Raw genomic sequence first — 47,842 nt, 5'->3', positions numbered from 1 at the left:
GATGTACAGCATCACTGCAAGGCGGATGATCTCGGGACTGGTTTTGAAGTACTTGAAAGAGGCAGGTTTGGTCATGGGCAAAAGCTACGCACTCGCCCTGCCCCGCTCAAGCAAAGTTCTTCTGACAAGACCATGTCAAAAACGCCGATGCCATTTCATTCGGACTTTCCTTGGCTTATTTCACAATTTGATACGAGTTCGGAGATTGTTATGATTGGACCAGTGCATTGAGAAGAAATAGATGGCCTCCCAGCGACGTCACTCACTTACATCACCGGGAGGCGACCAGACACGTCTGGTGGATGCGGCAGCAACAGAGGTAATTAAGATTTGCTACGCACCCCAATACTTGAATCCAAAATGCACCAAATCAAGTATTTTTGCGCGCGCTAAATTTGTTTCTCACTCTCTTGGTGCTTGCTTCCATACTCTACCCTACTGGCCCGCGTTAGAAAACGTGGCCGTGCCGTGCGATTGGTTGGTCACGAGGTTAGTCAGCAGAGTCTAAAATTAGTAGGCAAGGCACCTTTTTTGCTACCTGCGGCTCGACGCACATACGAGATAGTTTGGCAAGGCACATGGGCAGACTAAATCCCCGCGTTGCCTATCATCTCAGGTTAGGGTGGCGCGGGGAACTTTGATCCAACCCGCGATCCGCACCGTAAAATGGATACCCCAAACTGCTTCCCGCGTTGTTCAATTGGTTTCCCTCCGAACAATGCGGGTTTTTTGGGGATTGAGGGGGTAACGAGTTTTCCGTCGCTAGTGGCCGATCGGGTCGGTGAATTCCGGTCCGGTCGGCGTTAGATGATCAAACGCTTGGCTACCGAAATCGTTCCGCAATTCAGGAAAAAACGAAGCCCTTTCCCTTCGGTTTTGAGGCTTGTTTGCAAGAACGGCGTTTACCGCCTATCTTCGCATCCTCATTTTGCGATATTTTTTTTGGGAGCGTATCTATGAAAACTACAACTAAGATTGTTTTTGTTTCGGCTGTTCTCGCATTCGGGGCAACGTTAGGGCACGCCAAGGACAAGAACATTCTGCCGAAAGACAATGCAGAGTTTGTAAACTACGGCGAAGAATCCGGCTGGAACATCTTTGTAGACAAGAGCCGGAATACCTGCCTGATTGAACGGGTCGATGAGAATACAAACGTTGTGCAAATGGGTCTGACCCCAGACAAGGAGTTCGGCTACATAGGGGTCTTCACCAAGGCGGACATTGAGTTCGAAGATGACAAGGTTGAACTGCTCATGGACAACAAGTTGTACTACGGCGATACAACAGCTGCGCCACCCAATCTGGCAGATGGGTATAAGGGTGGCTATTTGTTGGCCAACAACCCCGACTTCGCGGCAGATGTGATGGAGCGCGAAGCCATGATCGTAATGCCGGAGAGCAATTTTGCCTTCGAAGTGAGCCTTGCCGGTACGAAGAAAGCGATTGAAGCGGCGCGTGAATGCAATGCTTCTCTCACCAACTGATTTGTCTCAATTTCTCAAGGCCGCTCACGTTGTGGGCGGCTTTGTTTTGGCAAAGCGGTCTCAAAGACTGAGGAAAGCCGACGTTCAATGCTGTCAAACGCATCGAAACCCGGCTCGCGGCCGGATAATTTATCTGCCCCTGCGCCTGAACACGAAACGGCAAAGATAGAAACGTCTGCGTCGATATAGCAGGGACCCACCCTTGCAACTGTTCAGATAAAACTTGAACCGCTCTTCACCAACGATCCTGATCGCAGCGTCACTGTTGGCTATCAGCCCCTTTGCCCATTCGGCCAGAGTGTATTGGTAGTCTTCCGGGCGGTTTTCCATTGAAACCAGTTCCAGATGCGGATGGGACGCTTCGATCACGTCCGCGATTTCTGGCAGGTCACTTTCGGGGAAAATCTCATGTATCCTATTCATATCACGCTCTGCCGGACCAGCGTCACCCCACGTCATGGTCTGTAGGGAAAACCGGCCATCTCGCGTCATCCACTCGGCACAACGCCGGAACAGTTCCGAGTAAATTCGCAGCCTTTCTTCCCGTGACATACTGGGTTTCACGAAGTGCTCAAAAGCGCCGACGCTGACAATGGACTCGTAGGGCTCTTCAGGTTCATGATGTTCGTAGCTTTGCAGAGCCGCGGTTACGTTGGGCAGGCCTAAAGACCCGATGTAACGATGCTGAAGGGGGCTCAGTGTAAGGCCGTGTGCCGAGGCGGCTCCCAGTCGTTTGACCCCAGCGCTCAGCAGAGTGCCCCAGCCACAACCGATGTCCAGCATGCGGTGCCCCGACGCAACATTCGCGGCACTGAGGTGATAGTTGATTTTTTCGTCCTGCGCTTCGTCCAGTGTCATGCCCGGTCGCGTGAAGCGCGCTGCCGTGTAAGTCATAGATCTGCCGAGCCAAAGCGAAAAAAAATCGGCGGGCATATCGTAGTGAAACTCAATAGCTTCCTGCGACGCCCCGGAGTTTGATTCAGTCATTGGCTGCCCCCGGCTTCAGCGAGTTCAGGCGATCAGCAATGTCTTCGATTCTGTCTTCAAAGTCGAGGAAATCATCAGGTAACAGGACCTGAGATTCGGCCTCAAGATGGTCGATGAGTTCGACGGCGCCAATGGAATCAATCCCCAGAGTAGATACGGTATCCGAACCCGAAATGTGGCCGTTTACAAGATGGTTCGGCAGGACCTTCTCGCTGGCGAGATCGCGCAGAATTGATATCAGCCGATCAACTGTCCAGTCATTCCGGTTTTTCTGGTCCATCAAACCCGTCCTTCCCTAAATAGTTGCGCCGCCTTCTGGCGCATGAGTTTTCCACTGGAGGTGCGCGGTAAACGCCCTCCTATCGCATTTCTGATTACATCGACCTGTAAACCCAGTTCGCCAGCCACTGCAGCGCCCACCCTACGGGCTTGATCATCATCCCAGTTGCGACACTCTACTAGGAGAACAATCTCTTCCCGGTCTGCGCCGGAACGTATGCACGCAAAGGCCACTGCGCGTCCGACGCCGAGGTTCAGCGCATTTTCCGCGACCGCTTCAACCACAGTTGCAGGGAATGCTTCCGCGCCCCGCTTCAACACGTCCTTCGTTCGACCGGTAACATACAATCGACCGCCATCCATGAAACCCAAGTCGCCCGTATCAAACCACGCGTCCGATGCGAATGCTTCAAGCCCGAGGTAGCCTTTCAAAACTGATGGTCCACGGACCTGGATATGCCCCTCATCACCGGCGCCAATCTTGGTTCCGTCTTCGGTTACGATCCGGCACTCCATGTCCGGCAGCACTGGCCCGCAGGAGATGTACCCGTTACTGACAGACCACGTTTCACCAGAAGCACCACAGGAAATGCCTACGACAGTTTCCGCCATCCCATAGGTCGGCTGCACCACCCCTTTGCTTAATCCTGCAGCGGAGTATGCCTCCTCGAAAGCGTCAACCACTGCCGGAAACACCATCTCGCCGCCGATCCATGCATATCGAAGAGCAGTCAGGTCCACATTTTTGACTGTCCGGCGCGTCAATAGTTTCAGCGCTGTGGGCGGAGCCGTTGTAATAGTACCACCATAGTTTGAAATCGTTTCCAGCCACGCGGCCGGGCGACGTACAAAATGTTCAGTTTCCATGAGTACTAGGTTCGCTTTGCGGCTCAATGGAAGCAGAACTGCCATGAGGCCCATATCGTGATAAAGAGGTGCCCAGGACACCATCCGATCTGTCTCTGACAGCTTTGATCTCTGCGCTATTGCGTCCAGGTTGGCCTTAAGTTGCCCAAAGCGAACTACGGCCCCCTTGGCCCCGCCTGTGCTGCCCGAGGTGAATTGGACGAAAGCAATGTCGTCCGGGCTTCGATTTGCCAGAAAACTATTTGGATCTAAGGATAAATCCGATTGGGCGTCGTCTTGCGGCAACTCCAGCGTGTCAACTGTAGCATCCAAGGCCTCGGGCAAGCCTGTGCCCGCCTCCTTGAGCAACAGTCTTGGCTGCAGAACGGACCAGACATCATCCACACGGTGCCGCGACCGTTCAGTCGCAGTCCGACCCGCAAAGGAAGGCAGCACACAAAAAGCCGCGCCGGCGGACCAGCATCCGAACATTGCCGCGATCTGGTCTTCGCCTCGGTGCAACCACATGGCGACGCGATCACCCGGCGATACACCGTTCGACTTCAAAAGCTCCGCGATTAGCGCGGCGCGACGGGCGATGCGTGCCCTCGGAACCGCCACACCATCTGGAGACGATTTTCCAACAAATACAAAATATTCGGGCCAATATATTTTCATATGGAAAATCTCTTTATGCCATTTTCTAAAAGATGATCGAGTCGGAGTCAGCTATCAACTGAAAATGGTGAATCCTGCCGGACTGCTTCTATCGCCCTTCGGGCACACGACCTACAGCGCGGTCGGACTCATCTGTCACCGCATTCAGTGCTTTTTGCAAACTAAGTCGAAGCCTCTCGGTTTCGATGTCGTCTGGAACGCTCGAAACAGCTTCATGCCATTCCTGGCAAAACAAGACGCCGCGAGTCCACAACGCGGGAAACCACATCTTGTCCCAAGTCGGCAGGACGTGGACCCGCCGCGCCGAGTAACTAACCAAAAAAACGCGTTTCGTAGAAGCGCGTGCCCAGGTTACTGGGGCAAGCGAGGCAATCCGGGCTGGGCCTCTAGGGCCATCTGCTGCCACTCCAAGAGATACGCCCTCGCGAATGCCTCGCAAAACCGCCCGCGTCAGCGCGACATGGCGTTGGTGCGAAGACATGCTAATCGTACCCAACCCAAATCGTTTGACGACATTTCCAGCAAGCTGACCAGCTCTTGAAGAGGATGTAAGCGAACAAATTGGTCCAAGCGAAGGGTCAAACAAGTACGGCGACATCATCAGTCGTTGGTGCCAAAGCACGATGATTGCTGGCTCGCCGCTCCGCAATGAGTCTTCGAGGTCTTCAAATCCGATCCTCTCCCACCTTGATGTCGAAAATGCCAGCCAAATCCATGCCGCTACCATTGCTTCGACGCTGCGGTTGAGCCACGGGATGTCTGCAATTTTTCTTTTTTTTCCCATCACTTTTCACCGGCAACCGTTGTGGCTATCTTCGGCAACCGGGTTAATGAAAGCAATAATGAGCTGGAAGATTCTTGTGCTGCGATGAACAAGTCTCTTCAGCAGGCAGGGCCAGCGCGTCGATACTCAGCACAAGGAAGGTTTTTTGGCCATTTGGCAATTTATCTCTCTGCGTCTGATCTGAATACTTCGGTCATTCATGTTATTGCACGTGCTGTTGCCAGAGCAGAGGCGCTTCCGGTTTGGGCTCGATTTAGTAATTCGCGGCTTTCGGTGTAAGCGACTGCTTCGTGAACGGAGTGGCCGTCGGCTCCGTATCGTCCACTGCGCTAGACCTTCGGTATCTGCTGAATATTGATGCAATTCAGTTTAGGAGCAGTCGGTCAGCCCGAAATTTGCGAACGACAGCTGCCTCAAGCCGATTGTCAGAGCAATCGGCAAAGCCTTTGAAAACACCAGATCAGCGCAATTAGTGTAATGCCTGCTTTCGGGACTAGGTTGCAAGTCGAGCTTCTGACTCGTCGAAAGACCGCTTCTAGCCCAAAGCGGAAGTGTCTAGCGATCGTACAAGAAAGCCTGTTCGCACCAAAATAACAGTCGTCAGCAATCCTACGCAGTTTCCGAGGATAGCGCCCATAAATTAATGTCCTCTTCCGCACTGACCTCATCAATCCTGAAGAGTTCCGCGTCGGTAAATTCCATATTTTCGACCGCACCGGCGCAATCCACGATCTGCTCGGGTCGAGAAGCGCCAATAAGTGCAGTCGTTACCCGATCACCCCTCAAGACCCAAGCGAGCGCCATCTGCGCCAATGATTGACCGCGCGATGCCGCTATCTCGTTTAGAGCCCGGACACTCGCCAGTGAACGTTCGTTGATCATACCGTCCAAGAGCGACTTGCCTTGGGTCGCCCGACTGTTCGCAGGAATTTCGTTCAAATACTTCGATGTCAAAATACCCTGTGCAAGAGGCGTGAACGCAATCGATCCGACGCCCATTTCGTCAAGCGTGTCCAATAGCCCGTCGTGTTCAACCCATCGGTTAAGCAGGTTGTAGGAAGGCTGATGGATCAGGCACGGTGTTCCAAGGTCTTTCAAGATGGCAAGCGCTTCGCGCGTTCTTTGCGAGTTGTAGCTTGAAATCCCGACATAGAGTGCGCGCCCGGAGCGCACGATATAGTCCAGAGCGCCCATAGTCTCTTCCAGTGGGGTATCCGGATCAAACCGGTGGGAATAAAAAATATCTGCGTAGTCGAGCCCCATCCGCTTGAGCGACTGGTCACATGAGGCCACAAGATATTTCCGTGATCCCCACTCCCCATAAGGACCTGGCCACATGTCATAGCCAGCCTTGGTTGATATGATGAGTTCGTCCCGATAGCCTGCGAAATCAGTTTTTAAAATTGCGCCGAATGCTTCTTCCGCCGATCCCGGCGGCGGGCCATAATTATTTGCCAAATCAAAGTGTGTAATACCCAAATCAAAGGCAGTCCGGCAAAGCTCGCGCTTTGTCAGTTGCGGCGTATCCCCACCGAAATTGTGCCACAGCCCAAGGCTTATCGCGGGTAGCTTTATGCCAGACTGACCGCAACGGCGATAGACCATTTGCTCATAGCGATCGGGATCAGGAAGATAAGGGTGCGGTCGGGGTTTCGGAGGGCGTTGCACTTTGCTCATCTTTCCATAATCCTAGATCATCACACCTTGTCAATTCAACGAGATCGCAATCAGGCATCAGCAAAGCCTGCTGCAATCACTTCCAACGAACAGAAGTTGCGGCCGAAACTCGGCCGTAGGCCATTTTGACTTCGCTGCGCTCGGCGTGAACGACAGCTGCGCAGACTTTCCTGCCCTTCGTGATGGCCGATTAAACGCCTGCTTTGTAGTGCTTTAGAAACATCGCGACACAATCGTCCAATACGTCTTTCGGCGTGGGGTTCTCACCAAGGAAGAACTCCGGCCAGAAGAAGAAGTTTTTCACCAGAGCCAGAAGCTGGTTCGTCGCCAAGACTGGGTCGGCTTTGCGGAGCACACCCGCATCCATGGCTTCGCTGATCAGCCTCGTTATCGGGTAGTCATGTGTCGCGGTTTCACTGAAGAATTGCCGGGACCGGTCAAGGTCACGGATCAATTCTGAGATAACCATCCGGTTTAATCCGATGCCGGTCTCATCTGTGATCACCCCAATGTAGCGCCACAAGGCTTCGTTCAATTGCTCGACGAAGTCGCGATCCGGATCATAGGGCACTGGCTCCATGCTCCGGTTCTGCTCCAGCATGATCTGTGAGATCGCCTCGAAAAGGGCCTCCTTGCTCTCGAAATGATTGTAGAGCGTGCGACTCGATACGTTCGCTTTTTTGGCGATTGAAGTGGTCTTTGCCCCCAGAAACCCCTGCTCTTTGAACTCATCGATGGCCGCGTCAATGATATCTTTTCTTTTCTTTTCAGTGCGTTTCACGGTTTCTACCTCAAAAAGTAAAAAGATGTGTTTATAAACACCATCTCCCCACCATAAGTAAACACAACAATTTACTTTAGCAAGGCGCAAAGCTGCCTGACCCCGAAAGGACCAAGACCATGACGACCCAACATCTGACCGCAGGCAAAAACGAAGTCACCTTCAAATCCTTTGGCGTGGATTTGGCAGGCGATCTCTACCTGCCCCAAGGCTTTGATGAGACCAAGACCTACAAGGCCATCGTGGGCGCCAGCCCGTTCCCTCAGGTCAAAGATCAGATCCCGGCCACCTACGGGCCGGAAATGGCCGCGCGGGGTTTCATATACCTCGGTTTCGACTACCTCGGCATGGGCTCATCCCCTGCGCTGCCCGGGGAGCACAAGCAATCCCGCTACATGTTTCGCTTAATCGAAAACACCTGGGACGCCGTGTCCTACCTCGGCACACTCCCGTTCGTTGACGAGATTTACGGTCTGGGCGTATGCCAGGGCGGCTCAATCATCGCGTCAGCAGCTGTGACCGACCATCGGATCAAGAAAATTGCTATGGTGTCGGGCATGATGGCGGCTGACGGTTTCCAATGGACCGACCGCGATATGGTCAACCAGCAGATCGCAGCCTCGAACGCCTCGATGCAGAAGATGTATGAAACAGGCGAACCGGATTATGTCGCTCCCTTTGGCCTCAATGATGAGCAATCCCGGGAGGACTTTGTCGGATCGGGCGTTAATCCGATGGCTGGTGAATCCTACGACTATTACGGTCGCGATGGTGCCAAAGGCCCGGTCGCGGTTCCGACCTACACGAATATGCATATCGGCGATCAGGGAATGCAGTCTCTGATCTCTATCGGAGAAGCTTATGCCGACAAGATCGTGCAGCCGTCCCTGACCATCTACAGCAGCACGGCCTTTACCGCGCCATGCTCCACCCAGTTTGTTGAGAAGCTGACGAACGACCACGAGGAACTTGCGTTTGACGAGTTCTCCCATGTGGACTTCTACTACAAGCCCGAGGCTGTGAAGGCATCAACCGATGCTGTTGCTAAGTTCTTCAATAGATGAAGTGATGAGGCAGAGGTCATACAATGGTCTCTGCCTCCTTGCCGACAAGCGGAAGTTAGCTCGAGGTTCGGCAATGGCCGCTACGGACTCGAAGCGGTCGATCGCTGCAACTTACATGAATGTCTGCTTCGCGGACAAATCCGACCTCGGTACTTCCAATTCTTTGGGGTGCTCCGACGCCTTATTCACTCTTGGAAGGGAATGCTTGTATAAGCTCCGACCTCGTCATTTCCTGTGCGTTCGTTGAATGCTCTGATCATTTCGTTTGTAGCTTTGGCCGCTTCGCGGTCCATGCTCTCGAGATCAAATTCGGAGAACGGGAACTCTGCAGCTGAGTCAGGCGGTTGCTTGGGCATTTGTACTGGTGCCGGGAAAGACTCTTCATTGGGCACTCCTTGACGAGTACGAATATTATCTTTGGTTACATTCCAGGTCATGAAATCAGCCGCCAAGTCCAATGGCCCATCATATGTCTCTCGGATTGCTGAATAGACGGCCAGCGCAATGTCATGATCGTTTTGGAAGTGGTAGCAAACCGCCAATCTTGGTTCCGTTTCGGACATAATCTTACCGAATGCTTGCGCGGAAGTGTGCCCTTGAGAACCAACAAAAATTGCTTCGGAAGGGGCAAACCCATATTTCTCGATCATGAAATCTGGAGGGGTGAAGCACTCATGAATTGCAAGGTCCGCACCTACCGCATGCTCTCTCCACCATCGCGTAGGTAACGTGTCGGATGAAAAAGCAAACTTCAGACCGTTCCATTCAAGTAGAAAACTAACTGATTGTTCACCATGTATGGCCGGCAGGGTTCTGACCTGAACACCGTTTTCGTCAAAAATGACGTTATTCACGATTTTCCAATCGAATTCGTTAACCTCAAGTTGCAGCCCTCTAGGGTCGACCGCCGCCCCACGAGTCGCTTCTTCCCATGCCCACATTTTCTTCATGTGATCTGCCCAAGACTTTGTTCCCCACTCAGGCTTGATGCCTTCGGGCCCCCAAAGGCGAACAGGCGTTAGACGGTTGTTTACGGGACCGGTGAAGTAAAAGGCTGGAAAATCGCCAGCATGATCTAGGTGCAGGTGACCCAAGAAGACTTTATCCAGCTGATCCAGTGGAATCCCAAGCGCCATGATCCTTTCATAGGATCCCTCTCCCATATCGAAGATAAACTTTTCGCCATTTCCCAATTCAACCAAGAAACATGCCGCAGCTTGTTTCAGACGCGGCTGAGGCATACCGGTGCCACAGGCGACAACTCGCATTTCGTCAGGACCCAGAGCCTCGGTTCCTGGATAATAAACAGTTTGGTTAGGAAACGGCTCCGTCCTCGACCATTGGGATGGATCATTGCTCTGCGCGACCACAGTGTTTGCCGAAGCCAAAAAAACCGTAGATATGAACGCCAAAATACAGTTTTTATTTTGCGCGGAAAAAGCCATTGCAATTGCCTCCGATCAGGGTCAACTGGAATTTTCAACAGTCTGAAGCCGATTCATAATAGGATCGCAGATTTTGAATGCGTCTGGCAAGGTTTCAAGAAATTGCCGGATTTGCGGCATGGTTTTCTTTTGATTTTATTTGCTGCTTTGGGCTCAGAGCAGGCTTCGCTGCAACGGGAACCAATGACAGCAACGCGGACAAAGCCGCCTTTCGTGCCGATGTTGTCAAACACAGCAAACGACCCATTCCTGATGTCACCACGTTGGGGCTCGGCCAACCTGTGGAGGCATTCTTGACGATTGCCTCCGGCGGATAGGCAAAGATAACAGGTTTGGCCGTCATTTCTGGCGAGGATCTGGGCTTCGTCATAACGCACCACCTGACAAGGATCTGTTCATAATCATTGGTGCGCCGATAGCAGCCAATCCTATCCTGCGTTGGTCCAAACCTCGGGGTTGATCATGTGAATGGGAGCGCCTTCAGCATAGGCGTTCACCTGATCGAAAATGTCCGAGAATTGCAGGTCGAACTCATCTTCGGTCACAAAGCCGATATGCGGCGTCGCGATCAGATTTGGATGCGATAGCAAAGGGTCCTTAGGGTCAGTGAGCGGCTCGGTATCAAAGACATCAATTGCAGCCTTGCCCGGGCGTCCGGAAATCAACGCGTTCAACAAAGCACTCGGAGCGATTAACCCGGCCCGAGAGGTGTTCACAAACAACGCTCCAGGTTGCATCTGCGCGAAATCCGGCGCGGTGATGATGCCGTGTGTGTTTGGCTTCAGGCGAACATGGACTGAGACAACATCACTTTGAGCAAAGAACGCTTCGCGGTTTGCGGCGACCTGAACGCCATCTGCATGCGCTCTCGCCCGACCTTCGTCCGAGGACCACCAGACCACATTCATCCCGAACGCCTCGGCGTAGCCAGCAACAGCGCGGGCGATACGGCCATATCCATACAGCCCCAGTTTCCTCCCCTTCAGGGTCTTACCAACTCCGGCCTGCCAATGCCCGGTTTTGACCGAGGCCATCTGCGCAGGCAAATCGCGCATCCCCGCCATGATCAGCGCCCATGTCAGTTCGGCTGCGGCATATGAAGGCGTGCCGCCATGCATGTTCGAACACAGCAGCACTCCGTTATCCGAGCATGCCTGCACGTCGACATGCGGGTATACGCTGCGCTGACTGACCAATTTCAGGTTCGGGAGTTTTTCAACCAAATCGCGGGTGATCTTGGTTCGTTCGCGAAACAACACCAACGCCTCAGCCTCCTGCAAGCGTTCAGCCAATTTGCTGGTATCCTCGACATGATCTGTCCAGACCTTCACGTTATGGCCAGATAGCTTTTCAAAACAGGGCAGGCCCTGCAGTGTGTCAAACCAATCATCCAGAATGTGAACTTTCATCGACTTCCTATACCCTACTCGGTGCTCAGTTTTCTTGGCGTCGGCACAGAATGACGCGTGTCGAGTGCTTCGAGCGCATTGCGAACCCGTTCGCGTTGATCCAGCAAATGGTTGAATTGCTCATCACACCCGGCAATCGGTATTGGGTATTCCGCGATGTCCCTCCGCAGAGCCGACTGCGCCAGCCTGAGCTCCTGACGCGCGATATCAAGGCATTCAGAATAGTCGTCCATCGGGATATCCTCAAAATGTATACTATTGTATACTAAATGAGAGATGCCATTTCAACTGCCGTTCCACTCAGATTCCGGTACATAAACATGACCATCCGCCAATTTGCGCGCAGTCCTCACCAGACCAACAGAATTTACGTTGAACTCCCCGTCGTTCGAGAAGTTCACCAGAACGTCAATCTTGCCTGAGGCGTGCTCCAACACAACTTCAGCCGGACTTGAAACTGGGCGATCAAGCAGCCCGTCGGCAACGGTTCCCTGCGTCAAAGCGCAGGATGCCATGCATTGCGCACCCGTAACGGCCATTGTTGGGTGGGTTTTCCATGGCATGAAATACCGAACCGCAAGGGTTCCACCCTCTCTGGCGGGTGCCATCAGGCCGAATTTGGGAGTTACAGATTTCGATACGTCCCCCATACCCATCAGTTCCCCAGCTTCGATCCGTACTGCCTCCATCCGGTCAAAGAAAGCCCGGTTAGCATTCAGCTCTTCGGCGCTTTCGTACCCTGTCAGTCCGAAATCCGCTGCCCGGGCTATGGCCATCGGCATAGCGACATCCATGCAAGTCAGCTCGATCCCCTGCACTGTATCGCGCAAATTTCCTGTTGGTAGAAATGAACCTGTCGCCGAGCCCACAACGCCCATAAAGCTCAGTTGCACGGGTGCAGAATGACCGGGAACCCCCGCGATTTCCGCATCGCCCTCGTAGACCAACTCTCCGCCTGGGGTCTGTACTTTTGCAACGACACGGGCACCCGTATTTACAGCGCGAATGCGGATTTCGGTCTCATCGCCGTTGGGCTGAAGCAATCCCATTTCGATCGCAGCTGGACCAACTCCCGAGAGGATGTTTCCGCAGGTGGGCTTAAAATCGACCAGCTTCTCATCAACAGAAACCTGTGCGAAGAAATAGTCGATATCTGCCCAGTCGTCCTCGCTGACTGAAAGCATCGCCACTTTGGTCGTCACTGCGTTACCACCACCGATCCCGTCGATGTTGAGCGCTTGTCCAGCCCCGAGGGCAGCAACCAGCACATCAGCCAGCTTGTCCCTATCTTCAGGAAGATCAGAACGCCGAAAATAAGGTCCTCGGGAAGTGCCGCCGCGCATGAAGACATATGGGATTGCTGTCTGGGTCATTGCGAACCCTCCTTTACAAACCTTTGAAATTTCTGATTTCAGTGCCGCCCGGCCCGCCTAATTGACCGGCCGGGCAAACGTTGAGCGCCTACTTTAGCGGCCATGGCAGGTTCACCATGTCTTGCAGCAGACCCGGCGGGAAATCCCGGTTCAGGGCACCAGCCATAAAGCAAATGAAACCGATGCCGCAGGCCGTCAGGAGCAACGTCATCTGCCAGCTGGTCCCGGCGCGAATGCGGAAGAATGCGATCAGGAACCCGATCAGGGCGAGGATGAACCCCACAACCCAGGTGGCCGCGATCAGACTTGCGAACCACGCGAGCGTTGACCAAAGTCCATGTGGCGCGCTTGCATCCTCGCCGGCAATTTCCTTGTCGGCAAAGATTGCATCCCCCTCGGGTCGCCGCATCATCTGGATCAACAGAATGACGCAGCAGAACAGCGACACGCTGCCGATCACCAGCGGGATGATCTTGTCGGTCATGTTGTAGTCAGGGATCATGTTGGCATTGACCAAAGCCACGATCAGATAGGCCATGATCACCAGCAGAAAGATCAGCGGCGCGCGCTTGCTGCCGGATTTGACCTCACCTTCGGCCATGATCATCTTGGCTTGACGAATGCCTAGAATGACCGAAACCACGGTGACCACGATCAGTATGATAACGATCGGGCTGAAAACATACTCCATGCCTTCGCCAAAGCTCTTGCGGAAGCGGAAAGAGGCAATCTGGAACGCCTGGTTGGTGAATTTTTCAACCGGGTTCGACAGCACGAACCCAATAAGAAAGGCCGGGCGCGACCAGTCGAAACGGCGCAGGAAAATGCCGATCAGACCGATGACGAACAGGGCCAGCAGGTCTTCGAAGTTTTGGCCGGACTGGAATGCCGCGAAGCTGATCAGCATGAACAGAAACGGCGCCAGATAAGTGAAGCGGATTGTCGTCAGTTTGGCGATCCCGCCCGAGGCGGCGATACATAGGATGGTGCCCACCACGTTGGCGAGAGCCAGCAGCCAGACAATCGAATAGGTGATGTCGAGATTATCCTTGAGCATGCTAGGACCAACCTCGATATCGCCGGATCCCAACAGTGCAACAGCGCCGATAAAGATCGCCATCGAACCCGAGCCGGGGATACCAAACAGCAGCGTTGGCACCAGACCGCCGCCTTCCTTGGCGTTGTTCGAGCTTTCCGGCCCGATTACACCACGCACTTCGCCCTTGCCGAAGTTGCTTTTGTCCTTGGTGGATTGAACCGAATGACCATAGGCAATCCAGTCTACCACCGAGCCTCCGAGGCCGGGGATGACACCAACAACCACGCCAATGATAGAACAGCGGACCGACAACCAGATGTTCGCAGCCCAGTCTTTGACACCGTCAAGCCAACCCGCGCCCAGTGAGGCGCCCTTAGCAATGGATCGGTCTTGTCGCAACAGCGAGACGATTTCGGGTACCGCAAAGATACCCAAGCCAACGATGACTAACTTCAGACCATCCGTCAGATAGGGAATGTCATAGGTCGCCATACGCAGCGATCCGCCAGCGTCCGCTTCGCCAATCGTACCAACCATCAGGCCCAGCCCAGCGGCGGCAACGCCCTTTAGCGGGATACGTCCGGCTAGGATGGCAACCATAGACAAGCCAAGAATGGTGATCATCAGCATCTCGGGCAGACCGAATGCCAGAACAATGGGCCGCGCGGCCAGGATGAACATGGTCAGGAAGGTTGCACCGACCAGACCGCCAAACAGCGATGACGCAAAGGCTGCAGACAGCGCCCGCGCGGCTTCGCCCTTTTTCGCCATCGGAAAGCCGTCCAGCACGGTCGCTTGCGAGGCGGAACTCCCGGGGATGCCCATGAGAACTGATGCGAAGGTGTCAGAGGTCGGAACAACGGCAACCATCCCGATCATCAACGCCAATCCAAGGATCGGGTCCATGCCGAACATGAAAGGCAGCAACAAGGACAGACCAGCAATACCGCCAAGTCCGGGGAAAACACCTACTGCCAGTCCCATAACGACACCGAGAACAAGATACCCCAAAACGATGGGTTGCAGGATCAGACCCCACGCGTCACTGAGAGCAGGAAGAGCTGTGGCGAAAACCTCCATAGCGGCCGCCTTTCATTCAATTCTTTTAGGGATCAAATGCGCGCGCCCATTGCTGTGGGCACGCGCTGTGATTGTTCGGCTTAGTTCAACTCAACACCGTAGGCTTCTTTAAGCCAGTTCAGAACGTAGGCTTTGGCGTTGTCGTCGACGTTTGTCGCGGTTTGAAGCGCCGACTTGGAGCCGTCACCTACGAACACCGGGTATTTGCCCACGCGCTTCGACGAGATGTCGGCAAAGTCGCCACGCTCGGTTACAGCCTGGAACGCTGCGGTGTATGCGTCGACCACTTCTTGAGGTGTATCACCCGGCAGGAAGGCCAGCTTTTGAACCGGGAAACCGGCTACAAAGAACGCCTTCCATGCATCCCATGCCTCACCGCTGGTTTCACAACCATCGGTGGCTTCGCATACTTCTTTGAATGTCGGGATGTCCGGGAATGTTGGGTCACGGACGATGTTGCCGTCTGCATCCAGAGCACCCCAGGTCATCATCGGCACAGCCTGACCGGATTCAACCAGCGGGGCCGATCCGCCCAGATAGCCGGACGAGGTCTGATAGTCGATATTAGCCTCGCCGCGCTCGAACATCAGACGACCGTCTCCGCGTCCCTTGATGCCGAAGACAGGCTCGACATTCATGCCAAGCATTTGCCAGGCCAGCAGAGGCACAAGGTCAAGACGTGTTGCACCCTGCGAACCGTAGATGAAGTTGGTGTCTTTCAGCGCATTGGCAGAGCCATCAAACTTCGTGCCATCCTCTGCGTTCAGATAGGCGACACCACCGGTTCCGGATGCCATAACAGGAATCCAGTCGTTGTATTCGTAGCGCACGCGCGGATCCCTCAGCAGATACGGGAACTGAGTTGAACCGGAGGTGCCAAACAAGAGCGTGCCATCATCATGGCTCTGCTCCTGGAACCAGTTTGCGCCTTTGGTCGAACCAGCGCCCGGCATAAATTTCACGACCACTGTCGGTTGACCCGGTAGAGCTTCGGACAGAAGCGGCGCAAAGAAGTTGGCCCATTTGGCAGACCCGCCGGTTTCCGAGAACGGGATGACCCATTCCACAGTCTTACCCGAGAAATCAACCTCGGCTGCGGCAGGTGCGGCGATACCGGCGGCGGCGATCAGCCCCACGACGGCGCGACGGGTGAAGTTGGAAATGGTCATTGGTTCCTCCCTGTTGACCAGACAACCACGTCAACGCCCTCCGCGCTACCGTGATCGCAAATAGAACTGTGGGGTTGATTCCCCCTCCCATCTGGCAATCATGGAGTGCCAACCTTGCGCGAAACTTGCAGGAGACCCGATGCGGATCGTCATCGTCGAAGACAACGAGACCCTCGCCAAAGCTATTGCCTATCGCCTACGTGACCGGGGTCATGCAGCAGAAGTGCTTTTGGATGGCGATGAGGCTGACTTGTATCTTGCGCAAGAGGGCGCAGACTTAGTTGTTCTGGACATCAATTTGCCCGGACAGTCGGGACTGGAGATCCTGAAGTCTCTTCGCAATCGTGGTGACGGCGTACCGGTGATCTTGCTTACGGCACGTGCCGAAACAAGCGACCGGGTTTCGGGGTTGGATATGGGCGCCGATGACTATCTGGTTAAGCCATTCGAAATGGACGAGTTGGAAGCACGTATCCGGGCGCTTTCCCGACGCAAAGAGCTCGACTACGGGGCAAAAGAGAGCATCGGTGGCCTGGAATTCGACCGCGCTGCCCGACAGGTTACTGTACAGGGCAAGGTTATGGATATTCCGCGGCGGGAAATCGCGGTGCTTGAGTGCCTGTTGGAACGCAGGGGCAGAATTGTTCCCAAAAGCCAACTAACGGATTACGTCTACGGCGTGGGTGCCGATGTCGAGGCCTCAGCCGTCGAGCCTCATGTATCGCGGCTGAGAAAACGTCTTCAAGATCTCGGTATTAGGATTAAGACAGCCCGAGGTCTGGGGTATCTGCTTGAGGTGCAGAAGTGATCAAACACGGCTCGCTCAGGTTAAGACTTTTCATTCTTATCCTAACCCCCTTGGTGTTAATTGCCGCTCTGCTTGGTCTTTGGCGCTTTATGATTGCGCAAAATACGGCTCAGGAATTGTTCGACGACAGCCTGCTATCTGCAGGTCTCGCAATATCGCGAGATGTTGCGATTTCGGGAGGTGATGCGCTGTCACCAACGACACGCAGCATGATCCGTGACGCATCAGGCGGAGAGATTTTTTACCACGTAACGGGCCCCGGCGGCATCTATGTGACAGGCTATGCCTACCCCCCTGCCGCCACCAACCCGTCTGATCAAGAGGTGTACAAGCCCCAGTTTTTCGAAGCGCTCTACCGCCAAGAACCAGTGCGCGTTCTTAAGATGACAGAACGCGTGACCATTGAAAATCTAATCGGAGATGCGACGGTTACAGTCTGGCAACGTATGGCGGATCGCAACGCTTTCGCGAATGAATTGTCAATCCGCGCAGGAATTCTAATGGGAATTCTGCTGGCCACCCTCGCCATTGTGGTGTGGTTCGGCGTCGCTCGTGGCCTTAGGCCCTTGCTGGATTTGCAGGACGCAATTGACCTGCGTTCACCGGATGACCTCAGTGAGATTAAGCGCCCTGTCCCAGTCGAAGTTCAAGGAGTTGTCAGAACCCTGAACCGGCTTTTTGGGCAGGTGGAAAACAGTATCAAAGCCCATCAAGTGTTCATATCCGAAGCTGCACATCAGCTGCGGAATCCAGCGGCCGCCGTGCAATCGATGGCCGAAGCGCTGCAGGACGCAAAAACGGATGACGACCGAGAAAAACGCATCTCAGAGCTCGTTGCGGCGGCAAAAAACTCCGCAACGGTTGCCGAACAGCTTTTGTCACTCGAGAGGCTCAGACAGCCAACGCATCAAGACCAAATGGATAAAATTGACTTCCGCTCGGTCGTGGAAGAGGCCTGCGCCGAGATGGGAGTCCACATCCTCGCAAAGGGTATCGAGTTTGATGTCACGATGCCTGAGAGGGCGGTCACTGTATTCGGCGATCGGGTCTTTCTGATTGAGGCTCTAAAGAACCTTTTGGACAACGCAGTCAAACACGGTCGCCCAAAGTTAAGCCAAATCTCAGTTGTGCTGCGGTGTGACAGCAAATTCGTCAACCTAACTGTGGCGGATGACGGATCTGGCCTTTCGCCAGACCAAAGCGAAGTGGCATTCAATCGGTTTTCTCAGTTGGAGTATTCCGAGGGCAGCGGATTGGGGTTATCAATCGTCTCTGCAGTGGCGCAGCGCCACGGAGGAATTGTCGAAATCAACCAAGTCGAAAGAGGAGCGAGCATTACGCTTGAGCTCCCCATAGTCCTGTAATCTGTTTCTAATTCCCCTCGGAACCCGAAACCAGTCAGTGTTAACGCGAGTTTTTCGATTGCCGCGAAAGTCAGTTTTTCGCCCTGAGCGACGAACGCAGCGCTTATCATCTATATCTATGTCGTCTTTGGGCTTGGTGCTGACCTTCGCGTGATTATCGCGAGCGACCGCTATGCGGACCAAGCGGTCGCTCACTCGTTTGATTTTCGCCCGGATCTGTATTCTGGAAGTTTGGCCAAGGCCGATTTCAACGCGTCACCCCATCCATCGGAAATAATGCGAAAGTACCGGTCATCGGATTCGAATCTTGACCGCATACCGCCATCAAGGCTGTCTTCATCGTAGAGAAGCAGGTCAAGCGGAGCCCCGACAGACAGATTGGCCTTAATCGTGGAGTCAAAACTGACAAGCAAGAGTTTTACGGTTTCCGGAAAACTCATTTCCGGATCATAGGCTCGCACCAGAATAGGGCGACCATACTTTGTCTCACCGATCTGAAAGAACGGAGTGTCGTCGCCGGCCTCGATAAAATTGCCTTCAGGGTAGATCAAAAACAGGCGAGACGGGCCGCCCTTGATCTGGCCTCCAACAATGAGTGTCGCGTGAAAAGCGCTGTCAGCTTGCTGACCAGACCGGGCATGCTCTTCGATGACGTCGTTCAGCGTAGACGCGACCAGTTGCGCAACTTGAAACATTGTCGGTGCTTCTAAGATCGATGGTGAACGATCTGCCGGCGCTTTTGTTCGTTCTTCCAGAAGGCTTATCGTGGCCTGCGTAGTGGCCAAGTTTCCGGCCGTTAGGATAGTGATCGACCGGTCCCCTTCGACTGTCCAATTGAACATCTTGTTGAAGGTTGAAACATTGTCCACGCCTGCATTCGTGCGCGTATCGGACATGAACACCAGCCCGCGATTCAGCCGCATGCCCACAGCATAGGTCATCAAATTCTCCGTTACTGCTGTGCGACTTGCAACTGCACTGTCAATTGCTCGCCCGCTGTCCCAATTCTATTCCCTATTACCGGTGCGGCTTGGGCATAGTCCAGCCCGGTTGCGACGCGTACGTATCGATCGTCGGGTGAAATCCCATTTGAAACGTCAAACCCCACCCAGCCAAGCCTGTCCAAATGCACTTCGGCCCAGGCATGGGTCGCGTCCTGCAGCTCTGTTTCGTTCATCATCAAATAGCCCGAAACGTAGCGTGCTGGCACTCCGAGCTGTCGCGCGCAGGTAATGAAGATGTGCGCGTGGTCCTGACACACACCGCGCTCGGCCTTGAGGGCATCTTCTGCGCTCCAGCCCGGGTGCGAACTTCCAATTTCGTACGAGACCTGAGCTCGAATTTTTTCGGACAGAGCATGCATCTGCTTCAGCGGATCGCTGTTGGGCAACGCGATTATCAGCTCTGCAACTCCTTTCCCTGGCGATGTCTGCGGAGTGCCTCTTTTGAACAGCCACAAGGGCGTCGACCCTTCGTGACGCCCCAGAACACCGTGCGTGTCTTTCACTTCAACAACGCCTTCGGAGATCAACGAGATGCTTTGAGTGTTTGCTTCGAAACTGATCAATTCCACCGTGTTGCGGTGATAGTCTTCAAATGTAAGCTCTTTGCGCCCGCCGGTGATCTGGGTACTCCAACTTACAATGCTCTGATTTCGAAATGACTTTGGTGTTTTTCGAAGCTGTTGCAGTCCGAAAGGAACCGGCGCGTCGAAATCGTATCGTGTCTCGTGTCGAATGTGCAGTTTCATTGGCTACTCGTAGAACCTATAATCAATCTCGATCTGACGGCTTAAGTTGCCGAGATCGGTCAGAAAATCCTGAATGTACTCATGCAGACCGAATTCAAAGATATCGGAAATTTTCTGATCCAGGTATTTCTGGTAGAGAGCATTTGATGCCTCGCACGAAGGCCCGGCAAAGCCGTAGTCTTTCTTTAGGTAAGACAGGTTCTCTTGAATTTTTCTGCAGCAAAAGTGAAGGCTGCGCGGCATTCGCTGATCCAGGATCAAAAATTGGGCAATATCAGACGGCCGGGTTTTCTCACCATGGGTCATTCGATACCCACCACCAGCGCCAACAGAACGCAGGATGCTTTCCCATTGGATGTTGTCTAGCGACGAGCCGACCGAGAAGGCTGTGGGCAGAAGAACGTAGTACTTCACGTCCAAAATGCGCCCGGTATTGTCGGCCCTTTCGACAAACGTCCCGATGCGGGTGAAATCGAAAATGTCGTTGCGCAGCATAGTCCCCAATGTGGCACCACGGACCAGAGCCGCCTGTTGGCGAATGAGTTCCAAGGTCGCTGGCAAATCCCTCTCATTCACGCGCCGCTTCATCGCCTCATCGATCTGCATCCAGGTGGAGTTCACCGCACTCCAGACATCGTGGGTCAGCGCGGTCCGAACAAGGCGCGCGTTGTCTCGGGCTTGCTTGATGACCGACTTGATCGAGGATGGGTTATCAGCGTCGCGAAGCACCCAATCGACCGCATTGTCTTTTGAAATCTCGTCGTACTTGGCGTGGTACCCATCCAGAACCCCGGCCGTTTTCAGAACCGAACCCCATTCCTCGGCAGAATTCTTTGTACGGGTCAACGCCATTCTCTGACCTGTTTCAAGCAGCCTCGCCGTATTTTCCGCTCGCTCAAGATACCGGGACATCCAGAACAACCCGCCAGCAGTTTTTCCCAGCATGGTCAGTCCTCCAGAACCCAGGTGTCTTTGGTCCCGCCACCTTGGCTTGAGTTCACGACGAGAGATCCCTTCTTAAGCGCCACACGGGTCAAACCGCCGGGTGTGATCTTGATCCCTTCGGGCGATACCAAGACGAACGGCCTTAGGTCAACATGTCTGGGCGCAAGTCCCGAGCGAGCGAAGATCGGAACCGTCGAAAGCGAAAGAGTCGGCTGAGCAATGTAGTTCCCGGGCCGCGATTTGAGCTTGTCGCGGAACACCGAAATCTCTTTCTTGCTGGCGGTCGGTCCGATCAACATTCCGTAGCCGCCAGACCCGTGTACTTCTTTCACAACAAGCTCGGACAAGTTGTCCAGCACGTAGGAGAGAGAGGCGGGATCACTGCAGCGCCAGGTCGGGACGTTTTGCAGCAAGGGCTTCTCACCCGTGTAGAATTCAACGATTTCAGGCATGTAGGAATAGATCGCCTTATCGTCGGCAATACCGGTCCCTGGCGCGTTGGCGATCGTGATGCCTCCTGCGCGGTAAACGTCCAGGATGCCCGGAACGCCCAAGGCGCTATCGGGGTTGAAATTCAGGGGGTCCAGAAAGTCGTCATCTACCCGGCGGTAAAGTACGTCGATGGGCTTATAGCCCCTGGTGGTGCGCATGCAGACGCGCCCATCGACAACGCGTAGGTCGTGGCCTTCGACCAACTCCACAGCCATCTGATCTGCGAGGAACGCATGTTCGTAATAGGCCGAGTTATAGATCCCCGGGGTTAATACCGCGACGCTTGGTTCTCCGTCGGCGCAAGCCGGCGCGCAGGCAGCAAGAGATCGTCTCAGATTGCGAGGGTAGTCCGAAACATTCCGAACATTAGTCGCGCTGAAGAGCTCGGGGAACATCTTTAGCATCGTTTCCCGGTTCTCCAGCATATAGCTAACCCCGGATGGCGTACGGGCGTTGTCCTCCAGAACGAAAAACTCGTCCGGTCCGGTTCGTACCAGATCGACCCCAACAATGTGTGTATAGACCTGACCAGGGGGCGAGACGCCAAGCATCTGCGGCAGGAACGCTTCGTTCCCGGCAATCATCTTAGCGGGTACGCGTCCGGCACGCACGATTTCTTGGCGGTGATAGATATCGTGGAGAAAGGCGTTGATTGCCCGAACCCGTTGTTCAATACCGCGTTCCAGCCGCTGCCATTCTCGTGCTGAAATGACACGCGGTACGATATCAAATGGGATTAGGCGTTCCTCAGCCTCGGCTTTTCCGTAAACGTTAAAAGTGATGCCCGTTAGCCTAAAGACTTCTTCGGCTTCGCGCTGTTTCGCCCTCAGTCGCGATACGTCTTCAGCATTGAACCAGCGGCCGATCTCTTGGTATGGACCTCTGAGTGATCCATCGCCGTTGAACATTTCATCAAAACACTCACTCATGCTTTAAGTTTTACGCATAGATCAGATTTTTCAAGTCATTCAGGCTTGGTTGGAAGCTGCCTTTGGAAGGAGCGTCTAATTTTCAGGCTAACTGGATCTGGATAATGTGATGATCTTAACAACATGCCGTTTTTTTGTTTTTTTTGTTGAAGTCACATTCAATGTGTCCGTTGTCAGAAGATTTGGGGCGTGACGGAACAAGAAGCTGGCTTCCAGTGGGATTTTTGATCCAACTGGGTGCAATACGGCTAACTATGCACCACCTCTAGAGCAGACATTCGTGCACCGCGCAGCGTCCGGGAGAAGGGGATCGACGCAGTCATCCGACAGCTTTAGTCAAAAGACTGGTTTGCGGATGCGAACAGTCATTTGGACCTCTCGCGGGAAAGATAGAGGTGACCACCTTTGAAGTACAGTCCGATGGGTCTTCAAGCTTTACTCCGAGACTCTACTGTCGCCTGAACAGGTCGACGATACACTAAGAGTTTTATTCGGAAGATTATTTAGGGCCAATCAAATGCCCTCAGATCAGCGGTTGCCAGGGCGACGCACGGCCTTCCCGAGTATCCCGTGGGTACCTTGCAGGTTTTTCCCGAGTGATCCAAGAGGGTCACGGGGGATAGTGGGAAGGACCACGTATTCATATCCCGCTCAGATTTTTGCCCCTAAATGCAAATCATTTGGTTTAAGTGAATAGGTGTGCAACCCCGCACGAACCCTGAGCACCCCTTGGGGTTCACTTCAAACTCCCATGCGCCATATTATCGGCAGAGCCAAAGGAGAAAACACCGCCATGTCTTGGAACCCTGCGCTAGATCCCCATTGCCCCGCAGGTGACGCCGTGGATGCCATAGATACCATCATCATCCCACGTGCCCGCGATCTGGGAGGTTTCGAGGTACGCCGCGCCCTGCCCGCTCCAAAGCGCCAAATGGTTGGAAGCTTTATCTTTTTCGATCAAATGGGACCCGCGGAGTTCTTGCCGACAAAAGGCATGGACGTACGCCCTCACCCTCATATCGGCTTAGCTACAATAAGCTACCTATATCGTGGTCGTATGCACCACCGGGATAGCCTTGGGACGGACTCTTGGATCGAACCGGGCGCAGTCAACTGGATGGTCGCAGGACATGGCATCACGCACTCAGAAAGAACCGACGACGAAACCCAAGTAGACCCAATGCCGTTCTTCGGTATTCAGACTTGGGTTGCCCTCCCAAAGGATCATGAAGACCGTGATCCAATGTTCCAACATGCACCCGCAGATGCTCTGCCGTTCATGGAAGGCGAAGGCAAAGAAGTACGCCTGATACTTGGAAATGCATACGGAGAACGAGCGCCCGTTGAGACGGCCTCAGAGATGTTTTACGCCGATGCGATATTGCAACCGGGTGCCAGCATTCCACTACCGGATGATCACGAGGATCGCGGCGTGTACGTCGTCGAGGGTTCGGTTACGGTCGCCGGGGATACCTTCGAGGCAAGTCAGATGATGGTTTTCCGCCCTGGTGATCGCATTTCGATGAAAGCTGGTGAAAGAGGCGCACGAGTGATGTTGCTGGGCGGTGAGACTCTTGAGGGGGCCCGTCATATCTGGTGGAACTTCGTGGCTTCCTCCAAGGAGCGCATCGAAGAAGCAAAGGAGGCTTGGAGGGCCGAGGCGTGGGATAGCAACCAACGGTTCCACTTGCCGCCTGGTGATGACCAAGAGTTCATCACGTTGCCAAAAAGGTAGTTAATCCATCAAGCAAAAGAACTCTGATCTTTTCTATCGGAAGCTCAAAGGGAATTTGAAGGGCGTTGAGGTCTTTCAACCAAGAGCATCCTCTTGTGAGCACCCAAAATGATAGATCAAATACAAAACGCCGTCGGTACCAATTGAGACGCATTTCTTGCTTTAAGTTTTTATAGCAAGACAAATGTCATCTTATGGTCAGGACCCATTGATTTCCTCGGAACGGCGTGATTCACGGTTCGAAAACCGAGCTGACAATGTGTCTGATCTTTTCTGGCTGAAGGATGCGCAGATGGCGCGTGTTGAGCAGCATTATCTTCATCAATCGCAATGGGTTGCGGTGGCGCGACGCCCCCTCCGCCTACGGCCCGCACAAGACGCTATCCAACCGCTGGAAGCGATGGAGCGACAAGGGCGTCTTCGCCTGGATGATGGTGGGTCTTGCTGCTGATCACGGCGAAAAGACGACCGTGATGATTGACGCGACTTACCTCAAGGCGCACCGAACCGCGACCAGCATGGGCGTGAAAGAGGGGGGAGCTTGGACGCCTGATTGGTCGCACCAAAGGCGGCATCAACACCAAGCTGAACGCCATCTGCGACAGCCAAGGCCGACCGCTCAACCTGTTCGTCACCGCCGGTCAGGTCAGCTACTAGGCCACGGTGCGAACCTTCTGGAACGTTCAGATGCAAAAGCTGAATTCAAACAATCCTGGTGGCGCAATATCAAAGACAGGCCGCTATTGCAGATCTTTGAACCTACATCTGGGTGAATCCTGAAAGTTCAGCTTTGGGCTCGAGACGGCCGTTCTCTGCAATTGGGATCAATGCCCGCTGCCAGAAAGACATAAGTGATGGTGGGTGAGCTTTGCAGGGGAACTGACCACCCAACCAGAGATCGCTTCACATAACACCGGTTCAGTGACATTAGCAGCTTGTTTTTCCTGAGCTTTCACCTAAAGGTTGCGCGCTTCGGTTTTTAACAGATACCCACGCGGCCTTCCAAGATGTCTGCCCTATGCCCACAGGGAGGTTTTAAGTTAAGTTGACCCAAGCCGCATTCCTTGAAGAGCTTTGTACGCACGCCGCCACAAACTTAACACCATTAAGTCCGTCATGAACCGTTGGATAAACAACCGACGCGTCAGGTGAAATCCCGGTACGGAAAGCTTGGATCGCCTCAGCAGCTTCTCCATAGATATTCGCGAACCCCTCAAGATATCCCTCGGGATGTCCCGGAGGAACTCTACTCAATCGATTAGCTGCGTCACCAGCTCCAGCTCCATTTCGAGTGATCAAACGCTTGGGTTCGTTGTATGGCGTGAACCAAAGATAATTGGGATCTTCCTGAGACCACTCCAGCCCACCTTTTTCGCCATAGACGCGCAAACGAAGTGCGTTTTCGTTGCCGGGAGCCACCTGAGAAGACCACAGCATACCCCGCGCTCCGCCTTCGAAGCGAAGCAAAACGTGCGCGTTGTCATCGACTTTGCGCCCTGGCACAAAGGCCTGCAAGTCTGCCGCCAAGCTTTCCGCCTTCAGCTCGGTTACAAAGCAAGCGAGGTTGTAAGCATGAGTTCCGATGTCACCGGTTGATCCACCCGCGCCCGAGCGTTCGGGATCGGTTCGCCACTCAGCCTGTTTGAAATCCTGCTGCTCAGTCAGCCAGTCCTGGGGGTATTCAACCTGAACCACGCGGATCTTGCCGATATCTCCGTTAGCGACCATTTCACGCGCCTGCCGAACCATCGGATAGCCCGTGTAATTGTGGGTCAAAATGAATAGGGCATTCGCGCTTTCTGCTGCTTTGACCAGTTTTTTTGCATCGGCAAGAGTCGAGGTGAGTGGCTTGTCACAAATTACATGAATACCGCGCTTCAGGAACTCACGCGCGGCTGCATAGTGGACGTGATTTGGCGTGACGATTGAGACCGCCTCGATCCCGGATTTCAGTCGGGCTTCCCTTATCGCCATTTGTTTGAAGTCTTCATAGACCCGTTCGAGCCCCAACGCCTGACCACTTTCAAGAGATTTCTCTGGCGTCGAAGACAAAGCGCCGGCAACCAACTCAAACTTGTCGTCCAATCGCGCCGCTATTCGATGAACGCCGCCTATGAAGGCGTCGTTCCCGCCGCCAACCATGCCAAGTCGAATGCGGCCTGAGGTTTCTTCATTGCGTCCTGTGACCATTACTCGATCCCCAACATTTTTCGATTGGCCGCTTCGTCTGTGCCACCGTCAGCGAAATCATCAAAGGCTTTCTCTGTCACTCGGATAATGTGGTCGGATACAAACTGAGCGCCCTCTCGCGCGCCATCCTCGGGGTGTTTGAGACAGCATTCCCATTCGACGACGGCCCAGCCATCGAAGTCATTCGCCGCCATTTTGGAGAAAACAGCCCCAAAATCAACTTGACCATCACCAAGCGACCGGAACCGGCCCGCGCGATCGACCCAGCTTTGATATCCAGAATAAACACCCTGTCGGCCAGTCGAGTTAAACTCGGCATCTTTGACATGGAACATCCGTATTCGGTCCTTGTAGATGTCGATATTATCCAGGTAGTCGAGGCATTGAAGAACGTAGTGCGACGGGTCGTATAACATGCAAGCTCGTGGGTGATTGCCCGTCCGCTCGAGAAACATCTCATACGTCACGCCGTCGTGGAGGTCCTCTCCGGGGTGAATTTCATAACAGACATCGACACCGCATTCATCCGCGTGTTCCAGGATCGGACCCCACCGGCGTGCGAGCTCGTCAAAAGCTGTTTCAATCAAGCCGGCAGGGCGCTGAGGCCAAGGGTACACGTAGGGCCAGGCCAAGGCGCCAGAGAAGGTCACATGTGCCGAGATACCCAAATTTTTTGAAGCCGATAGCGCTTTTTTGACTTGATCCACTGCCCATTCTTGTCGGGCTCTCGGGTTCCCTCGAACACTTTCGGCTGCAAAACCATCAAACGCACTGTCATAGGCCGGGTGGACGGCCACAAGCTGGCCCTGAAGATGCGTTGACAATTCAGTGACTTCGACACCGTTTTCCCTGGCTTTGCCTTTAAAGTCATCGCAATAACCGGTGCTGGACGCGGCCTGTTCGAGGTCGAACAACCGGCCATCCCAACTGGGAACCTGAACGCCTTTGTATCCGCAGTCAGCGGCCCATTTAGTGATCGCGTCCCACGAATTGAACGGTGCTTCGTCCCCCGCAAATTGTGCAAGAAACAACGCTGGACCTTTGATCGTCTTCATAAAATTTCCTCCCCAAACCTAAGCCTCTATGGCGGTAAATTTTCCTTCAGATAGATGTCGATACGGATTCGTTCCTGAGCTTTGTTGAATGGAACTTTGTCTGAAGTCGCACGCAGAAGGCGGACGGCTGAACGAACAATGTGCCCAGTGTCTTGCGAGATAAGGGCGTCAAATGTACCGAGCTTAAGCGCCTCACGACTGAGCGGAGTAAGCTCATGAGCAATGATCACCAGATCTTTGCTGAGCTTGTACTCTGACAGAAATTGAATCAGACCTGCGTTGCCCGCTGCTGAGGAATATATTCCGACCAGATCGGGGTAGGTTTCAAATATTTCGGGCATCAACTTGTAAATCAGATCCGGGTCATCTCGACCCTCGACAGAGGCTACGACTTCGAGGTGCGAAAATTCCTCAGCCACAACAAGATCAAAGCCTTGACGACGCTCGAGGTGGTCACGAGCCAAACGGGATCCTGTAAGAACCAAGACCTTACCATCGCGATGCACAAATCGTCCCATCAGCTGAGCGGCGGTTCGTCCTGCCGAAACGTTATCAATTCCCACAAAATGGTCTCGCTCAGAACTGGGCAAGTCAGACACTAATGCAACCACAGGAACGCCTTTGTCTCTGAGCCTTTTTACTGCATCGCGAACAGACGGCGTTTCGGGCCCAAAAACGGCAACTCCATCAATATCCGAACTGTCGACAGCATTCAAAATATTGACGATATCTTGCGGCTCGAACGGAGCTACCTTTTTTATCGCAATACGAGTCCGCTCGATAAATTGGTCACGGGATTGTTCTGCGATCTGACTGTTGATTGCCTCCACAAACTCGTTGTCCGTGTCCGGCAGAACAAAGAGGAAGTTGTAAACTCGGTTTCGCGCAAGGTTGGCCGCTGCGGTGTCGCGCACATACCCCAGCTCATCAATTGCCTTTTGTACTTTCTGCACGGTAACGGCCCGCACGCCGGGGCGCCTGTTCAAGACCCGGTCAACAGTCGCGAGACTGACACCGGCGACGCGCGCGAGGTCGTTGACGGTTGGCTTCTTTACCAATTCTAGTTTTTGTTTTTTGTCTTCCACCTGTTATTCAGCCCTCAACCTCCCGCGCTAAGCCTTCAAACAACAAAGCAACAGCTTCAGCGCCGGGATCGTTATGTCCAACTAGGTTTTCTTCGGGAACATAAGCCGCGCGGCCTGCCTTCGCACGACGAATATTTGCGGTGTTATTCGCGCCTTCGCGGGCAGCGTCGGCCGCATGCGTCAGACCAGTTGGCAGTGCGGCAAGTGCCGGTGCCAGGGCGTCAATCATTGTCCTGTCACCGACCTTGGCACCCCCGACCTGGCTGACGCGATTCAGACCTTCAACCAGAGACTTCGGTACCGAAGCCCCGCTCGCACAGGCATCTCCAGCTGCGTTAAAGAAGATTGCAAGTATCACGCCGGAAGAACCACCCATTGTCTGGCTTAACTCATTGCCCAACGCCGGGAAAAGTTGTGTCAGATCAGCAAGCGGCATGCGGTCAAGGCTACCTTGCAATGCTCTCGCGGCAGTGGCCAGTGTGCTTCCTGTATCGCCATCTCCGGATTTCGCGTCCAACTCGTTCAGGTTATTCTCTGCGTTGATTAGCAGTTCAGACAACCGGGTGATCGTTTCCCTTGTGCCGGGATTGTTCGAAGGAATTGGATCGATAGGAGTCAGACCATCAGGCAAAGGCGCTACTTTTATCGGGTCGATGGAATTGACGCCGGGCCAAGCCGCCAGATCAACAGGAGCTTTAAGTGCTGATAAATCTTCCTGACCTACAGGCAGAATAGAAACAGAAAACCCATGCATATCCAGCGAGGTCATCATTGGTGCTGGGCCAATGATATGGTGGGCAATACCAGTCTCGGACAAGGCGTGCGTGAGGACAGCCATTTCTAGCGGAGTCGTAGAACCGAGGTTGTTGACCAACGCCGCACAATCCCCAGACCCAACCCTTTGCTTCAGCTTCTCCACCACTGTAGACATGGCTGATACAGCATTTGAGAATTCGACTTGCTGTACTCCGGGCTCGCCATGGATGCCCAAGCCGAGTTCTGCTTTGCCCGGGGCAATCCTGTCTTCTTTTGGAGATCCCGGAACGGTACAGGTGTCCAGGCTCATTCCGATGCTTACGACCTTCGCTATAGTGCTTCTTGCTGCATTGGTAATGGTTTCTAGGTCAGCGCCACTTTCAGCAAGCGCTCCAGCGATTTTGTGTATGAACAACGTGCCTGCTACGCCACGTGGTTGCGGTAGGTCAGGTAGGGCGATGTCATCGTCAACAACGACCATCTCCACCTTACGACCCAGTACTCGGGCGCGTTCAGCCGCCAGCCCAAAGTTTAACCGATCACCGGTGTAATTCTTAACGATAAGCAAGCACCCAGCCTCACCCGTAACCGCAAGAATGCCTGCCAGAACCGCCTCGACTGACGGAGACGCAAACACTTCCCCACATACCGCAGCTGTCAGCATACCAGCGCCAACAAAACCTGCATGGGCGGGTTCGTGACCAGACCCTCCGCCAGAAACCAAGGCGACTTTCGACTTGTCCCAGTCCGATCTGTAAACAACCTTGATGTGCGGGTAGCCGTCCAACCGAGTAAGTCGTCCCCCGGAGGAGGCCAAAAGGCCGTCTATGGCCTCTGTCACCAAGGTTTCTTTAGTATTGAGGAACTGGGCCATGCTTTTGCTCCTTAATTCACTCGCGCGCCGGACGCGTCAAAATACAATGGGTTGTGTGGGCGGATTTTTATGATTTTTCCTGAGGGATAGTCCTGATGGACATCAATCAAAGTCACAACAGGGTGACCATTCAAGTCCAGGTGCAGCCGCGTTTGATCCCCCAGATGCTCAGCACGTATCACACGCGCTTCACGGCCTTCGCCTTCAATTATGTTTTCCGGGCGAAGACCAATCTGTGGGCCTTTGTGATCGTCTCCGAACAACTCGGACGGCAGGATGTTTATCCGTGGCAGGCCCAACCTGCTGGCTACGTAAACACTGCCCGGATTTTCATAGATGTCGCGAGGGGTACCGTACTGGACTAGCCTACCGTTTTCCAAAACGCCGATATGCGTCGCCATTGTCATGGCTTCGACCTGATCATGGGTCACGTAGAGTAAGGTTGATCCCAGATCTGCCTGAATTCTCTTCAGCTCTACCCGCAAATCCGCCCGAAGCTTGGCGTCCAAAGAGCTGAGGGGTTCATCCATCAGGAATATCTGGGGGTCGCGCACAAGCGCCCGTCCAATTGAAACGCGCTGCATTTCGCCGCCAGACAGTTCAGTGGCTTTGTTGTCCAGTTTGTGCGGGATCTGGAGGATCTCCGAGACTTCGTTAACCTTCCTGGCGATCTCATCCTCTGGTGTCTTCAGGATCGGCGAACGCAAAGGGAAAGACAGGTTTTCACGCACTGTCATATGCGGGTACAGCGAGTATTGCTGGAAGACCATGGCTATATCGCGCTGGGCTGGCGTTTCTATTCCAACATCTCGCCCGGCTATACGCACCGTTCCTGAATCCAGTTTCTCAAGTCCGGATATCAATCTCAGCGTCGTTGTTTTTCCCGCACCAGTTGGACCCAACAACACCACAAAGGCACCGTTGGGGATCGTCATTGAAATATCATCCACCGCTTTAAGATTGCCGAATGACTTCGAGATATTCTCCAAAACGACTTCAGCCATTGCTTAGTACCTCGTCGTTCAGAGCGGATCTCAAAGCGCGCCCGGTAGATTTTTCAAATAGGGTTACTGCGGGAGAGCGGAACTCCAATCCTACTGTTTCACCGGGACTGACGACTTCGCGTGCATCAATCCGGGCTTTCAGTTCTCCGTTCGGGCTTTGCAGCGTCACGATCTGAGTGGTTCCCAGATATTCCGCTGCCAGAACCTTGGCCCGGTAGGCGCTCGCATCCGACAGAAAAACATGTTCGGGACGGACACCAAAAACCAATTCACCTTCGGCCCCTTCCATCAGCTTGGGCACGGCTTCGTCATGGCCATTCAGTCGGACCATTTCCGAGCCGGGTTCGACCTTTCCCTGAAACGGCAGGAAGTTCATCGAAGGAGACCCAATAAAATCCGCCACGAACATCGTAGCCGGCTTGTCGTAGATTTCCTGAGGTGTGCCGAATTGCTCGATCACAGCGTTGTTCATCACTACGATCTTGTCCCCCATTTGCATGGCTTCCAACTGATCGTGTGTAACGTAAACGGTGGTTGCGCCCATGCGATCATGAAGCGCGCGCAGTTCTTCGGCCATGTGCTCACGAAATTCGGCATCCAGGGCACCAAGAGGTTCGTCCATCATGAACGCCTTGGGTTCGCGAACAATCGCGCGTCCAAGCGCTACACGCTGCCTGTCGCCGCCTGAAAGCCCACCTACTGGGCTATCCAGTATGTCGTTTATCCCTAAAATTCCGGCGACTTCCTCGACTTTGGCTTTTACGGCGGGGCGCGGCATACCCTGCGATATTAGCGGGTAGCTGATGTTCTTGCGCACGTTCATGTGAGGATACAGCGCGAACATCTGGAACACGAAGGCAATGTCTCGCTCCGACGGTGGCCGCTGGCTGATTTCTTCTCCGTCCAGATAGATTTCACCCGATGTTGGAAGTTCCAATCCCGCGATCATCCGTAGAGTCGTCGTCTTTCCGCAACCGGATGGCCCCAGCAGCATGAAAAACTCACCGTCTTCAATCGTGAACGAGCTTTCGCGGACAGCCGTGAAATTGCCGAACATCTTTTTTACGTTTTGGACTACGATCTGGGCCATTTCTACTCCGGGAAATGGCTGACGATGATAAACATGACGGTTCCGATCAACGTGACGATGAAAGAATAGGTGAAGGCCCACAGGACAAAGGGCTGCATCAGCATGAAGACACCCAGTGCGATAAGGATAGTTGCGACCATCTCCCATGGGCCGCGGCGGAGCCGCATCAATCCGGTTAGAAAATCGCTCATTTGCGCACGGCTCCGAATGTGATCCCACGCAGCAAATGTTTGCGCATCAGGATGGTGAAAATCATGACCGGGATTAGGAATATGGTGGCGCCAGCCGCCACGGCAGGCCAGTCCAGGCCACCGATACCGATAATGGTCGGGATGAAGGGCGGTGCAGTCTGAGCATTCGCAGATGTCAGCAGCACAGCAAACGCATACTCATTCCAGGCGAAGATCAGGCAAAAGATAGCTGTCGAAGCGATGCCCGTTGCGGCTTGTGGCAGCACGACTTTGTAGAAAGCCTGAAAGCGTGTGTAGCCATCTATTAGAGCCGCTTCTTCGTACTCTCTTGGGATTTCGTCGATGAACCCTTTTAGCAACCAGACCGCCAAGGAAATATTTACGCCCGTATACAACAGGATCATTCCCAGATGCGTATCGCTCAATCCAAGGTTTCTGAACATCAGGAAAATTGGGATGGCAACGGCGACCGGGGGCATCATCCTCGTACTGAGGATGAAGAACAGTAGATCGTCCTTAAGCGGGACTTTAAACCTGCTGAAGGCATAGGCGGCCAGCGTGCCAAGGAAGATACTCAAGAACGTCGAGCCGAACCCGATAATAACCGAATTCATAAAGCGCTCACCGAATTTGGATGGTCCGACAATCACCATGTCGTATTGGCGCACGATCTCATCGGCCCAGTTCTGTGGCGGGTTGGCTTCCAGAAACTCCTGCGTCTGGCGTGTGCGAGTGGTGAAGAGATTGACGTAGCCTTCAAGCGTTGGGTCAAAAACAACCTTGGGCGGGTAGCTGATCGCATCGGCTGGAGACTTGAAGCCAGTCAGCAAAATCCAAACCAGCGGGATCATCGTGATCAGCGCATAAGCGATGACCAGAAAACCTGCGATCCACTTGGACCGGTTCGAAGGTTCAGTGACGGAAAAACTACTCATCGCTGTTTTACCTTGTTCAGGGCTTTGACGTAGATCGACGCAAGGCCGAACACGGTGACGAATAGGATGATCGCATAGGCCGAGGCATAGCCCGTACGCCACTTTTCAAAAGCTTCCCGCTTGAGATTGATTGAAGTGAGTTCCGTAACCGAACCGGGGCCTCCACCGGTTAGCTGAACCACCAGGTCGAACATCTTGAAGTTCTCGATCCCTCTAAACAGCACGGCCAGCATCAGGAACGGCAACACCATCGGGATGGTGATCGTAAAGAACTGCCGCAGCTTGCTGGCTCGGTCGATCTCAGCTGCCTCGTAGATGTAGTCGGGAATGCTGCGCAGACCGGCCAGACAGATCAGCATCACGAAGGGGGTCCACATCCAAGTGTCGACAATAACGATTGCCCACGGGGCCAACGTGACCGATCCCAGCATTTCAAAGCTCGATGGGTCCTTGCCGGTAAACCAGGACACGATGTAGTTGAACAGGCCGATTTGAGGTTGATACAGGAACTTCCAGAAGTTCCCGACGACTGCAGGAGACAACATCATCGGCAGCACGATAATCGTGGTCCAAAGATCGTTGCCCTTGAATTTCTTGTTGATCAACCATGCCAGAGTAAACCCGATCAGGACCTGGAAAAAAATCGTCCAGAACAGGAAATGCGCCGTCGCCTGCATATTCAGCCATGTGTCCGAGTCTGTCAGGATACGCTCGTAATTCCTGAGCCCGACATCTTTGACTTCACGCCCGATCCGGTTGGCCTTGTAGTTGGTAAAGCTCAGTTGGATGGTCCAGATCAACGGAAAGATGTTGATCGCCAGCAATAGAAAAATCGTTGGGGAGATGAATATCCAGGCGATTGCGCGGTCGGATAACCCCCGGATTTTTCGCGCAACTCGCTGGGGCGTTGCCTGCGCAACGCGATCTACGGTCCTGTCAGACATCTCTTTGCCAGTTCTTTTTTGGTTTCGGACTCACGGGTGAAGGTGGAGCGGGTTTGCACCCGCTCCTGTCTGCGTCCGGACTACAGCTTGCCTTCGTCTTCGAAGACTTCCGTCCAATCTTCGATCAGTAGATCAAGCGCTTCTTGAGCTGTGCCTTGGTCGGCAACGACGTAGTCGTGGATGCGTTTCTGCATTGCCAACAGCAGTTCCGCATAGGCAGGCTCTTGCCAGAAATCCTGCACACCGCCCATTGCTTCCAGGAAATCACCGGCAAACGGTTGGCTGTCCACGAAACCGGGATCTTCCAGCACCGAGTTATGTGCAGAGTATCCGCCAAGTTCCCACCATTTGGCCTGAACTTCCGGTTGCGCAAACCACTTGATGTACTCAAGTGCGGCGTCCTGTTTGTCAGAGTAGCTGACAACAGAGATACCTTGTCCACCCAGTGTTGAACCCGCCTGATTTTGTGGTGGGTTCACGAAGAAGTCGATCTTGTCACCACCGGTATTGGGATCGGCATATAGACCAGGGAAGAACGCAAACCAGTTCATGGCCATAGCGACCTGACCGGACTTAAATGCATCCAAGCTCTCACCCATGTAGGAGTTAGTATATCCCGGAGGCGTCGCCGTTTTGTAGAATTCTTTATAGAACTCCAATGCCTCAACCGCTTCCGGTGAGTTTACGGCGCCTTCCATATCATATGAACCCGGGGTGTTTTCGTATTTGAAACCCCATGGATACAGCGCTCCGGTCACACCCATGGTGATCCCTTCCGAGCCGCGCTCGGTAAAGATAGCTGCGCCATAGACTGTCTTGCCGTCGATTTCACGACCTTGGAAGAACTGCGCGATCTGCAACAATTCTTTCTGAGACTGAGGCTCGCGTAGGTCCTGACCAGTCGCTTCTTTGTATGCAGCTTGAATTTCTGGGTCTTCGAACCAGTCCTTGCGATAGAACCAGCCATTCGCATCGCCCATCGCAGGCAGCGCGTAGTAGTTTGGTGTGCCTTTAGGCCAAGTCGAATAGGCGTAGACCGTGGCTGGCGCGAAATCGTCCATGCTGATACCTTCAGCATCGAAGAAATCGTTCAGCTGGACATAGTGACCGTTTTCGGCGCCACCGCCGATCCATTGACTGTCACCAATCAGCAGGTCGCAGAGCTTACCCCCAGAGTTCAGTTCATTCAGCATCCGGTCTGCAAAATTTGGCCAGGGAACAAATTCGAAGTTCATCGAGTGGCCGGATTCTGCTTCGAATTCTTTTGATAGCTCAACAAGCGCGTTGGCCGGGTCCCATGCAGCCCAACAGAGTGTCAGATCTTCAGCATTTGCCTTAGTAGAAAGAGTAGTAGCGGCAAGGACTATCGCGCTGGCCGAGGCCAGTTTTGTGTAAGTCATCCATTCCTCCCTTTTTTCGCCGTCAATCGAGGATGTGCGAATCGCGGCATATTTCCAAGGCTATTTGAGGTACGCACCTCAAGTCCAGATATATTTGAGGTTCGTACCTCAAGAAGCCGGAAGAGATCGCCAATTGTGTCTCTTAGTTATTGATTCTACGTGAAAATGCTCTTTAGCATTGGTGCGCATGTATTTTCAGCAGCGAGGTATTGAATGGTCATATCGACTTAAATGGGCGCTACCGTCATGCGGCCAACAGGTTTAGCGAACCCGCTTCTGAAGCGCTCAAAGATTATTTGGTCGATACCTTTGAGAATTCGAGATAGCGTCAAACAGCGCGGACAACTCGGGACCGTGCATAGTTCTTTTTGGTCGGGTGCAAACGTATGAACAATCTCTCCATCGTCCGATTGAACCGCTACCCTATAAAAGGCTTGAGTTCCGAGCCTATGCGAACTGTGACGCTGCGAACAGGAGAGGGCATTCCAGGCGATCGCCTGTTCGGATTTGCTCGCTACAACTCCGGTTTCGACATGCAGAACCCAACGCCACTGCCGAAAGATCGATTTGTCGTTTTGTTGAACGAGGCTGCACTGGCAGGCATTCAGACCGGTTTTGAAATTGAGTCCCAGGCACTTGAGATCAATGCGAACGGAAAGACACGACGCTTTGATATGCGAGAGTCTGAAGATCGGGAGAAGGCGGCAGAGTTCCTTTCTTCAGAGATCGATTTAAAAGATCCAGAGCTGCCAAAGTTTGTCTCTTCTGCTCCTCATAGGTTTACAGATGTATCTGTCGTATCACCGCAAATGATGAACGCGATATCCGTTTTGAATCTGGCCGCTGTGAAAAAGTTGGGCGAACAACTGAACGCAGAAATTCACCCGGCCCGCTTCCGAGCGAATATTGAGATAGACGGATTACCTTCGTTTGTTGAGCTGGATGCAGTTGGATCAGTTTTTAGATTTGGCGATGTCGAGTTAAAGATACTCTCGCGTACAAAAAGGTGTGCAGCCACTGAAGTGAACCCGCAAACGGCCAAGCGGGACTTGAAGATACCCTATCTTATTCGGAAGTTCATGGGTCATACGGACATGGGTGTCTATGTCGAGGTGGCTAAAGGCGGAACGCTGAGAGTCGGCCAAACTGGAGAAATGTTAGATTGAATACTATTTTGCAAGCACAGACAAAAGTGCACTTCGAACGTCTGCTCCGGGCTCGAAGCAGACCTTAACTTGAGTCAGTTGAAAGGGTGCCTTGCGGACAATGCGGCCGCTCAATGGTCACCGGCGCGACGACCGCTTTCTTTCGAATGCAATCTTGGCCTTCTTTCCAACATAGATTGTCCAAACGGAGACTTTCCATAAAATTGGACCGTGCCTCAGCGCCCCGCTACAGAGGCCTGATAAGTGTCAAGCTCAGTGATCAGCTCAGTACCTGTAGGCGCGCCGTTTCTGGCGCAAAATTCAGACCACACTGCTCCGTAGGGCAGGTCCTTCAGTTCCTCTGTCACAACAAACCGGCTTGTGAAATCCAGCGCGTCCTCCGCTGCTCGCAAACGATCCCAGGGCTTCAGAAGCGCCTGCAGAAGCGCCTTTTGCATGTTGCGTGTGCCAATCACCCAAGCGGCCGTGCGACTGATCGTGGCGTCGAAGAAATCAAGCCCGATATGGGTCTTGCACAACAGGTCGCCGCTGACCAGTTCAAGTGCCATCGCCAGGATGTCATCGTTCAGCATGATCACATGGTCGCTGTCCCAACGCATAGGGCGCGACACGTGCAGCAGAAGCTCATCCAGAGACAGGGCCACGGCGCTCAGTTTGTCGGCGATATTTTCGGTCGGGTGGAAGTGCCCCATGTCGAGGCACAGCAGTGTCTTGTTGCGGATCGCATAGCCCATGTAGAACTCATGGCTGCCCACCGTGCAGGCCTCGACACCGATGCCAAAAAGCTTGGATTCGACCGCATCCAGCATATCCGATTTCGCCTCGGCCAGCATGGTGTCGAGCGAGGCCTCAAGCCGGGCCCGTGCCGCCATACGGTCGATAGGAAGATCCTTGAACCCATCCGGAACCCAAATGTTGTTGATGCAGGGTGAACCAAGCGCGGCTCCCATCTGCGCCGCAATGTCCCGCGTGCGTTTCCCATGTTCGATCCAAAAGTCCCTGATGCCCTTGTCGGGGTGTGCCAACGTCAGGTTGTCGTCGGCCTTTTTATGGGCAAAGAAGGTCGGGTTGAAATCCAGCCCGATGCCGATGCCCTTGGCCCAGTCGACCCATGGCGCGAAATGGCGGTACTCGATCTCATCCCGGTCCGGGGTATCGTCTGTGTCCATGTACATCGCGTGAAGGTTCAACCGATGTGACCCGGGGATTTTTGCATAGGCAAACTCAAGATCCGCCCGCAGTTCGTCGGGATTGCGGGCTCGGCCCGGATGGTTTCCGGTTGCCTGAATGCCCCCGCCCGAGGTGCCGGTCTGGTTTTCGAACCCGACCACGTCATCGCCTTGCCAACAGTGAATGGAAATCGGGATGTCCTTCAGAGCCTTGATCGCAGCTTCAGTGTCGACGCCCCAGTCAGCGAATTCCGCTTTGGCGCTCTCATAACTCATGGACCGTCTCCCTATCGCGTGAAGGCCTGAACGTTACCTGCATCAACGTTCAAAATGTTGCCCGTAGATTTGGCCGACGTCTCGGCGGCGAAGAAATAACAAGCCTCGGCGATATCTTCCGGCAGGACTGAGCGTTTCAGCATGGATCGGTTGCGGTACATCTCTTCCAGCCCCTCCTTGTCCGTGCCGTAGGTCGAAGCCCGCTGATCGAGCCAATCGCCTTCCCAGATCTTGGAGCCCCGCAACACCGCATCCGGGTTCACAACGTTGACCCTGATCCCGGCCTCAGAACCTTCCAGCGCAAGGCAACGGGCCAAGTGGATTTCCGAGGCCTTCGCCGTGCAGTAAGCCGAGGCATTGGGCGAGGCGGCAAGCCCGTTTTTCGAGGCTACGAAAACGATAGATCCTCCCATGTCCTGCACCCGCATGATCTTGAAAGTTTCCCGGCTGACAAGGAAATACCCCGTGGACAAGATGTCCATGTTCTTGTTCCAAAGGTCGAGGGACGTTTCCTCAACCGGGGCAGAGGATGCGATCCCGGCGTTTGAGACAAGGATGTCGATGCCGCCAAATTCGACGGATATTTCAGCCAACGCCTGGGCCACGGCATTTTCATCCGTGACGTCCATCAGGACGGTGCACACGACGTCCTTGCCGAACTGCTGGGTCAAGACCCCTTCCGTCGCGGTGAGGCTGTCGGGATTGATGTCGGCCAGCATGACACAGGCGCCCTCGGACAGGTAACGTTCTGCCGTTGCCGACCCTATGCCGCCGGCGCCGCCGGTGACCAGCGCGACGCGACCAGCCAGCGATTTTGGTTTCGGCATGCGCTGCAACTTGGCTTCTTCCAACAGCCAGTATTCAATGTCAAAAGCTTCCTGCTCCGGCAGGCCGCAGTATTCGCTGACGGCACTTGCCCCGCGCATAACATTGATCGCGTTGATGTAGAATTCGCCGGAAATGCGGGCCGTGCCCTTGTCCTTGGCAAATGTGATCATGCCAACCCCGGGGATCAGGTAGACAACCGCATTGGGGTCCCTAAGCGCAGGCGAGTTATCGTGTTTGCAACGGTTGTAGTAGGCCGTGTAGTCCTCACGATAGGCCGCGACTTGCGCGGGCAGGCCTTCAAGCACTGCGTCGATGTTGTTCAGGGCCGGGTCGAAGCCGACGACCAAAGGTCGGATCTTTGTGCGCAGGAAATGGTCGGGGCAGGACGTGCCAAGGGCCGCCAGCGCCTCCATGTCTTTGGAATTCACGAACTCAAGCACCGAGGCGCTGTCGTTGAAATACCCGACCATGTGCTGGTTGCCACTGACAAAGCCACGGATCGCGGGCATCAGCCGGGCGGCAACGGTCCGCCTACCTTCCCGGGCGAGGCTCTCGTGGACCGCTCCGCCAAAGGCCGTAACAGCGGCGGTCTTTTCGGCCAACCACTTGGTCGCGACGTTGATCACGTCGATGGTGCAGTAATAGCAGTCTTTCGCCGTGTCAGCCCATGTGAACAATCCGTGACTTTCAAGGACAACACCATCAGCATCCGGGTTTTCCAGGCAAAACTTTTCAAGCCACAGGCCCAGTTCATAACCCGGCCGTTTCCACGGCAGCCAACCGATCCGGTCACCGAAAATTTCCTGGGTCAGCTCCTTCGAATTCTTGGACGCTGCGATCGCAATAATCGCGTCGGCGTGGACGTGATCGACATGTTTGCGCGGCACATAGGCGTGCAAGGGCGTGTCAATTGAAGCCGCGCGCGGGTTCAGTTTGAAGGTGCAGTGGGGCAGATAACCGACCATTTCATCTTCAAACTCGACCCCGCGATAAAGCCCCTTCAGCGCGTTCAGCTTGTCCATGTATAGCGTGGAGAAGCCGTCAAGTTTCATGGACCCGATGTCACCGCCGGAACCCTTGACCCATAGGACCTCGACCTCTTTGCCGGACAGTGGGTCGGCTTCCATGACCTTCGCAGAGGTATTGCCACCGCCATAGTTTGTGACGCGCTTATCCGATCCCAGCGTGTTGGAGCGATAGAGAAGCAGTTCCGATTCGGACATACAACCTGCCACAGCGTCATCCCAGCGGTTCTCAAGAAGCTGATTTTCGATGGATTTCAACGTTCTGCCCTCCTCACGATGCAGCGGTCGGTACTGCACCATCGCGTTTAGGCTTAGTAGTGTGCATCGTTATGTCAATCAAAAACAATCACAAACAGTCATTCTGCAATGCAGAATGATTGAAAGTGATCGAAAATGATTGACAGCTGCGACGAATCTGCGCAGCGTGGAGTGAAAGGGAGGTGGCTTTGCACGAAAAAGAACGCCACAGGATCATCATTTCTGCGGTGCAGGATCGCCCCGTCGTGACGGTTGGGGACCTGTGCACCTTGACCGGCGTGTCCGAAGCCACCATCCGGCGCGACATTTCAACACTTCACATGAAACAGAAGGTACGCCGTGTCAGAGGCGGCGCTGAGGCCATAACGCCACCGCAGTTCGCCGGGCTGGCGGGCCGTCCGTTCGTCGTCAACGAAACCATGAATATCGCAGCAAAGCAGGCGATTGCGCGCGCGGCGGTTGAGATGTGTAGCGAAGGTGACAGCATCATCATCAACGGGGGCACAACGACCTTTCAGATGGTGCATCCGCTGGCCAACCGCAGGATGCAGGTCTTTACCAATTCGTTCCCGATTGCCGAGCACCTGCTGAAGCATTCGAAGAACACGATCATGTTGTCAGGCGGCGCGATCTACCGGGAACAGAACATAATCCTGTCGCCCTTTGACAACGACGTGACCCGCAACTTCTATGCAATCCGCATGTTCATGGGGGCGCAGGGGCTGGGCCCCATCGGCCTGATGGAGGCCGATCCGCTTCTGATCCAGGCAGAACAGAAACTGATCGGACAGGCGGATGAGCTTGTCGTTCTGGTCGACAGTTCGAAATTCGCGCAGCGCTCCAGCCTCGTGCTTTGCCAGTTGGACCGGATCACGACCGTGATCACCGACGAAGGAATTCCTGACAAGGCGGCGGCCATGCTTGAGGCTGCCGATGTGAATCTGATCGTTGCCCAGTCGGGCAGCGTTCAAGAAAACGAGGTGGCCTCTTGACCGCCTCCGAAACCCGAGACCCAAACATGACTTTCTGGGAGGAACTATCATGAAGCGTCGTACTTTCACATCACTTGTCGCAGGGATGAGCCTTGCTGCCAGTATGTTTGGCACCACGGCGATGGCGCAGGACAACATGCGCATCGCTCTGGTCGTAAAAGCGCTTGGTATCGGCTTCTTTGAAGCGGCCGCCGAAGGCGCTGAAGAGGCTGCCGGAGAGCTTGGCAATGTCGAGATCATCTACACTGGCCCGACCGACACCACTGCGGAAGGTCAGATCGAGGTCATCAACTCCCTGATCGCGCAGGGTGTCGACGCCATCGCGATTTCGGCAAACGACCCCGATGCACTTGTGCCAGCGCTGAAACGCGCGATGGACCGCGGTATCACCGTGATTTCCTGGGACTCGGGTGTGGCTGAAGGCGGACGCCAGATGCACTTGGACCCATCCTCGACCCCGCTGATCGGCAACACGATCATCAAGCTTGCCGCGGATCACATGCCGGATGGTGGTGAAGTCGCGATCCTGTCGGCGTCGGCCACGGCAACCAACCAGAACGCTTGGATCGAGGCCGCGAAAGAGGTTCTTCCGAACTATGACGGCGTAGATCTGGTGGCCACCGTCTATGGCGACGACCTCAGCGACAAATCCTACCGAGAAGCACAGGGCCTCATGGCATCCTACCCTAACCTGAAGGCGATCATCGCGCCAACGACCGTCGGCATCCTGGCGTCCTGCCAGGCGGTGACCGACGCGGGCAAGATCGGTGAGATCAACGTGACCGGTCTGGGCCTCCCGTCCGAGATGGCAGGCTGTGTTGATAGCGGTGCAACCAAGAGCTTCGCGATCTGGAACCCGATTGACCTTGGCTACTCGGCCACCATGCTGGCGCATGCAATCGCCAACGGTGCTGAAACCGGCGCCGGTGCCGAAATCCCGATGGGCCGCATGGGCTCGGTGACGCTGGATGACACCGGCTCGGCAGCCATGGCTGATCCGTTCACCTACGACAGCTCGAACATCGAACAGTTCAAGTCGATCTTCTAATCTGAACGACGTGTCAGGGCGTGGGCGATGACCCGCGCCCCGACACCCTACTCTTCCCACATCCAGAAACACTGTCCATGCAGTTGGAATTGAGACCAGACGTGTCGAACGCCGCCCCTACACCGCTTCTGAGCCTGTCCGGCGTGACCAAGACATTTCCCGGCGTGCGGGCGCTGTCAGATGTTTCGCTGAACCTCTACTCGGGCAAGGTCACGGCATTGGTGGGCGAAAACGGTGCTGGCAAGTCCACCGTGGTGAAGGTTCTGACGGGCATTTATCAACCCGACGAGGGTAACATCCGGATCGATGGCGAGGCTCTCAGTTTCCCGACACCGCAATCCGCCGAAACCGCTGGCGTGACCGCCATCCATCAGGAAACCGTCCTTTTCGACGAACTGACGGTGGCGGAAAACATCTTTCTCGGCCATGCGCCAAAGGGGCGATTTGGCCTGATCGACAAACTCGCCATGGCGACCCGCGCGCGAGAGATTCTGGATGAAATCGGGGCCAAGATTGATCCGGGCGCTACGCTCAAGGACCTTGGAACCGCGAACAAGCACCTGGTTGCCATTTCCCGGGCGCTGTCCATCGACGCGCGCATTGTGATCATGGACGAACCGACCGCAGCCCTCAGCCAGAAGGAAATCGAAGAGCTTTACGAACTCGTCGAAAGCCTGAAGGCGCAAGGCAAGGCGATCCTCTTCATCAGCCACAAGTTTGACGAGATCTTCCGCATCGCCGATTTCTACACCGTCTATCGCGACGGCCAGATGGTCGGCGAAGGGGCGATTGTAGATGTCAGTGAGCCAGAACTGGTCAAGCTTATGGTGGGCCGCGACGTAAGCCAGATTTTCCCCGAACGCGACCACAACGTCGGCCACGATATCCTCGAAGTCGCAGGGTACGACCACCCGACCGAATTCGCGGACATCGGTTTCACGCTCAGGCGCGGCGAAATCCTCGGGTTCTACGGACTGGTCGGCGCAGGTCGGTCCGAATTCATGCAGGCCCTTTTCGGGATCACCCGCCCCTCGGGCGGAACCGTGAGGATCGACGGGGCACCGGTTTCGATTGCATCGCCCGCCGACGCGGTTGCGAGTGGCATCGTCTATGTCCCGGAGGACCGGGGCAAACAAGGCACAATCGGCGCGCTGCCGATTTTTCAGAACGTGACGCTACCGTCACTCGCTCGCACCTCGCGCAAGGGGTTCATCAAGCTGGCCGAGGAATTCAAGCTGGCACGGGAGTATACCGAACGTCTCGACCTGCGCGCCGCTTCGCTGGACACCGATGTCGGCAACCTGTCGGGCGGCAACCAGCAGAAGGTCGTGATCGCCAAATGGCTTGCCACCCAGCCCAAGGTCATCATCCTGGACGAACCCACCAAGGGCATCGACATCGGGTCCAAGGCCGCCGTGCATGAATTCATGGCGGAGCTTGCCGCGCAAGGGCTCGCCGTCATCATGGTCAGTTCCGAAATCCCCGAGATCGTGGGCATGTCGGATCGAGTGATCGTCATGCGTGAGGGGCGCATCGTGGCGGAACTGGCCCGCGATCAGATCACGCCCGAAACGCTTGTCAGCCACGCCGCAGGGATCAGGGAGGCCGCGCAATGAAACGTATCCTCGCCTCCCGCGAACTTTTGCTGCTGGTCGCCATCGCATTGGTGCTTGGCATCATCTCAAGCCGCTTCCCGGCGTTTATCACGCTGTCGAACCTGGCTGCCGTCTTCAACGACACCTCGCCGCTTATCCTTCTGGCCATCGGCCAGATGATCGTGATCTTGACAAAGTGCATCGACCTCTCGGTCGCCGCCAACCTCGCGCTGACCGGCATGGTCGTGTCCCTGATCAATATCTCGGCACCCGGTCTGCCGATTATCGTAACGCTGGTCGTGGCCACCGGGTTCGGGGCGTGCCTTGGAATGTTCAACGGTATCCTTGTGTGGAAACTGGACATCCCGCCTATCGTGGTGACGCTTGGCACCATGACCATCTTCCGGGGAACCATCTTCCTTCTGACCGAGGGCAAATGGGTCAACAGCCACGAGATGAGCGACACTTTCAAGGCATTCCCGCGCACCGAGCTTCTTGGTCTTCCGGTGCTAAGCTGGTTTGCCATCGCGGCGGTGATCCTTTTCACCATCGTCATGACCCGCACCACCCTGGGCCGCGCCTTCTACGCTGCCGGGGGCAACCCCCATGCGGCGACCTATGCCGGGATCAATGTGGGCCGGACCCAGTTCTGGGCCTTCACGATCTCTGGCGCGCTGGCCGGTCTGACCGGCTACCTCTGGGTCTCTCGCTTCGCGGTTGCTTATGTCGATGTTGCCGGGGGGTTTGAATTGACCGTCGTGGCGGCCTGCGTAATTGGCGGCGTGTCGATCATGGGTGGCATCGGTTCGGTCCCCGGCGCGCTGCTGGGCGCGCTGTTCCTCGGCATCATTGCCAATGCCCTGCCGGTCGTGAACATCTCTCCCTTCTGGCAGATGGCCATCTCGGGCGGCGCGATCATCGTCGCAGTTGTTCTGAATGCCCAGGCCAACCGGACGAAGGGCCGCATCATCCTCAAACGCGCGGAGCACGCGACATGACCACGACGACACGCGCGATCCCCGATCGCCTGCGCTCGCCGCTGGAGCGGAACCTGAAAAGCTGGGAAAGCCTACTGATGCTGGTCGCAATCGGCATCTTCATCGCCAACAGCTTCGCCTCACCCTATTTCCTGAATGCCTGGAACCTCTCCGACGCGACCTTCAACTTCACCGAAAAGGCGATGATTGCCTTTGCCATGGCTCTGCTTATCATCTCTGGCGAAATCGACCTCAGCGTTGCCGCGATCATCGCACTGGCTTCGACCGCCATGGGCGCCGCCGTGCAGGCGGGTGTCGGGACAGAGGGGCTGGTCCTGATCGGTCTGGCCGTCGGTCTGGCCTGTGGCGCGGTAAACGGTTTCCTCGTCACCGGCCTTGGTCTGCCATCCATCGTCGTCACCATCGGCACGATGAGCCTTTTCCGCGGGATCAGTTTCATCGTGTTGGGCGATCAGGTCTACAAGGGCTATCCAGCCGATTTCGCCTTCTTCGGGCAGGGCTATGTCTGGTGGGTGATTTCCTTCGAATTTGTCCTCTTCGCCATCATTGCGGTGATCTACGCGGTCATCCTGCACATGACCAATTTCGGCCGCGCGGTCTATGCCATCGGAAACAATGCCACCGGGGCGCTGTTTTCGGGCATTCGGGTGGGCCGGGTGAAGTTTACCCTGTTCCTGCTGACGGGCCTGATGTCCGGGGTCGCCGCCGTCTGCCTGACATCCCGCCTCGGCTCGACCCGACCCTCCATTGCCTTCGGGTGGGAACTTGAGATCGTTACCATGGTCGTCCTTGGCGGGGTCAACATCCTCGGCGGCTCCGGCTCCATCCTCGGCGTTGTGATCGCGGCCTTTGTCATGGGGCTTGTGACTTTCGGACTTGGCTTGCTGAACGTGCCCGGTATCGTGATGTCGATTATTATCGGGGCGTTGCTGATCTCGGTCATCGCGCTGCCCCGGCTCTGGTCGATGTGGAGGGGCTGACATGGAAAAATATGCCTTCAAGATGAAGCTCAACCCGGGCTGCAGGGATGAATACGAAAAGCGCCACGATGAGATCTGGCCAGAGCTTGCCACGCTGCTGAAAGACGCGGGCGTGTCTGACTATTCGATCCATTTGGACGAAGAAACGAACATTCTTTTTGGCGTCCTCTGGCGCACCGACGACCACAAAATGGATGCCTTGCCCCGCCACGAGATCATGCAGCGATGGTGGGCGCATATGGCGGACATCATGGAAACCAAGCCCGACAACGAACCCGTGGCGGTGCCGCTGACGCCCGTCTTCCACATGCCATGACCCCCCGGCACGTCGCCGTCATCGACATCGGCAAGACCAACGCCAAGCTTGCGCTGGTCGATGCGACTGACATGTCCGAAGTGGAGGTGCTGACCCGGCCTAACATGGTTCTCGCCGCTCCACCCTATCCGCACTTCGATGTTGAGGCTATCTGGCGCTTCCTTCTGGACGGGTTGGAGCAGTTTCAGAAGGCGCACGGCGTAGATGCCATTTCCATCACGACCCACGGGGCGTCTTGCGCCCTGATCGCGCCAGACGGCGCGCTTGCTGCCCCGATCCTCGACTATGAGCACACAGGTCCTGATGATCTGACCGCGGCTTACGACGCCATCCGCCCGCCCTTTGAGGAAACCGGATCGCCAAGGTTGCCGATAGGTCTGAACCTGGGTGCGCAGTTGCATTGGCAATTTGAGCAGGACCCCGCGCTTCGCGAACGCACCGCCGCCATTGTCACCTATCCGCAGTACTGGGGGCATCGCCTGACAGGAGTGCCGGCCAGCGACGTGTCGTCCCTTGGTTGTCACACGGATCTGTGGAATCCGTCCAAGGCGCACTATTCTTCGTTGGTCGATCGGTTGGGCATATCTGAAAAAATGGCGCCCGCGCGCAAATCTGCGGAGGTTCTCGGACCCGTGTTGCCGCAGGTCGCATCGCAAACCGGCCTGCGCTTTGACACGCCAGTGCACTGCGGCATCCACGATTCAAACGCATCGCTTTTGCCTCATGTACTGACCCGAACCGGGCCGTTTTCCGTCGTTTCGACCGGGACATGGGTCATTGCCATGACCATCGGCGGCGAAGAAGTAACTCTGGAACCTTCGCGTGACACGCTTCTTAACGTCAACGCATTGGGTGCCCCGGTACCATCCGCCCGTTTCATGGGGGGACGCGAGTTCGAGTTGGCAATGAACGGTCAAACCACCCAATGTGCAGAGCAATTCCTTGACCTGGTCGCGAATGACGGCCCCATGCTCTTGCCCGCAATGGTCCCGGACAGCGGACCGTTTCAGGGGCAAAAACACAGCTGGATGGGGTCAGAGCCCTTGCCCGGAACCCACGAACGCGCGGCGGCGGTGAGTTTTTACCTCGGATTGATGACCGCGGAATGCCTGTTGCTGACCGGACACAAGGGCCCCATTATCGTTGAAGGTCCATTTGCCAGGAACAAAGGCTTCGCCAGTATGCTCGCCGCGGCGACAAACTGCAGGGTCGACGCGACCGCCACTGCAACAGGGACGAGCCAGGGGGCCGCCCTCTTGGCAACAGGCGCACTCCCCGAGCGCGCGGCCTTCGACGTCGAAACCTATTATCACAAGACCGACGTAAGCTACCAACGTTACGCGAAAAGTTGGCACAGAGCCGCAAAAGCAGGCCTGGAACCACGCCCATAGGATACCCTAACGACCTGCACGGAACTCCGATTGCAGACATTGGGGACCAGCGTGAAACTGAACGGAATGGGCTCAAAGCCGTCATCCGACGGCATTAGCGATTAGACCGGTTTGTGGTTGCGAGCGGTCATTGGGGCCGCTCTCAGGATTGGTCCGAC

Annotated in this window: 42 protein-coding genes and 2 pseudogenes; 15 read left to right on the top strand and 29 right to left on the bottom strand. The window is 54.9% G+C overall.

Annotated features, from left to right (window positions below; translation table 11 throughout):
* Window positions 1-75 (bottom strand): annotated as a pseudogene (locus tag ACR0J8_RS22340) (IS6 family transposase); the annotation flags it as partial.
* A gap of 881 nt (window positions 76-956) precedes the next feature.
* Here ACR0J8_RS22340 and ACR0J8_RS22335 point away from each other — a divergent pair.
* Window positions 957-1,484, top strand: a complete 528-nt coding sequence (locus tag ACR0J8_RS22335) for a hypothetical protein (RefSeq protein WP_480892391.1) — start codon at window positions 957-959, stop codon at window positions 1,482-1,484.
* Between the two features lie 129 nt (window positions 1,485-1,613).
* On the opposite strand, the gene ACR0J8_RS22330 is transcribed toward ACR0J8_RS22335, so the two are convergent.
* The 6 genes from ACR0J8_RS22330 to ACR0J8_RS22305 all read right to left on the bottom strand — a co-directional run bounded on the left by ACR0J8_RS22330 (window position 1,614) and on the right by ACR0J8_RS22305 (window position 7,516).
* A complete protein-coding gene (locus ACR0J8_RS22330; RefSeq protein ID WP_480527128.1) occupies window positions 1,614-2,471 on the bottom strand; it encodes a class I SAM-dependent methyltransferase in 858 nt (285 codons plus the stop codon).
* The gene (locus tag ACR0J8_RS22325) at window positions 2,464-2,751 is read right to left on the bottom strand and encodes an acyl carrier protein (protein WP_170682848.1); all 288 of its coding nucleotides are present in this window, start codon (window positions 2,749-2,751) and stop codon (window positions 2,464-2,466) included. The genes ACR0J8_RS22330 and ACR0J8_RS22325 overlap by 8 nt, the downstream gene beginning before the upstream one ends.
* Window positions 2,751-4,274: an AMP-binding protein gene (locus tag ACR0J8_RS22320; RefSeq protein WP_480527126.1), complete on the bottom strand. Its 1,524-nt coding sequence runs from the start codon at window positions 4,272-4,274 to the stop codon at window positions 2,751-2,753. The genes ACR0J8_RS22325 and ACR0J8_RS22320 overlap by 1 nt, the downstream gene beginning before the upstream one ends.
* Window positions 4,275-4,362: 88 nt before the next feature.
* Window positions 4,363-5,058, bottom strand: coding sequence for a DUF374 domain-containing protein (locus ACR0J8_RS22315; protein WP_170617391.1), 696 nt, complete (start codon window positions 5,056-5,058; stop codon window positions 4,363-4,365).
* A 609-nt stretch (window positions 5,059-5,667) separates the two neighbouring features.
* On the bottom strand, window positions 5,668-6,735 hold the full coding sequence (gene mgrA / locus ACR0J8_RS22310) for an L-glyceraldehyde 3-phosphate reductase (RefSeq protein WP_480527123.1): 1,068 nt from the start codon (window positions 6,733-6,735) through the stop codon (window positions 5,668-5,670).
* Window positions 6,736-6,925: 190 nt separating this feature from the next.
* Window positions 6,926-7,516 carry a TetR/AcrR family transcriptional regulator gene (locus tag ACR0J8_RS22305; protein WP_480892386.1) on the bottom strand — a complete coding sequence of 197 codons (591 nt, stop codon included), beginning with the start codon at window positions 7,514-7,516 and terminating at the stop codon, window positions 6,926-6,928.
* 119 nt (window positions 7,517-7,635) lie between these two features.
* Here ACR0J8_RS22305 and ACR0J8_RS22300 point away from each other — a divergent pair, with 119 nt between their 5' ends.
* Window positions 7,636-8,580, top strand: a complete 945-nt coding sequence (locus ACR0J8_RS22300; RefSeq protein WP_480527119.1) for an alpha/beta hydrolase — start codon at window positions 7,636-7,638, stop codon at window positions 8,578-8,580.
* Window positions 8,581-8,765: 185 nt separating this feature from the next.
* Here the strand turns inward: ACR0J8_RS22300 and gntH are convergent, their stop codons facing one another.
* Complete coding sequence (gntH, locus tag ACR0J8_RS22295; RefSeq protein ID WP_480892384.1) at window positions 8,766-10,025, bottom strand: guanitoxin biosynthesis MBL fold metallo-hydrolase GntH; 1,260 nt, start codon at window positions 10,023-10,025, stop codon at window positions 8,766-8,768.
* 77 nt (window positions 10,026-10,102) lie between these two features.
* Here gntH and ACR0J8_RS22290 point away from each other — a divergent pair, with 77 nt between their 5' ends.
* Entirely contained in the window at window positions 10,103-10,342 is a 240-nt protein-coding gene (locus ACR0J8_RS22290) for a hypothetical protein (RefSeq protein ID WP_480527116.1), read from the top strand.
* Window positions 10,343-10,453: 111 nt separating this feature from the next.
* On the opposite strand, the gene ACR0J8_RS22285 is transcribed toward ACR0J8_RS22290, so the two are convergent.
* From ACR0J8_RS22285 to ACR0J8_RS22265, 5 genes are all read right to left on the bottom strand, one after another.
* On the bottom strand, window positions 10,454-11,434 hold the full coding sequence (locus tag ACR0J8_RS22285) for a D-2-hydroxyacid dehydrogenase family protein (protein WP_480527114.1): 981 nt from the start codon (window positions 11,432-11,434) through the stop codon (window positions 10,454-10,456).
* A 14-nt stretch (window positions 11,435-11,448) separates the two neighbouring features.
* On the bottom strand, window positions 11,449-11,667 hold the full coding sequence (locus tag ACR0J8_RS22280; RefSeq protein WP_480527112.1) for a hypothetical protein: 219 nt from the start codon (window positions 11,665-11,667) through the stop codon (window positions 11,449-11,451).
* 51 nt (window positions 11,668-11,718) lie between these two features.
* Window positions 11,719-12,807 (bottom strand): 4-oxalomesaconate tautomerase, encoded by a 1,089-nt coding sequence (locus ACR0J8_RS22275; RefSeq protein WP_480527110.1) that lies wholly within the window; start codon window positions 12,805-12,807, stop codon window positions 11,719-11,721.
* An 88-nt stretch (window positions 12,808-12,895) separates the two neighbouring features.
* On the bottom strand, window positions 12,896-14,926 hold the full coding sequence (locus ACR0J8_RS22270; RefSeq protein ID WP_480527109.1) for a tripartite tricarboxylate transporter permease: 2,031 nt from the start codon (window positions 14,924-14,926) through the stop codon (window positions 12,896-12,898).
* Window positions 14,927-15,006: 80 nt separating this feature from the next.
* Entirely contained in the window at window positions 15,007-16,095 is a 1,089-nt protein-coding gene (locus ACR0J8_RS22265) for a tricarboxylate transporter (protein WP_480527107.1), read from the bottom strand.
* A gap of 139 nt (window positions 16,096-16,234) precedes the next feature.
* Here ACR0J8_RS22265 and ACR0J8_RS22260 point away from each other — a divergent pair, with 139 nt between their 5' ends.
* Both ACR0J8_RS22260 and ACR0J8_RS22255 read left to right on the top strand, forming a co-directional pair.
* Window positions 16,235-16,903, top strand: a complete 669-nt coding sequence (locus ACR0J8_RS22260) for a response regulator transcription factor (protein WP_480527105.1) — start codon at window positions 16,235-16,237, stop codon at window positions 16,901-16,903.
* Entirely contained in the window at window positions 16,900-18,267 is a 1,368-nt protein-coding gene (locus ACR0J8_RS22255) for a sensor histidine kinase (RefSeq protein ID WP_480527103.1), read from the top strand. The genes ACR0J8_RS22260 and ACR0J8_RS22255 overlap by 4 nt, the downstream gene beginning before the upstream one ends.
* Before the next feature lie 191 nt (window positions 18,268-18,458).
* Here ACR0J8_RS22255 and ACR0J8_RS22250 read toward each other — a convergent pair whose 3' ends face one another.
* Genes ACR0J8_RS22250 through ACR0J8_RS22235 form a run of 4 tightly spaced genes read right to left on the bottom strand, consistent with a single transcriptional unit; the run spans window position 18,459 to window position 22,383 of the window.
* The gene (locus ACR0J8_RS22250; protein ID WP_170681398.1) at window positions 18,459-19,208 is read right to left on the bottom strand and encodes a proteasome-type protease; all 750 of its coding nucleotides are present in this window, start codon (window positions 19,206-19,208) and stop codon (window positions 18,459-18,461) included.
* An 11-nt stretch (window positions 19,209-19,219) separates the two neighbouring features.
* Complete coding sequence (locus ACR0J8_RS22245) at window positions 19,220-20,017, bottom strand: transglutaminase family protein (RefSeq protein WP_480527102.1); 798 nt, start codon at window positions 20,015-20,017, stop codon at window positions 19,220-19,222.
* A gap of 3 nt (window positions 20,018-20,020) precedes the next feature.
* Window positions 20,021-20,962, bottom strand: coding sequence for an alpha-E domain-containing protein (locus tag ACR0J8_RS22240; protein WP_480892377.1), 942 nt, complete (start codon window positions 20,960-20,962; stop codon window positions 20,021-20,023).
* Between the two features lie 2 nt (window positions 20,963-20,964).
* The gene (locus ACR0J8_RS22235; RefSeq protein ID WP_480527100.1) at window positions 20,965-22,383 is read right to left on the bottom strand and encodes a circularly permuted type 2 ATP-grasp protein; all 1,419 of its coding nucleotides are present in this window, start codon (window positions 22,381-22,383) and stop codon (window positions 20,965-20,967) included.
* A 793-nt stretch (window positions 22,384-23,176) separates the two neighbouring features.
* Between ACR0J8_RS22235 and ACR0J8_RS22230 the strand changes: the two genes are divergently transcribed.
* Together ACR0J8_RS22230 and ACR0J8_RS22225 are read left to right on the top strand one after the other, a co-directional pair.
* A complete protein-coding gene (locus ACR0J8_RS22230) occupies window positions 23,177-24,118 on the top strand; it encodes a pirin family protein (RefSeq protein WP_480892394.1) in 942 nt (313 codons plus the stop codon).
* Between the two features lie 292 nt (window positions 24,119-24,410).
* Window positions 24,411-24,769, top strand: a pseudogene (locus ACR0J8_RS22225) (IS5 family transposase); the annotation flags it as partial.
* A 384-nt stretch (window positions 24,770-25,153) separates the two neighbouring features.
* Here the strand turns inward: ACR0J8_RS22225 and ACR0J8_RS22220 are convergent.
* From ACR0J8_RS22220 to ACR0J8_RS22175, 10 genes are all read right to left on the bottom strand, one after another.
* Complete coding sequence (locus ACR0J8_RS22220) at window positions 25,154-26,308, bottom strand: Gfo/Idh/MocA family protein (RefSeq protein WP_170681408.1); 1,155 nt, start codon at window positions 26,306-26,308, stop codon at window positions 25,154-25,156.
* Window positions 26,308-27,363, bottom strand: a complete 1,056-nt coding sequence (locus ACR0J8_RS22215) for a sugar phosphate isomerase/epimerase family protein (RefSeq protein WP_480527098.1) — start codon at window positions 27,361-27,363, stop codon at window positions 26,308-26,310. The genes ACR0J8_RS22220 and ACR0J8_RS22215 overlap by 1 nt, the downstream gene beginning before the upstream one ends.
* Window positions 27,364-27,389: 26 nt before the next feature.
* Entirely contained in the window at window positions 27,390-28,448 is a 1,059-nt protein-coding gene (locus ACR0J8_RS22210) for a LacI family DNA-binding transcriptional regulator (protein WP_480892374.1), read from the bottom strand.
* 7 nt (window positions 28,449-28,455) lie between these two features.
* Window positions 28,456-30,078 carry a dihydroxyacetone kinase subunit DhaK gene (locus tag ACR0J8_RS22205; RefSeq protein ID WP_480527094.1) on the bottom strand — a complete coding sequence of 541 codons (1,623 nt, stop codon included), beginning with the start codon at window positions 30,076-30,078 and terminating at the stop codon, window positions 28,456-28,458.
* Window positions 30,079-30,089: 11 nt separating this feature from the next.
* A complete protein-coding gene (locus tag ACR0J8_RS22200; protein ID WP_480527092.1) occupies window positions 30,090-31,082 on the bottom strand; it encodes an ABC transporter ATP-binding protein in 993 nt (330 codons plus the stop codon).
* Complete coding sequence (locus ACR0J8_RS22195; RefSeq protein ID WP_480527090.1) at window positions 31,075-32,172, bottom strand: ABC transporter ATP-binding protein; 1,098 nt, start codon at window positions 32,170-32,172, stop codon at window positions 31,075-31,077. The genes ACR0J8_RS22200 and ACR0J8_RS22195 overlap by 8 nt, the downstream gene beginning before the upstream one ends.
* A gap of 2 nt (window positions 32,173-32,174) precedes the next feature.
* Window positions 32,175-32,363: a hypothetical protein gene (locus tag ACR0J8_RS22190; RefSeq protein ID WP_010442360.1), complete on the bottom strand. Its 189-nt coding sequence runs from the start codon at window positions 32,361-32,363 to the stop codon at window positions 32,175-32,177.
* A complete protein-coding gene (locus tag ACR0J8_RS22185) occupies window positions 32,360-33,298 on the bottom strand; it encodes a carbohydrate ABC transporter permease (protein WP_170336529.1) in 939 nt (312 codons plus the stop codon). Before ACR0J8_RS22185 ends, ACR0J8_RS22190 begins: the two co-directional genes overlap by 4 nt.
* On the bottom strand, window positions 33,295-34,242 hold the full coding sequence (locus tag ACR0J8_RS22180) for a carbohydrate ABC transporter permease (protein ID WP_170336527.1): 948 nt from the start codon (window positions 34,240-34,242) through the stop codon (window positions 33,295-33,297). Before ACR0J8_RS22180 ends, ACR0J8_RS22185 begins: the two co-directional genes overlap by 4 nt.
* A gap of 80 nt (window positions 34,243-34,322) precedes the next feature.
* Window positions 34,323-35,642, bottom strand: coding sequence for an ABC transporter substrate-binding protein (locus tag ACR0J8_RS22175; protein WP_170336525.1), 1,320 nt, complete (start codon window positions 35,640-35,642; stop codon window positions 34,323-34,325).
* A 386-nt stretch (window positions 35,643-36,028) separates the two neighbouring features.
* Between ACR0J8_RS22175 and ACR0J8_RS22170 the strand changes: the two genes are divergently transcribed.
* A complete protein-coding gene (locus ACR0J8_RS22170; RefSeq protein WP_480892369.1) occupies window positions 36,029-36,808 on the top strand; it encodes an MOSC domain-containing protein in 780 nt (259 codons plus the stop codon).
* Between the two features lie 215 nt (window positions 36,809-37,023).
* Here the strand turns inward: ACR0J8_RS22170 and ACR0J8_RS22165 are convergent, their stop codons facing one another.
* Together ACR0J8_RS22165 and ACR0J8_RS22160 are read right to left on the bottom strand one after the other, a co-directional pair.
* A complete protein-coding gene (locus tag ACR0J8_RS22165; RefSeq protein ID WP_480527083.1) occupies window positions 37,024-38,253 on the bottom strand; it encodes an L-rhamnose isomerase in 1,230 nt (409 codons plus the stop codon).
* 11 nt (window positions 38,254-38,264) lie between these two features.
* A complete protein-coding gene (locus ACR0J8_RS22160) occupies window positions 38,265-40,406 on the bottom strand; it encodes a bifunctional rhamnulose-1-phosphate aldolase/short-chain dehydrogenase (RefSeq protein WP_480892366.1) in 2,142 nt (713 codons plus the stop codon).
* Between the two features lie 146 nt (window positions 40,407-40,552).
* Between ACR0J8_RS22160 and ACR0J8_RS22155 the strand changes: the two genes are divergently transcribed.
* From ACR0J8_RS22155 to ACR0J8_RS22125, 7 genes are all read left to right on the top strand, one after another.
* Window positions 40,553-41,356: a DeoR/GlpR family DNA-binding transcription regulator gene (locus ACR0J8_RS22155; RefSeq protein WP_480892363.1), complete on the top strand. Its 804-nt coding sequence runs from the start codon at window positions 40,553-40,555 to the stop codon at window positions 41,354-41,356.
* 49 nt (window positions 41,357-41,405) lie between these two features.
* The gene (gene rhaS, locus ACR0J8_RS22150) at window positions 41,406-42,404 is read left to right on the top strand and encodes a rhamnose ABC transporter substrate-binding protein (RefSeq protein WP_480527078.1); all 999 of its coding nucleotides are present in this window, start codon (window positions 41,406-41,408) and stop codon (window positions 42,402-42,404) included.
* A 77-nt stretch (window positions 42,405-42,481) separates the two neighbouring features.
* On the top strand, window positions 42,482-44,020 hold the full coding sequence (locus ACR0J8_RS22145; RefSeq protein WP_480892360.1) for a sugar ABC transporter ATP-binding protein: 1,539 nt from the start codon (window positions 42,482-42,484) through the stop codon (window positions 44,018-44,020).
* Window positions 44,017-44,997 (top strand): ABC transporter permease, encoded by a 981-nt coding sequence (locus ACR0J8_RS22140; RefSeq protein WP_480527074.1) that lies wholly within the window; start codon window positions 44,017-44,019, stop codon window positions 44,995-44,997. Before ACR0J8_RS22145 ends, ACR0J8_RS22140 begins: the two co-directional genes overlap by 4 nt.
* On the top strand, window positions 44,994-45,977 hold the full coding sequence (locus ACR0J8_RS22135) for an ABC transporter permease (protein ID WP_480527072.1): 984 nt from the start codon (window positions 44,994-44,996) through the stop codon (window positions 45,975-45,977). Before ACR0J8_RS22140 ends, ACR0J8_RS22135 begins: the two co-directional genes overlap by 4 nt.
* A gap of 1 nt (window position 45,978) precedes the next feature.
* Window positions 45,979-46,293: an L-rhamnose mutarotase gene (gene rhaM, locus ACR0J8_RS22130; RefSeq protein WP_170682743.1), complete on the top strand. Its 315-nt coding sequence runs from the start codon at window positions 45,979-45,981 to the stop codon at window positions 46,291-46,293.
* Window positions 46,290-47,684, top strand: a complete 1,395-nt coding sequence (locus ACR0J8_RS22125) for an FGGY-family carbohydrate kinase (protein WP_480527070.1) — start codon at window positions 46,290-46,292, stop codon at window positions 47,682-47,684. Before rhaM ends, ACR0J8_RS22125 begins: the two co-directional genes overlap by 4 nt.
* Window positions 47,685-47,842 lie beyond the last annotated feature (158 nt).

The sequence above is a fragment of the Ruegeria sp. N11 genome (genome assembly GCF_056531525.1).
This window is presented reverse-complemented; position numbering and strand designations above follow the sequence as displayed.

Excerpts from the sequence above, each read along its gene's own strand:
- rhaS (WP_480527078.1), top strand. The coding sequence starts at position 41,406 with ATGAAGCGTCGTACTTTCACATCACTTGTCGCAGGGATGAGCCTTGCT.
- ACR0J8_RS22240 (WP_480892377.1), bottom strand. The coding sequence starts at position 20,962 with ATGCTGGGAAAAACTGCTGGCGGGTTGTTCTGGATGTCCCGGTATCTT.
- gntH (WP_480892384.1), bottom strand. The coding sequence starts at position 10,025 with ATGGCTTTTTCCGCGCAAAATAAAAACTGTATTTTGGCGTTCATATCT.
- ACR0J8_RS22125 (WP_480527070.1), top strand. The coding sequence starts at position 46,290 with ATGACCCCCCGGCACGTCGCCGTCATCGACATCGGCAAGACCAACGCC.
- ACR0J8_RS22205 (WP_480527094.1), bottom strand. The coding sequence starts at position 30,078 with ATGGCCCAGTTCCTCAATACTAAAGAAACCTTGGTGACAGAGGCCATA.
- ACR0J8_RS22215 (WP_480527098.1), bottom strand. The coding sequence starts at position 27,363 with ATGAAGACGATCAAAGGTCCAGCGTTGTTTCTTGCACAATTTGCGGGG.
- ACR0J8_RS22220 (WP_170681408.1), bottom strand. The coding sequence starts at position 26,308 with ATGGTCACAGGACGCAATGAAGAAACCTCAGGCCGCATTCGACTTGGC.
- ACR0J8_RS22290 (WP_480527116.1), top strand. The coding sequence starts at position 10,103 with ATGCGTCTGGCAAGGTTTCAAGAAATTGCCGGATTTGCGGCATGGTTT.
- mgrA (WP_480527123.1), bottom strand. The coding sequence starts at position 6,735 with ATGAGCAAAGTGCAACGCCCTCCGAAACCCCGACCGCACCCTTATCTT.
- ACR0J8_RS22145 (WP_480892360.1), top strand. The coding sequence starts at position 42,482 with ATGCAGTTGGAATTGAGACCAGACGTGTCGAACGCCGCCCCTACACCG.
- ACR0J8_RS22180 (WP_170336527.1), bottom strand. The coding sequence starts at position 34,242 with ATGTCTGACAGGACCGTAGATCGCGTTGCGCAGGCAACGCCCCAGCGA.
- ACR0J8_RS22195 (WP_480527090.1), bottom strand. The coding sequence starts at position 32,172 with ATGGCCCAGATCGTAGTCCAAAACGTAAAAAAGATGTTCGGCAATTTC.
- ACR0J8_RS22285 (WP_480527114.1), bottom strand. The coding sequence starts at position 11,434 with ATGAAAGTTCACATTCTGGATGATTGGTTTGACACACTGCAGGGCCTG.
- ACR0J8_RS22280 (WP_480527112.1), bottom strand. The coding sequence starts at position 11,667 with ATGGACGACTATTCTGAATGCCTTGATATCGCGCGTCAGGAGCTCAGG.
- ACR0J8_RS22170 (WP_480892369.1), top strand. The coding sequence starts at position 36,029 with ATGAACAATCTCTCCATCGTCCGATTGAACCGCTACCCTATAAAAGGC.
- ACR0J8_RS22330 (WP_480527128.1), bottom strand. The coding sequence starts at position 2,471 with ATGACTGAATCAAACTCCGGGGCGTCGCAGGAAGCTATTGAGTTTCAC.
- ACR0J8_RS22325 (WP_170682848.1), bottom strand. The coding sequence starts at position 2,751 with ATGGACCAGAAAAACCGGAATGACTGGACAGTTGATCGGCTGATATCA.
- ACR0J8_RS22275 (WP_480527110.1), bottom strand. The coding sequence starts at position 12,807 with ATGACCCAGACAGCAATCCCATATGTCTTCATGCGCGGCGGCACTTCC.
- ACR0J8_RS22190 (WP_010442360.1), bottom strand. The coding sequence starts at position 32,363 with ATGAGCGATTTTCTAACCGGATTGATGCGGCTCCGCCGCGGCCCATGG.
- ACR0J8_RS22160 (WP_480892366.1), bottom strand. The coding sequence starts at position 40,406 with ATGGTGCAGTACCGACCGCTGCATCGTGAGGAGGGCAGAACGTTGAAA.
- ACR0J8_RS22320 (WP_480527126.1), bottom strand. The coding sequence starts at position 4,274 with ATGAAAATATATTGGCCCGAATATTTTGTATTTGTTGGAAAATCGTCT.
- ACR0J8_RS22300 (WP_480527119.1), top strand. The coding sequence starts at position 7,636 with ATGACGACCCAACATCTGACCGCAGGCAAAAACGAAGTCACCTTCAAA.
- ACR0J8_RS22270 (WP_480527109.1), bottom strand. The coding sequence starts at position 14,926 with ATGGAGGTTTTCGCCACAGCTCTTCCTGCTCTCAGTGACGCGTGGGGT.
- ACR0J8_RS22200 (WP_480527092.1), bottom strand. The coding sequence starts at position 31,082 with ATGGCTGAAGTCGTTTTGGAGAATATCTCGAAGTCATTCGGCAATCTT.
- ACR0J8_RS22250 (WP_170681398.1), bottom strand. The coding sequence starts at position 19,208 with ATGACCTATGCTGTGGGCATGCGGCTGAATCGCGGGCTGGTGTTCATG.
- ACR0J8_RS22135 (WP_480527072.1), top strand. The coding sequence starts at position 44,994 with ATGACCACGACGACACGCGCGATCCCCGATCGCCTGCGCTCGCCGCTG.
- ACR0J8_RS22265 (WP_480527107.1), bottom strand. The coding sequence starts at position 16,095 with ATGACCATTTCCAACTTCACCCGTCGCGCCGTCGTGGGGCTGATCGCC.
- ACR0J8_RS22245 (WP_480527102.1), bottom strand. The coding sequence starts at position 20,017 with ATGAAACTGCACATTCGACACGAGACACGATACGATTTCGACGCGCCG.
- rhaM (WP_170682743.1), top strand. The coding sequence starts at position 45,979 with ATGGAAAAATATGCCTTCAAGATGAAGCTCAACCCGGGCTGCAGGGAT.
- ACR0J8_RS22230 (WP_480892394.1), top strand. The coding sequence starts at position 23,177 with ATGTCTTGGAACCCTGCGCTAGATCCCCATTGCCCCGCAGGTGACGCC.
- ACR0J8_RS22335 (WP_480892391.1), top strand. The coding sequence starts at position 957 with ATGAAAACTACAACTAAGATTGTTTTTGTTTCGGCTGTTCTCGCATTC.
- ACR0J8_RS22260 (WP_480527105.1), top strand. The coding sequence starts at position 16,235 with ATGCGGATCGTCATCGTCGAAGACAACGAGACCCTCGCCAAAGCTATT.
- ACR0J8_RS22175 (WP_170336525.1), bottom strand. The coding sequence starts at position 35,642 with ATGACTTACACAAAACTGGCCTCGGCCAGCGCGATAGTCCTTGCCGCT.
- ACR0J8_RS22165 (WP_480527083.1), bottom strand. The coding sequence starts at position 38,253 with ATGAGTTATGAGAGCGCCAAAGCGGAATTCGCTGACTGGGGCGTCGAC.
- ACR0J8_RS22140 (WP_480527074.1), top strand. The coding sequence starts at position 44,017 with ATGAAACGTATCCTCGCCTCCCGCGAACTTTTGCTGCTGGTCGCCATC.
- ACR0J8_RS22315 (WP_170617391.1), bottom strand. The coding sequence starts at position 5,058 with ATGGGAAAAAAAAGAAAAATTGCAGACATCCCGTGGCTCAACCGCAGC.
- ACR0J8_RS22185 (WP_170336529.1), bottom strand. The coding sequence starts at position 33,298 with ATGAGTAGTTTTTCCGTCACTGAACCTTCGAACCGGTCCAAGTGGATC.
- ACR0J8_RS22235 (WP_480527100.1), bottom strand. The coding sequence starts at position 22,383 with ATGAGTGAGTGTTTTGATGAAATGTTCAACGGCGATGGATCACTCAGA.